The sequence below is a fragment of the Pseudomonas sp. Tn43 genome, assembly GCF_014192635.1.
GTDB lineage: Bacteria > Pseudomonadota > Gammaproteobacteria > Pseudomonadales > Pseudomonadaceae > Aquipseudomonas.
In genome coordinates this window covers 1-56,962 of the sequence record NZ_JACHYG010000001.1, presented here as the reverse complement: position 1 = coordinate 56,962, position 56,962 = coordinate 1, and the positions used below count along the sequence as shown (strand labels likewise).

Below are 56,962 nucleotides of genomic sequence, written 5' to 3'. Positions count from 1 at the left end.
TGACTACGATGTGGTCGGGCACTACGCGCGCCCGGACGTCTTTGAATTGACGGTGGATGAGCGGGCCAAACCGGGCGTGCGGTTCAATACGTAAACCTGAGGGGGCGTGATTGTCGTCTAGTCTCTAGGCATTCACACACCTGTCAACGGATGGACTGTCCATGAGTTTGTTACTCGGCCCGATTCTGCAATTTCGTGGCGTCAACAGTAATGTCTATAACGTGTCGGCGTTAGTGGTTTTGCCCTTGGGCGCGTCATCACCCAGCGTAAAAGTACCCGGCGGTGTCACTGGCGGCAAACCGTTGGCCATCGCCGATATCCCGTTGCTCAGTCCTCAGTTCCGTGTCTGGCGCATCGATTTCAAAGCGCTGCAAGACCAGGCGGTTGCCAGCACTTACACGATCAGGATAGAGGACGCGCAGGCCAATTTCGTCGTTCCGGCCGAGGGCCAGTCACCGCGCCTGGCCTATGTGTCGTGCAACGGCTTTTCGAACCCCAGGGACATGGAGAAGGTAGACAGGAATCATGAGCGCTGGGAGCACATGTGGGGGGCTCATCAAAGCAAGCCCTATCACCTGTTGTTGATGGGGGGCGATCAGGTTTACAGCGACGATATGCGCAGCAATATATCGTCGATGAAAACATGGTTTGCCAAACCCTTCGCCGAACGGCAAAAGGCGGTCTACAGCAAAGTGATCGAAGCCGATCTGGACAAGTTCTTCGCCAGACTTTACCTGGAGCGCTGGAAGCAGCCTGAGGTCGCGAAATTGCTCAGCGCCGTGCCGACGGTGATGATGTGGGATGACCATGACATCATCGATGGCTGGGGTTCCTACGATGAGATACTGCATTCAAGCCCGGTGTTCCAGGGGCTGTTTGCCACGGCCAAACGCTATTTCAGGATTTTCCAGCAGCAACTGATCCAGACTCATCCTCACCTCAAACCATCGGCCGATACCCATCCCTGTGCAATACCCGACACCGCTGACGGCTTTCACTTGGGGTTCACCGGCCTGGGTGAGTTGGCATTGCTGGTTCCCGACTTGCGCAGCGAGCGTGCGCCGGATCTGACCACTGCGCCGGCCGGGCGAACCCGGATCATTTCACCCGCCAGTTGGGATGCAATTTATGCCTGGCTGGGCAAGGTCAAGGCGCACAAGCACTTGCTGCTGATGTCGAGTATTCCCGTGGGTTACCTCGATTTGCAGGCGGCCGAAAAGGCGCTGGACCTGATTTCGGGGCAGCAGGAGCTCGAGGACGATTTGCGCGACCATTGGCGAAGCCCGCCCCACCGGGACGAACGCAAGCGGTTGATCATGCGACTGCTGGATTTCGCCCATGCCGAGTCATGCAAGGTCACGCTGGTGTCCGGTGATGTACATGTGGCGGGGGCCTGCGTGATCGAATCGACGTTATCCCGTCATCGCTACGATGGTTCGGGATTGATCTACCAATTGATTTCGACCGGGGTCGTGCATCCTGCGCCACCGGTGTTGGCGGTGCAATTTCTGGAGTCCATTGGCAAGCACCAGGAACAGATCGACTACGGCATCACCGGAACCATGTTGCCCATCGGTTCACGGGGACGTTACCTGATCGCCGCTCGAAACTGGCTGGCGATAGAGCCGGATGATGACAGCACCGGGCAAGGTCGGCTGTGGGCCAACTGGCATGTAGAAGGCCTCAAACATTGTGTGACCCAGGTGATCGATCCGGTCAAGCCGCGAGCTGAGCCGTGAACATTACCAGGTGTCGGTAGTCGGCCCCGGCAGGCGGAGTTTGCCGCGATCAACGAAACGCATCGTGCCGAACACGCCGCCAGCCAGTTTGCCCCGAAGCACGTAAGGCAGATTGTTCAGTGTCTGTGTCTGACCCAGGCCGAGGGTCTGACGCAGCACCGAGAAAGCCGAAACGCTCACCGGCACCACCATCACCGCTTCGGAAAAACGTGGGATCGAGCCTGACTGGTCGCTGACACCGGAGGCGAGGGATTGACCGTTCACCTCCAGATTCAGGGCCACGCCGTTGTAGTCGATCGCCGTTTCATTGGGGTTCTGCACGCGCAGTTTTACCGCGAAACGCACTTCCAGTTCCTGACTTGGCAGCGGCTCGATACCAACCACGTTGATGTTCAGCGGGTCGTGTTGGGGGAACAGGGCGCAGGCGCTCAGGGAGAGCAACAGGAGGGACAGAGACAGGGCGAACAATCTGCGCATGGACAGGTTCTCGTAAAGAAAAAGGGCCGAACAAGTTCAAAAGATCGCAGCCTTCGGCAGGTTCCTGCATAGGTTTACTCTGTAAAAGCTGTCGAGTGCAATGAGGCTGCGTTCTTTTGATCGTCAAGCAAACGCCGCAAGCAGATCCTCCTCAAAAGCTTTTTGCGCATCCCCCGGCACCTGCGCGCGATGGCGGGCCAGACGGAACGCCACCTCGAAACTCATATCGCCTTGGCGTATAGCGCGCAGCAACCCTTTGCTTTCCCAGCTACGGGCGAAGTGATCAGGCAAGTAACCAACGTGCTTGCCGGAAAGAATAAAGGCGAGGGTGCCTTCGACCTGCTCGGAACGGGCCGAACACATCTTCCCCTGAAATGGCTCGTCGCTGCGCAGGAAGCGGTAAGGGTGATCGACCCGGTCGCAGGCCTGAAGCGCTTGATCGTCAGGTGCCTGATCGGTGAACAGTGGATGCCCCGGGGCGCAGTACAAGTGCTGGGTTTCAGTGAACAGTTCGCGGTAGTCAAAAGCGCTCTGGGCCTGTGAGAAATAGCCGATCGCCAGGTCCAGCCGTTGTTGCAGCAACAGCCGTTCCATTTCACCGGGCATGGCGCTGATCAACTCGATACGCACCGATTCATCGCGTTCGCGAAAGCGCCGGATCGCCTCGGCAACCCGTTGCAACACTGACTGATCGAGCGCTTCGGACAAGCCCAGGCGCACTTCGCCGATCAAGCGTCCGGCCACACCGTTGGATTGATGACGGAACGCTTCAATCGACTCGAACAGGGCGCGAATGGCAAGGAGCAGTTGTTCGCCCTTGGGAGTGATTTTGAATCCGCCCTTGCCGCGACTGCACAGCCGATAACCGAGCCGGGTTTCGAGCCTCGCCATCTGCTGACTGATGCTCGATTGACTCAGCCCCAACTCCCCTTGAGCCGCGCTGAAACCACCGCATTCCACCACGCTGACAAACAGGCGCAACAGGTGCAGGTCGAGGTCATGAACTTGACCGAGCATCAAACATTACTCCGCAATAAAGTCAGGATAACTAACTTGGTATTTTTCCAATGTAACTGAGGACGCATCCTGCAACCACTTCCTCCGGTCAGGTGTTTGTCATGGCTGCGCTCATCAAGCTGTGTTTACCCGCACTGTTCCTCGCCATGGCCGTGCCGGCCCAGGCAGAGGAAAAAGTCCTCAATCTCTACAGTTGGGCCGATTACGTCGCCCCTGAGACCTTGCAACGGTTCGAAAAGGAAACCGGTATCCACGTGCGCTACGACACGTTCGATGCGCCGCAAGTGCTGGAAACCAAACTGCTCACCGGCGGCAGCGGTTACGACGTGGTGGTGCCGTCGTCCAGCGTTCTGGCCCGTGGGCTGGCGGCGGGCGCGTTGCAGGAAATTGCTCACGATGGCCTCAAGGGTTACGCCAACCTAGACCCGGACATGCTGGAAAAACTGGCGGCGGTCGACCCCGGCAATCGTTATGGCGTGCCTTATACCTGGGGCACCCTTGGGCTGGGGATGAATGTCGAAGCTGTGCAGCAGCGCTTGCCCAACGTGTCCCTCAACAGCCTGGACTTGCTGTTCAAACCTGAATACGCCAGCAAGCTGAAAGACTGCGGCATTGCGATTCTCGATTCGCCGCAAGAGGTGATCGGCCTGGCGTTGCACTATCTGGGTAAAGATCCCTACAGCACCGACAAGGCTGATCTGACAGCCGCCGACACGCTGTTGCGTCAGTTACAGCCGTCGGTGCTGTACGTCGCCACTGGCCGGCAGATCAACGATCTGGCCAATGGTAGCGTCTGCCTGGCATTGACCTACAACGGCGACGCGAGCATGGCCGCCGATCAGGCGCGCAAGGCCGACAAACCGTTCGAGGTGGCCTACCGCATTCCGCGGGAGGGCACGCTGGTGTGGCAAGACAACCTGGCGATTCCCAAGGATGCGCCGCACCCCGAAGCCGCCCAGGCCTTCATCGAATTCATGTTGCGCCCCGAATCCGTTGCCGCACTGACCAATACGCTGTTCTTCGCCACGGCCAATCGGGCGGCGACGCCGTTGGTGGATGAGGCCGTGCGCAGCGATCCCGACATCTATCCACCGAGCGAGGTGCGGGACCGGTTGTACGCCGACCGCAGCATGAGCCTCAAGGACATGCGTCAGCGCACCCGCCTGTGGACCACTTTCCGTAGCCGCCAATAAGACAACAATAAGGAACACACCATGGACGTCCCTGCACAGAACGATCAGGCCATGACCCGCGACAGTCTTTACGGGACTGCCGCCGAGAGCACCTACGCCGGTATCACCAGTTTCATGCGCCGTCGCTACAGTCGCGACTTGCGCGGCGTCGATGTGGTGGTCAGCGGTGTGCCGTTCGACACTGCCACCAGCCACCGCCCCGGCGCGCGTTTCGGACCGCGCGGCATTCGGACGGCTTCCACCGGGATCGCCTGGGAGCGCCATTGGCCGTGGACGTTCGACCCGTTCGATCACCTGGCGGTGATTGATTACGGCGATTGCGCCTTCGATTACGGCACGCCGCAGTCGGTGCCGGACAGCATCGAAGCCCATGCCGAGCACATCCTGAGCGGTGGTTGCGCGATGCTGACGTTTGGTGGCGATCACTTCATCAGTTATCCGCTGCTCAAGGCTCATGCCCGTCAGCATGGCCCGTTGTCATTGATTCACTTCGACGCCCATAGCGACACCTGGCCGGATGAGGAGGGCAAGCGTGTCGATCACGGCACGATGTTCTGGCATGCGGCCAAAGAAGGCTGGGTGGATCCGTCGCGCTCGGTGCAGATCGGGTTGCGCACCACCAATGACGATCATCAAGGCTTTCAAGTACTGGATGCGCGGCAGGTGCATCGGCAAGGGTGCGAAGCGATCGTCGAGGCAATTCGTGCGCGGGTCGGTGATCATCCGGTGTATCTGACCTTCGACATCGACTGCCTCGACCCGGCCTTCGCGCCGGGCACCGGAACGCCAGTGTGCGGCGGTTTGAGCACACTCCAGGCGCTGGAGATTCTCGGCGGGTTGCGCGGGATCAACCTGGTGGGCATGGACGTGGTGGAAGTGGCACCAGCCTACGACAGCGCGGACATTACCTCACTGGCAGCGGCGACATTGGCGATGGAGATGCTGTGTTTGTATGCGGCCAGGCACAAGGTCGATCGGTAGTTTTGATTCAGCGATTGCCGTGTGAGTTGGGCTCGACACAAACCCTGTAGGAGCGAGGCTTGCCCGCGAAGCTTTTCAGGCCGACCAATCGCTCCTGCCAGTTTCTGACAACAGCCTCTGCTAATCTGCGACGACTTATCAGGAATAGAGCCTGCCGACCGTGTCGCGAACCAGTCGTTTACTGACCTTGTTACAAGTACTGCGGGGCAAGAGTCGTCCGGTGACGGCGGCGACATTGGCCAGCGAACTGGAGATTTCCGAACGCACGCTGTACCGCGACATCGCGGAACTCACTGCGCTCGGCGCGCCGATCTTTGGCGGGGCGGGGATCGGCTATGTATTGCGCAGCGGTCTGTTCCTGCCGCCCTTGATGCTCAATGCCGATGAGACCGAAGCCATCGTGCTCGGGTTGCGCTACGTGGATCAGCGTGGCGATGAGGTATTGGGCAAAGCCGCTGCCGATGCCCTGGCCAAAATCGCCGCGGTACTCGACCCCACCGCCCAGGAGGCTTTGCGCAACCCGACGGTGCTGCCGGGGCCGCCGGGTTATGGCTATCCGCAAAATGCCGTGCCTTTGAATGTGTTTCGCCAAGCCATCCGCGATCAGGCCAAGCTGCACATCGACTACGCGGACGCCAATCAAGTGCCGAGTCAGCGGCTGATCTGGCCACTGGCCCTGGGCTTTCTCAACGAAGTGCGGATCATCGTCGCCTGGTGTGAATTGCGCAGTGCCTACCGCACGTTTCGCACCGACCGGATTTCCTCCGCCAACGAGCAGGGCCAACGCTATCCGGGGCGGCGTAGCGACCTGCTGCGCACCTGGCGCAAGCAGATGCAACTCGACGAAACAGGGCGCTTCACTCCTGACAAGAATTGACAGAGGCTTGTTTTAGCATGGCTCCAGAATCAACTCACAAGGAGCCGTAAACATGTCCAATCCAGCCTCTTCACTGGCCCCCGCCATCGCCGCTTACATTGCCGCTGCCAATGCTCGCGACACGTCGAGGGTTGCCAGTTTCTTCGCTGAGGATGCCAATGTGTTCGATGAGGGGCAGCATCAAGTCGGCACGCAAGCCATCGCCCAATGGATGCAAGACACCGCACAACGCTATCAGCCCCGGGTCGAGGTGCTGGACGTTCAGCTGCGCACCGGCAAAGTGCTGGTGCACAACCTGATCTCCGGTACCTTTCCCGGCAGCCCGCTGGAACTGCGCTACATGTTCCGCCTCAATGAACAGGGCAAGATTGCCCGGCTGGACATCTCGCTGTAACCGCAGGCCTGCCGAAGCGGGCTCTACGGCCCAGGCTTCACCAGCAGCCGAAGAAACGTATACTGCCGCGCATGAATGTCGACTCTCCCTTAAGCGCCTGGCAACACGCCATCGAACAGAAGGGCTTCGTCCAGGACGAAGCTCAGGAACATGCTGTGTGGGCGCTGCAAAAATGCCATGAAGCCTTGCACGAAAACCGCGCGCCCGTCACCGGCGTGTACCTTTGGGGCCCCGTTGGGCGGGGCAAGACCTGGTTGATGGATCAGTTCTATCAAAACCTGCGCGTCCCGGCCCGACGTCAGCACTTTCATCATTTCATGGGCTGGGTGCATCAGCGCTCCTTTCAATTGACCGGCACCGCCGACCCATTGAAAGCGCTGGCCCGGGAGCTGAGCCAGGAAGTGCGCGTGCTGTGTTTCGATGAACTGTTCGTCAACGACATCGGTGACGCGATCATCCTCGGGCGTTTGTTTCAGGTGATGTTCGAGCAAGGCGTGGTGGTGGTCTGCACCTCCAATCAACCGCCGGATCAGCTGTACGCAGATGGCTTCAATCGCGAGCGGCTCCTGCCAGCTATTGCTGCAATCAAGCAGCATATGCAGGTGATAGCGGTGGATGGCGGGGCAGATCATCGCTTGCACCCTGGCCCCGGCCTGCAGCGTTACTGGGTGAACGTAGCGGGGCAGCCCGGCGCGCTGAGCGAGGTGTTCAAAGCCTTGACCGCTGGCCAGTCGCTGTCCGGTGAGGCGGTCAATGTCGGTTTCCGTTCGGTCAGCGTCATGCAGGCCAGTCAAACGGTGCTCTGGTGCCGTTATTCCGAACTCTGCGAGCAGCCATTTGCCGCGATGGACTTCATGGCCCTGTGCGACACCTTCAGCGCTATTCTGCTGAGCGACGTGCCCAACCTCAGCGCGCAAAAACGCGAAGGGCGCATCGCTCGCGGCACTGAAGACGGGGTCGAACGGGTGGCGGCGGGTGATCGCGAGTTGCCGCAGTTGTCGGTGCATGACGACGGCGTGCGCCGGTTCATCGCCCTGGTGGACGAATGCTACGACCGCAAGGTACCGCTGTACCTCGAGGCGCAGGTGCCGATGGAGGCGCTGTACACCGAGGGCTATCTGGCGTTTCCGTTTCGCCGCACCCTTAGTCGTCTTCAGGAAATGCAGCTACAACGTTACGCTGAGGCTTGATATCCGTGAGGAGCGAACATGAATCAGCCCTTGTCCCACCATTTGCTGACCATGGCCTATCAGAACGCCTGGGCCAATCATCGACTGGCCAAGGCCTGGCTTCAGCTAAGCCCGGCCGAACTGGCGGCGCCGCGAGTCAGTTTCTTTCCCAGCCTCAGCGCGACCCTCAATCACATCCTGACCTGTGACTGGTTTTATGTGGACGCACTGGAGCGGGAGTTGCGCGGTGACGAACCGCACCCCGATTGCTACGTCTTTTTCAACGAAGATGAACCGTTCACCCACGGTACCGATCTCAAGCGCGAACAAGCGCTTGTGGACCGTCGACTGATCGCCTACTGCGAGCAATTGCGCGACGCAGACCTCGGACGGCTCGTGACCATCGCGCGCGACACCCCGCAACATGACAGCCGTTTGCGCATGCTGTCCCATTTGTTCGAGCATCAGATTCATCATCGCGGGCAGGTTCACGCGATGCTCAGTGGCACCCGGGTCAAGCCGCCGCAACTGGACGAGTTTTTCTGTGCCGGTGAGGCAAAACTGAGGGCTGAGGATTTTGCCGAGTTGGGATGGACCGAGGCATTGATCTGGGGCGTTTGACAGAGAACAGGATCCGGTTGTCGGCGCCCCGGCTCTCAGGATAAGGTCGACAGACCTTTCAGTGCGCAAGAAGCGAGCTGGGGTAACTTGGTGATTGAGGTGGAAATGGAATCCGCAGAAATTCTTGTGCTTCAAGCCAGCTATACCAACCCGGTGCATGCCGAGGCGATTTGCCTGGTATTGAATCACTACGCCGAAGATCCGATGGGCGGCGGTCATCCGCTACCCGCCGATAGATTGCAACAATTGCCGGGGGAGCTGGCCAAACGTCCTCATGCTTTCAGCGTACTGGCGTTTGTCGGCGGCGAGCCCGCAGGGTTGGTCAACTGTTTTGAAGGTTTTTCGACCTTCGCCTGCAGACCGTTGGTGAATGTGCACGATGTGGCGGTTGTATCGAAGTTTCGCGGGTTGGGGCTGAGCCAGAAGATGTTGCACAAAGTCGAAGACATCGCGCGCCAGCGCGGTTGCTGCAAAATTACCCTGGAGGTTCTGGAAGGTAACGCGGTGGCTCAAGCCGCTTACGGCAAATTCGGTTTCTCGCCCGGCATGTTCGACCCGGCGCACGGGCGGATGCTGTTCTGGATCAAAGCGCTTTAATTCGCAGTCCTGATGAACCGCTTTTTGTAGGAGCCAGGCTTGCCGGCGAAGGCGTCTTTAAGTGCGCCTTCGTCGGCAAGCCTGGTTCCTACAAAAGAATTACTGCTGAACGACTGTCGGCGAGACAGCCGCGCCCTTGGGCTTCATCAGGCTGAAGTCGATCAGTGGCCGCTGCTTGCGAGCATAAGGGTCGCCGATCATCAATGGCCGAGGCTTGAAGCTGTCGCTGACCAGGCTTTTGCTGCGGTCCAGTTCATCGAAGCTCAGGCCTGCCAGATCTGCCCAGGTGTGAATCAATTGAGAACTGCTGTATGGCCGGCTCAGGTCACCGGCGAAACTCCAGTCATGGGTTTCGCGCCATTTCGGCGAAGCCCAGGCCATGAACGGAATGGTGTACATCGGTGCCGTTGGTTTGCTCTCGTTGCGGCCCAGGGTTTTGTGACCGACCGAATCGAAGACGTCTTCGCCATGGTCGGAAAGGTACAGCAGGAAGCCGTTCGGATCAGACTTGGCGAAATCCTTGATCAGGCTCGACACCACGAAGTCGTTGTACAGCACTGCGTTGTCATAGCTGTTGTAGGTCGGCACCTGATCGTCACGCACACCGTCCGGAACGCCTTGGCGGTCAGTGAACTTGTTGAATGTCGGCGGGTAACGGTACTGGTAGCTCATGTGCGTGCCGAGCAAATGCACAACGATCAGCTTGCGTGGCGCCGCATCAGCCAAAGCCTTGTTGAACGGCTCGATCACGTCGCCGTCGTACTGGGCGGCGTTCTGGTTGCGGTTGTTGTTCAGGTACACCTGCTCGTCCGCCTGCTCGGAGAAGGTCGTGAGCATGGTGTTGCGCTTGGTCATGGTCTGCTGGTTGGTTATCCAGAAGGTCTTGTAACCCGCCTGCTTCATCATGCTCACCACCGACGGTGTGGACAGATAAAGGTCGGGGTTTTCCTCGTCGGCAAACGTCAGTACCTGCTGCAACGCTTCGATGGTGTAGGGGCGCGGGGTAATGACGTTATCGAAAACCGCCAGTTGATCCTTCAGCTTGTCCAGTTCGGGGGTAGTTTGCCGAGGGTAGCCGTACAGGCTCATGCGCTGACGGTTGGTGGATTCACCGAGCACCAGCACCAAGGTCGCCGGCTGATTGGTCATCGAATCGGTGAGGTTCTTGAGCGGTGGAATTTTGCTGGTGCTGTCGAGCATGGCTTGCATGCCGGCCAACGTGTCGAGGTAACGGTGATAGGCCACGGCCATTTGCCACGGCACCGCGGGCTCGATACGGGTTTCGAACTTCTCGAAGCCGCCCGCCAGGCTACCGGCGCGCAACGTATGCTTGATCATCGGGTAACCGACCACCGCCAGCAGAATCGCTGTCGCCGCGACCAGGGCCTGGCCACGTGGCAGGTAGACCGGACGCAAGCGGGTCCAGAGGAAATAGGCGAACGCGGTGTGGGCGAGGAATGCGGCCACCATCCACCAGGCAAAATACTGGGTCATGTACTCGCCGGCTTCAGACACGTTCGATTCGAACATGATGAAGATGACGCTCTGGGAAAATTCTTGCTGATAGATGAAGAAATAACCGAGGCTGGCCATCGAACAGGCCCACAGCACCACGCCGATCAGCGCAGCCATCACGCGTGTTTGCCTAGGGAATAGCAGCATCGGCGCGAGCCAGATGGCGCTCATCACAAAGGCCTGGCGGAAACCGGCAAAACCGGAGGTGCCCGTCAGTTGGATCAGTAGTTGGGTGATACCTGAAAAATACCAGAAGAACAGAAATAACCACAGAAATCCTGTCCAATCAAAACCTTTCGCAGACGTTTCGCTGCGTTTAAACAAAGCCATTCAGCACTCCAGCCTGATAGTTACTTCAGTCGTCGGCACTCTCTTTGTTGCAGACGAACGGACGCCGCGCGGATACCGCGCGGCCACAATGGGCCGGAGTATCGACAAGAAGGTGTGAAAACTTTGTGAGTTGGCCGGTAGCTGGCAGGTTTGCAGCGAGTCGGAAACAGCAGCGGCTGCTTCCGATTCAAACGAGGGGGTCAGGCGTGGGGCGCGCGTTGGGTGACAGGCAAAGGTTGAGCCTGGTTACCCTGGGTCAGCAGACGCAATTGCGCGACTTCCCGTTTCAATTGGTCGCGTTCGTCTTTCAATTGGCGCAGTTCATCGCGACGGATCGTGACGTAAAGGGTTTGTGCTGGCAGTGCTGTGTGTACGGTGCCCATTGCTCACCTCGCAAATGGCTGTCTCAACTGTAAGGTCGCTCCCGAAATCGGGGGCGACCTTACTATCGGCGCCAATTTTGATTTCTTTTGCCCCTGAAGGGAACTTTTTTATTTTTCATGGTCGTTGTGTCTTCGGTACGATTCCCGACGTTATCAGTCTGGATCGGGCACAATGCCCGGAAACTTCATTCCCCATACGCCGGACTAACTCGAATGAGTCGCGTTGGGCTATAACCTTTGACACACTTTATTTGTAGTAGGGAGCATCAGTACATGCAACTCGGGATTATTGGACTGGGCCGCATGGGCGGTAATATTGCGCGGCGCCTGATGCTCAACGGACATACCACCGTTGTTTACGACCGCAATAGCGCCTTTGTCGCTACCCTGGCTGAAGAAGGCGCCACCGGTGTGGCCGACTTGCCAGCCCTGGTCGCTGGCCTGGCCAAACCGCGCGCGGTGTGGGTGATGCTGCCCGCCGGCGCACCGACCGAAGACACCATCGACACCTTGAGCACCTTGCTTGAAGCGGGCGATACCATCATCGACGGCGGCAACACCTTCTATAAGGATGACATCCGCCGGGCCAAAACCCTGTCGGAAAAAGGCCTGCACTATATCGACGTCGGCACCTCCGGCGGCGTCTGGGGCCTGGAGCGTGGTTACTGCATGATGATCGGTGGCGATGCCGACACCGTTAGGCGTCTGGACCCGCTGTTCGAAACGCTGGCTCCGGGCATGGGCGATATCCCGCGCACCAAGGATCGCCAGTCCGATGACGATCGCGCCGAGCGCGGTTACATCCATGCAGGCCCGGCCGGTGCTGGCCATTTCGTGAAAATGATTCATAACGGCATCGAATACGGAATGATGCAGGCCTTCGCCGAAGGCTTTGACATCCTCAAGACCAAAGCCAGCACCCACCTGCCGGAAGATCAACGTTTCGACCTGAACGTCGCCGACATCGCCGAGGTCTGGCGTCGTGGCAGCGTGGTGTCGTCCTGGCTGCTCGACCTGACCGCCGACGCACTGGCCAGCGACCCGAAACTCGACGGCTATTCCGGCTCGGTGGCTGATAGCGGTGAAGGTCGCTGGACCATCGAAGCCGCAATGGAACAATCGGTGCCGGTACCGGTGCTGTCGAACTCGCTGTTCTCGCGCTACCGTTCGCGCGGGCAGGGCACCTTTGGTGACAAGATTCTCTCGGCCCAGCGCTTCGGCTTCGGCGGCCATGTGGAGACCCCGAAAAAATGACCCATGTGATCCGCAGGAAATCCAAGGCAGAACCCGCACCGCCTACCACGCTGTTTCTGTTCGGTGCCCATGGTGATCTGGTCAAGCGCTTGCTGATGCCGGCGCTGTACAACCTGAGTCGCGACGGTTTGCTGGGAAATGGACTGCGGATCATCGGCGTTGATCACAACGCTATCAGTGACGAAGCCTTCGCCAAAAAACTCGAAGATTTCATTCGGGCGGAAGTGGCGGCCAAGGTCGGCGAGGGCGATCAAGCCCTTGATCCGGCGTTGTGGGCCAAACTGGCCAAGCACATCAGCTACGTCCAGGGCGACTTCCTTGACGAACGTACCTACGAAGCGCTGGCGGCGAGAATCGCCGCCAGCGGCACGGGCAATGCGATTTTCTACCTGGCCACCGCGCCACGTTTTTTCAGCGAAGTGGTGCGGCGTCTGGGGGCTGCCGGATTGCTGCAAGAAACACCCGACGCTTTCAGAAGGGTGGTAATCGAAAAGCCATTCGGCTCCGATCTGCATACCGCAGAAGCCTTGAACGCGTGCCTGCTCAAAGTGATGACGGAAAAGCAGATCTACCGGATCGATCACTATCTGGGCAAGGAAACCGTGCAGAACATTCTGGTCAGCCGGTTCTCCAACAGCCTGTTCGAAGCCTTCTGGAACAACCATTACATCGACCACGTGCAAATCACCGCCGCCGAAACCGTCGGCGTGGAAACCCGTGGCAGTTTTTATGAGGTCACTGGCGCCCTGCGCGACATGGTGCCCAATCACCTGTTCCAATTGTTGGCGATGGTGGCCATGGAGCCACCGGCCGCTTTTGGCGCCGATGCGGTACGCGGCGAGAAAGCCAAAGTCGTCGGCGCGATCCGCCCTTGGTCGATCGAGGAAGCGCGAGCCAACTCGGTGCGCGGCCAATACACCGCCGGCGAAATCAATGGCGAGCCACTGCCCGGTTATCGCCAGGAAACCAACGTGGCGCCCGACAGCACGACCGAAACCTATGTCGCGCTCAAAGTCATGATCGATAACTGGCGCTGGGTCGGCGTGCCGTTCTACCTGCGTACCGGCAAGCGCATGAGCGCGCGCGACACCGAGATTGTCATTTGCTTCAAGCCGGCGCCTTATGCGCAGTTCCGCGACACCGAAGTCGATGAGCTGCAGCCGACCTACCTGCGGATTCAGATTCAGCCCAACGAAGGCATGTGGTTCGACTTGCTGGCCAAGCGGCCGGGGCCGGCGTTGAACATGGCCAATATCGAATTGGGTTTTGCCTACAAGGATTTTTTCCAGATGCAGCCGTCGACCGGCTATGAAACCCTGATCTACGATTGCCTGACTGGCGATCAGACGCTGTTCCAGCGCGCCGACAACATCGAGAACGGCTGGCGCGCCGTGCAGCCATTCCTCGACGCCTGGCAGCAGGACGAGTCGGTGGAGAGCTACGCGGCCGGCGAAGACGGTCCCAAGATTGCTGATGAGTTGCTCACCCGCGATGGCCGCGTCTGGCACAGCGTCGGATGAGCGAGATAACGTGACAGCCCATCCGTTTCCTGTAGGAGCTGTTACAGCCAGTAGCTCACCGCATACCAGCCCAACACACCCATTACTACGGTGTAAGGCAGCGCCATCCATACCATCCGCCCGTACGACAGACGAACCAGCGGGGCAATCGCCGAGGTCAGCAGGAACAGGAAGGCCGCCTGACCATTGGGCGTTGCCACGCTCGGCAGGTTGGTGCCGGTATTGATTGCAATCGCCAGGATTTCAAACTGTTCGCGGCTCATTTGGCCGGCGAGGAAAGCCTGTTTCACTTCCGTAATGTAAATGGTCGCCACGAACACATTGTCGCTAATGGCCGACAGCAAGCCATTGGCAATAAACAACATGCCTGGCTGTTGATCGATCGGAAGGGCCAGCACCCAATGAAGCACCGGCGCGAATAATTTCTGATCCTGAATCACCGCCACCACCGCGAAAAACACCACCAGCAGCGCCGTGAACGGCATGGCATCCCTGAAGGCATTGCCGATGCGATGTTCATCGGTAATGCCCGTGAACGCAGTGATCAGCACGATCACCATCAAACCGATCAAGCCAACTTCGGCAACGTGAAACGCCAGCGCGACAATCAGAATCAGTGCCGCCATCCCTTGCACCAGCAACGCAGCGCGCTGACGTACAGTGCGTTCGGCGTTGTCTTCGGCGGCGTAATTGGCCAGTACCGCACGGACATTGTCTGGCAGCAGCGTGCCATAGCCGAACCAGCGCAGTTTCTCCAGCAGTACGCAAGTCACCAGACCGGCTGCCAATACCGGCAACGACACCGGTGCAACTTTCAAGAAGAATTCGGCGAAGTGCCAACCCATTTCATGGCCGATCAACAGGTTCTGCGGCTCGCCAACCAGGGTGCACACACCACCCAACGCGGTACCGACGGCGCCGTGCATCAGCAGGCTGCGCAGGAAAGCGCGGAACTGTTCGAGGTCGGCATGATGAAGGGCGGGTAAATGCCGGTCGTCGCTGAACTCGGCGTCCTGGCGCGGATCGTGGCCTGAGGCGACGCGGTGATACACCGAATAAAACCCTACGGCGGCACTGATGATTACGGCGGTCACGGTCAATGCATCGAGAAACGCCGACAGAAATGCAGACAGGAAACAGAACATCAACGCCAGCAGCGCCTTGGAGCGAACCTCCAATAACAAGCGCGAGAAGAGAAACAGCAGCAGGTCTTTCATGAAATAGATGCCTGCCACCATGAACATCAGCAGCAAGATCACCGGAAAGTTATGCACCAGCTCATTATAGAGCGCCTGGGGCGTGGTCATTTTGAGCAGCAATGCTTCGACCAGGAGCAACCCGCCGGGCATCAACGGGTAACACTTGAGCGCCATGGCCAGGGTGAAAATGAACTCCACCACCAATAACCAGCCGGCCGCCACCGGCCCGACCGTCCACAACACCAGAGCGTTGAGAATCAGGAAGCCGATAATGCTCGCCTTGTACCAACGAGGTGAGTGTCCGAGAAAGTTATGCGCGAAAGCCTGAGCCATTGAACCGGACATCGGCTACTCCTTGTATTAAGAAGCGCGCAAGTTGCCGTAAGAACAACAGAAGATCAAGTGCGCAAAACCCTGTAGACCTAACATTGATAACGCGCGACGACCGCGCGGCAGTTTGCGCCCAGGGAATAGCCGCCGATGACAAGGCGACCGTCGGCCTGAATGGCCAATGAATTGGCCGTATGCGGACCGTGACCCAGGCGTGTGCGAAACCAGCCAATGCCCTTGGCAAAACTGCGATCGGGTTGCCCGCTGGGTAAATACCGGGCAAAAACGAGGTCTGCTTCGGCCCGGCCGACCGTCGCTCCGACAGTCAGCACTCGCCCGTCCGGCTGAACCCCGGCGGCGGTCCAGTGGCAGTCGCTGCGGCCGACGCCCAATAGCTTTGGCTGGCCACCGTTGCAATGAGTATCCGGTCGACCATTGCTGTGAATTTTCAAAGACAGGCAGAGCATCGGGTCGCGACTGCTGCCAAAGCAATGCAAATCACCGTTTTCATGCTGGACGATCTGACAGACACGAGCGCTTTGTCCGCGCGCCTTGAAGGTCATGAAACCATCCACGGCAAAGCGGTCGTCCAGCCGGCCATCCGGGTGGTAACGCGCCAGCAGAGCTTCTTCGGGAACATTGATTGTTCCGCTCACCAGAATCCGGCCATCGCGCTGCACCATCAAGCTGCAGAGCCAGGTGTTCATTAACAGGTGCCGGACCATGACGAAACCATGGCCGTTGAAACTCTCGTCCAGCGAACCGTCGGCGTTGAGTCGTATCAGCATGCCGGCGTGATCGGCCAGGTCGAAGTGATGATTGGCCAGCATCAGGATTCGACCGTCGTCCTGCACGCAGACATCACAGGCCTCAGCGCCCGGCACGCCGCGTGGTAACCAGCCATCGCGAACGCCTCGGGAAAGATCACCCGGCAGGCGCACCACACAGCATCCATTGACGCCAAAATCCTGGACCGGGCAACCTTGCTGATCGAACATCGCCAGGGCGGGCAGCGTACGGTGAGCATTTTCGTAATGCAGGCCGGCCACCAGAATGTGCCCGTCGGCCAATATCCGCACCTTGCCGGCCATGGCCTCGAAGCCGTGGACGAACTGCCCGCTGATGCTGCCTTGTTTGCTGAATGCCAGATCCGCCGAACCATCTGCCAGCAGCCGGGCCAGGCCGAAGCGATGGCCGCCCGGCGTACCGACTCTTGCCGCCACCAGCAATCGGCCGACAGGGTCAATCGCAATGTCATTGGCCATGCTGGAGAGGCTGCCGGAAAAATACACTTGAGTCTTGCCGGTGCCAGCGAAACTCGCATCGAGCCGTTCGGCGCCATTCACGGTTGCAGGTAAGGCAAAAGCAGTCTGGGGTGACATGCATGCATCTCCTTGCCAGTCGTCCTTATCCGGGAGCCCGGAGGGGGACTGCATGAGCAAAACATTCAATCCCTGAATGACCCGGCGCACAACTGTTTTCATGAGCCGAAGAGAGGACGTTTTGTGCCAGAACAGTGTCTTTTCGAACCACTGAAGAGCCTGCCAAGTAATCCGGCGGTGAGAAGTTGAAAACAGGGGAGGGTGTTGCGCAGTTGACGATAGAAAATCGTCAACTAAAAAGAAGGGGCGCGGATTGCCGGACGGCAATCCGCGAAAACACTTAGTGCGGCATGGACCATGATTGCAGCGTGTAACCTTCCTGGCTCAACTCGGCACGGGCTTCTTCCAGCACGTGTTCGAATTGCTCTGGATCGGAATAAGCGCTGCTTGGAATTTGTTTGCAGCTGATGCGTGTGTTGGTGCGATCAATGATGGCCAGGCTTAGTTCGCTACCGTCTTGTAGAGCCCAGGCCACGCAATGAAAGGGTTGGAATGCGCGGTCAGCAATCAAAAGTGCTTCGTTGATACGGAGCGGGGCGTTCATGGGATCTTCTCTCTCTATGCCCAAACAAGTGATGTGCCGTCGGTTGGGCTTACCGTTCGGCTGGTTACTTGTACTGATGTCCGCAACCGGGGTTTAGGTCACACACAAGCAAAAGAAATTTCAACTTTCCTTGATTGATTCACTGTTCAGGCTGTTTCTGAAAGCTGAATGAAAGGTTCAATCCGTTAGGCAACTAACCAACCGATTTCTTATAACTAATAAGCAAACCACCCTATAAGCAATTGATACAAGCTCGCGTCAAATTCTTGCTAGTGTTACATCGAAGCCCGCCAAATGACTGTTTTTACTAATATTTCCTAAATTTGGCGTCAAGGAACAGTCATGATTGAAGCGCCTGCCTTACGACGTCTTTTAGTAGTGGATCCTTGCGACGACTGCCACCGCTTGTTGCCGGGTTTACGCGCCGTTGGATGGGATGTTGACAGCTGTACGCTGGAAAACGCCACTGAACGAACCTGCGATGTCGGCCTGTTGCGGTTGCAGCCGTTTCATCTGGAGCGCCCGGAAGCCGTCAAGGAATTGATCACCCGAAGCGGTACCGAGTGGATTGCGGTGCTGAATCAGGAAGTCCTGCGATTGCAAAATGTCGGGGACTTCGTCTGTGAATGGTTTTTTGACTTCCATACCCTGCCGTTCGATGTCTCACGGGTTCAGGTCACCCTGGGCCGAGCGTTCGGCATGGCACGCTTGCGTGGCCAGGGTACGGTTCATATCGATCAGCCTGAACATGAACTGCTTGGCGACAGTAAACCGATTCGCGAGTTGCGCAAATTGCTCAGCAAACTGGCTCCCACCGAATCCCCGGTGCTGATTCGCGGCGAAAGCGGGACTGGCAAGGAATTGGTTGCTCGCACCCTGCATCGACAATCCCAGCGTCACAGCAAACCGTTCGTGGCGATCAACTGCGGCGCGATTCCCGAACACTTGATCCAGTCCGAACTGTTTGGTCACGAAAAGGGCGCCTTTACCGGTGCGCATCAGCGCAAGGTCGGGCGGATCGAGGCGGCTAACGGCGGAACGTTGTTTCTGGATGAAATCGGTGATTTGCCCTTGGAACTGCAAGCCAATCTGCTGCGCTTCCTGCAGGAAAAACACATTGAGCGTGTGGGAGGACATCACCCCATTCCAGTGGATGTGCGGGTATTGGCGGCGACCCATGTCGACCTTGAAGCGGCCATCGAGAAGAAACGCTTTCGCGAAGACCTTTACTACCGCTTGAACGTCTTGCAGGTCCTCACCGTGCCATTACGCGAACGCCACGGTGATCTCTCGATGTTGGCCAATCACTTTTCCCATTTCTACAGTCATGAAACCGGTCGTCGGCCGCGAAGCTTCAGTGAAGACGCGCTGATTGCCATGGGAAAGCATGACTGGCCGGGCAATGTCCGCGAGTTAGCCAACCGGGTACGGCGCGGATTGGTGCTGGCCGAAGGGCGGCAGATCGAAGCCCGGGACCTGGGATTGATCAGTCAACAGGCCATTGCCACGCCGATGGGCACGCTGGAAGACTACAAGTGCCGGGCAGAGCGCCAGGCCCTGTGCGATGTGCTGAATCGACACAGCGATAATTTGAGCAACGCCGCCAAGGTGCTGGGGATATCCAGGCCTACCTTCTACCGGTTGTTGCACAAGCATCAGATACGTTGATCGATTTCAGACCTCGGGGCGAGGCTTGCCCGCGAAGAACGCCAGGCGGTGTTACTGAATCACCGCGCTATCGTTCTTCGCGGGCAAGCCTCGCTCCTACAGGATCAATAAAAAAACCGCCGAAGTTGTGTGTGCCGGATCAGAAGTAGTACGGAAATTTCAGGCTGAAGGAAAAGTCTGGCGAATCCTCAGTCAGGCCGATGGCCAGGTTGGGAACGATCGTCAGGTTGTCAGTTGCGGCCAGGGTCATGCCGATGTTGAAGTTGGCCGAGTTGTAATCGCTGTTGGAAATCGATTGCCAGTCGCCATCGTCCGGCTTGATTTTGCTCTTGCTGGCGAACTGATCCGTGAACGAGAACGACATACTCATCTTCTCGTTCAAGGCGAAGGCAATACCGGCGCCGATCTGCCAGGAGTTGCCCAGTTTCACATCCCCTGGCACCTTGGAGTTGACCTGAGGGCTGATGTCGCTGAAAGAATCTTCCATGTTGTAGGTGTAGGCCAAACTGCCGAACAGTACGGCCGGGTCGAAGCTCTTGACCAGCGAGAGCCCCGGGGTGATCGACCAGACACCATTGCCGGTAGGCAATTCCTCGGGTACCGAGAGGTTATCGTTGTTCGGGTCGTTGACCAGCTTGATGCCGTAAGGGTCTTCACCGGTCGGCGCCTTGACGCGCAGTGTAAAGACCGCGTCGGGCAGATTGGCCGACTCATCCAGAAACTTGTAGGCAACGCCAACGTTGACATCGCCAATGGTCGGGTCGCGGGTCACGGTGGCGTCCGACGTCACCGGGCTTGCGCCACCGGCGCCACCGGAGGAATACGTCGATTGGCGATACACCACGGGGACGTTGATGTCGAACTGCCAACGTTGTGCCACGTTGTAGCGGGCGGTCAGGTCTAGGGTCCAGTTATCCGCCTTGATGCGGTCGAGGTTGATGTTACCCAGGAAAATGGAGTCCAGTGCCAGAAAGCCGTTGAGCACCAACGCACGGGTATCGTAGTGCGTGTACGTCAGGCCGGTTTCGATGCTGAACTTGCCGCCGCCGAAAAAGCCGCTGGCTTCGTCATACAAGTTGGAAACGCTTTGCGCAGGTTCTGAATCATCCTTGAGCGATTGGCCGTATGAACTTCCCGTGGTTCCAGGCGCACCGGCGGCCACTGTCTGACCACTCCCGGGCGTTTCTGCGGGGGATTTGGTCAGGCGTTTGGGGGCAGGCGTCGCAGGTGTTTCTTCGACTTGGCGAATGCGCTGTTCAAGAACCATCAGCGCATTCTGTTGTGCTTCGTAACGCTGTTTCAGCTCCATGAGTTCTTTTTTTAGTGCTTCGACCTGGGGGTCCGGTGCTGCATACAGCAGGGGGACCGGGGCCAGGCTACTCAAACAAACGATAGCTCTGAACGTCAACGATCGGTGCATGGGTTAACCGTCCCTTTACTGACTACGTCTGGATGACACTGAGCGTAGATCAGAATCCTTGAGTGCGAAGACCTTTGAGCTGGTCCAGGTTGCCGTTCAGCGACCCGGTTGTCACGTTGTCACGCAGCACGACATTGAAGGATGTGAGGTTGTTGACCTGGTTGCCACCGCCGAGCAACGTCGTGTTCTGCATCAGCCCGCCTTCGGCCAGGCGTTGTTCGGTGCTGCCCTGATTGTTGTTGGCCACGATGTTGAGTTGCACACCCATCGCGGTCGAGGAAACGCTTAATGCGCCCGCGCCATTGGCACCGACCATCGTCGAGCCTGCGGCCAATGCCTGACCCTGTTGTTCCGTTGCTGGCGCTTGGCTAGCCTTTGTGACGTTGATCTGAACGTTGTTGTAGGCACTGTTATGGTCGCCGGCAGCACGCACGACTTGAGTGACGCCTTCGGTGCTGTTGAGGCCATTGCCACCCGTGACGATGCCGGTGCCTTGTGAACTCGTTGAGCCATTTCCCTTTTCATTGATCATCGACACATAGAACTGTGGCTTGATGGTCGATTGTTGAATGTGCATCGAGGACGTTGCCCCGATCACTTCACCGTTGGCATTTTGCCAAGTGCTGGTCATGACAATGCCGAAACTGATAATCCGCCCTGGCATGACATAGCGGCCGCGCAGGGTCGCCAATTCCTGATCTTTCAGCTCAATGGGGTTGAACGTCTGTGCCTGGGTCGGGAGGCTGGCGGCCAGGCAAGCCACGACCAGCCAGAGTGGAGTCTTCATGGGATGCTCCCGGAGCGTCGTGCCCCTTGTTATCAGAAGAAATCGCTTTGGATGAATCCGAAATCCATCAATTCTGCGTCTCGCACCGGGGTGAAGGTATTGATGCGGTTCTTGGCGGTCAGTGGCATCGGTGGGTCGAGCAGCGCATTGGCCTTGTCGTAGCCCTGACCGATGACGGCAAAGATGATGCCGTTCCAGCCTTTTACAAAGTCGTCGACTTTGTAGCGTTTATGACCGAGTACCGGATCTCCGATATAGACCCAGCCCCTGTGAACTCTTTGCATGACCACGAAGTGTTTGTAGCCACGGATATCCAGAAGCACGACAACCGGAATTCTGATGTCGCTCAACGTTTGCGGCGCTACCCGGTAGCCACGGGCCCGCATGCCGATACTTTCCACGTAACGCTTCATGTCGAGCATAGAGAAGCCCTGGACACGGACAAGATCCTGATCGGAATGTGCCAGCATGCCTTCGATGATCTGTTCTTCATCGACGTCCAGCCAATAGGCTTGGCGCAATATGGTTGCCAGCGCAGCTGCGCCGCAACTGAAGTCGGTTTTCTGTTGCACCAGGTCGGCAAACTTACGCTCGCGTATGCTCTGGATCGGCTTGTACACCACCGCGCCACCCGGCAGGACGGACAGCGGCATTTGTGCAGCCTCGCTCACACTGGCCACGCACAGCAAAAATGCCAAGGCAATAATGCGCATGGAAGGACGCCTTCTGGTTGTGTTTGAAACAGGCCCCCGTGAGGGGGCCTCCAGAGACAGCAATTAGAACGAGTTGTTGGAAATGGCCAACGAGTTGCTTTGTTGGTTGCCCACACCCGCAGCCACGTTGACGCCCAGGTTGCCGCTGCCACCATTCACCGAACCGTTCAGGCTTGCGGTGTTGGTCACAGGGTTTGCCCAGCCAGTTGGAGTCAGCACTTGATAGGAATAGGTGTTGCTCAAATCAAACGAACTGCTCTCGCTGTAGCTTTTCGATTTGTCGTACGAGGATTCGGACTCTCTACTGCCCGATTTCTCAAACGAGGAGGCGGACGATCTTTCCCACGATTTATCGAACGACCTTTCGAACGAGGAATCGCTCGACCTTTCACGCGACGCGTCGAAATTTGCATCGATCGATGCGTCAACCGATGCGTCGACAGTCCTGGTGCGGGTGCGATCGCCATTACCATTGTTCCAGGTAACAGTTCTGGTGGCATTCGCAGAGGCCTCCAAAGCAGCGCTCAGAGAAGCACTGGTGTTGGAGCTGCTGTCCGAGCTTCTGTAGCCGTTCACATCAACGCTTCTGGAACCACTCGCCTCGGAACTCCTGGAACCACTCACATCGAAGCTCGAAGAAGCGCTTTGGTTAACGCTCAAATCGGAAGACTTGTCGCGAGAGGCACTGCCGCTGGCCGTTGTGGTAAGGGTTATCGTATCCAGGCGGGTGGTCCGATCGGCGTAGTTATTCACTACCAGGCCAGGACCTTGTTGATCGGCAGAGGCGGTGGCGGTGGCATTACCGAGCGGAGCATTGGTGTTGGCAATGGCCATGGTGTTTTTCTGTTGGTTGAGATCGCCGCCAGCAATGTTGATCCCCATATTGCCGCTGCCGCCATTCCCCGATCCGTTCATCACGGCAGAGGCTGTACTACCGAAGTTGTTGACCCTGTTGTTGTTGCTGTATTGCGTGACGTCGGCGGTGGCTGTCGCCGTGCCGAACACGAAGCTGTTGTCCTGACTGGAGTTTGAGGCAGCATTGGCGATGGCGGACGCGTTGTCTTGCTGGTTGCCACTACCTGCCGCCACGTTGACGCCGACGTTGCCGCTGGCGCCTGTGGCAGAGCTGTTCATTTCAGCTTCGTTGACCGTCCCCTCATTACGGATGCGGTTGCCGGTACTGCTCTGGTTATCCCACGCTTCGGCCGTCGCATAGACAGGGATCTTTGTTGGAGGAGGGGGTTTATGACCATGGTGGTGATGGTCGTCGTTGTCACGCTGCCCAGCTTGTACAGCAACAGCCATGACCGCAGCAATTGCGAAAACCAGAGGCTTGAGTGCCATCGAAGGTTTCATGGTGATTCTCCGTACTTATTTTAGGTTAAGTGTTGTATCTACCTGTTTGGATCAATCCATGACCCGTACGCTCAGGGTGTTGGCCATTCGGTTTCCCACCCCGGAGCTCTGATTCAACTGGATCACCCCACGGCTACCGGTGAAGGCCTGGTCGCTGGTAGCGACCTGGCGATTGCCTGGTGCAGAGTCAGTTGGATCGGAGTCGTTGATCAGCGTCACGTTCTGCTGCATGAGGACGCTGTCGTCGATACTTTGCGGCTGTGAACTGATACTTATCCGCAGGGCATTGGCTTGCTGGTTGCTGGCGCCTGCGCTCTGGTTGACGCCCAGTACACCGTTGCCGTGGCTGAAGGAGTCGCCTTGAATGCTGGATCTTGCATCCATCCTGGGGTCGACCTGCGAACGCAACCGTTGGCGAATCTGGGTGGTGGCGCTGGCGTTGTTGCCAATGGCGATGGCCCGGGCGTTGGCCTGTTGCTGCTGATCGCCTGCAGCCTGGTTGACCGAGAGGTTGCCCTGGTGCCGTATGCCCGAACCGTCGATTTCGGCGTTATTGATGACCGGAGACTGGGCAAAGGTCGATGCACTGCAAAACAGGACCAACAGCAGCAGCGTACGGTTCATCTCAACGGTCTCCCGTGATGACTTTCAGGGCACCCAGGCCTTGCTGGACATTTGAATTGACCATGTTGGCAATACCGTTGCCCGAGTTTCCCGAACGTCCGGCTGGGAGGTTGGAAAGCTGGGCCTGGTTGGTGATATTGCCACCCAGGTTGTTGTGGGGGCCTTGAGTGACCAGACGGGAAATACCGGCACCACTGGCGACATTGGCAAAGTCGCCGTCGCTCAACTCGTTCGTTTGTCTGAGGACTTGTCTGGATGGGTTGGCATTGGCGGTCGTGGGATCAGGGTCGGGCATCACCGGTGCACGGGTTGCCATGCGCGGCTGGACATCACGCTTGATGATAATGATGCCGTTGTCAGCCTGAACGGGCAGGCTGACACTTGAACCCAGCGCACATCCGATCAATAGCAGGCTGAAAATGCGGTTTTCCAATGTCCCCACGGCGGCAATTCCTTCTTTTGATGGGGCTGTTCCAATCAACGTTGCGAAGGAGTGAGCGAAAGCTGTGCCGGTTTTTGATTGTTGTTTTGATTCAAAGGGTTATCGATCAACGCTAGCGAATCGATGAAATGATGTTTCAGGTCTGAGACAACCGTTGGGAGGCAATAGTGATAAGAGATTGCAATAGCACTGGATCCAAGCTTTGTGCCAGATGTATCAACGCTCTAACACTTCGCATGACAAGACGGTGACTGGCGTTGAAACGGGTTGTTGGGGAGGGGGCGGTGTTTCAGAAACGGACGTATTTGAAAAATTACTGCAACAAATGCTTGAGGCGTGTGCCAGCCAGTCAAGTCAAGCGCAATCCCTGTGGGAGCGCCGAAATAGAGAGGTCAGCGCCCGAGCAGCAGCGTGACGGCTTGCAGTGCCTGTAACCGGCGTTCGGCCCAATCGCCGTGAAGCACTTGAACAGGTTGTCGATGCTGTTCCAGCCATGCTTGAGTCGCATTGAAAAAAGCCCGACGTTCCTCCAGCTCAGGCTGACACCGCTGACCGTCATCGCTCCAGCCGACCAGTTCGGGCGATAGCAGCAAGTGCAAGTCATAGTGCCGAGCCAGCAGCGCTTGTTCGAGCCAGGCCGGGCAATCGCCAAACAAGGTTTCGCTCCAGAGCATATTGCTCAACAAATGAGTATCGAGGATCAGCAACGACGGCCTCATGGCGCGAGCGTCGTCTTCCCATTGCAGCTGACCGCGGGCGATTTCGGGGATATCGGCCGGGCAGGTGTCTCGCGCTTGCTGCTCAATGAACCAGCGCACGTATTCACCCACCAGAACACCACCGAATTGCTGTTGCAGTTCGGCGGCCAGCCAGCTCTTGCCGCTGGATTCAGGTCCCGTCAGTACCAGAACTTTCATGTGCGCAACGCCGGGTCGGTGCGCCATGTCCGCCAGCCATGCACCGCCAGCAGTGCGAACGCCCCATAAAGACCCGCCGTCAGGTACAGCGCTTTATAGATGAACAGGCCAACAAAAATGATGTCCAGTGCGATCCACAGCGGCCAGCATTGCAGACGTTTTTGCGCCATCCATAACTGCGCCACCAGGCTGAAACCGGTCAGTGCCGCATCGAGCCAGGGTTGCGCGGCATCGGTCCAGTGGGCCATCGCGGCGCCCAGCAGCAAACTGCCGACTGCGCCGACGGCCAGTCCGAGCGCAACGGATTTGCCATCGAGCAGGCTGACATGCCGCTTGCCATGAGTCGCGGTCCCCTGGGTCCACTGCCACCAGCCGTAGATCTGCAAACCGGCGTAGATCACTTGCAGCAGCATGTCCGAATACAGTTTCACTTCGAAAAAGATCCAGCTATACAGCAGCACCATGACCAGCCCGATCGGCCAGCACCAGGGATTCTGTTTGACCGTCAACCAGACGGCAATCACGCCGAGGGCGGCAGCAAACAGTTCAAGCCCGGACATGGAGGTTCCTTGGTGTCGTGAAAATGAGGGGGAGCGAATTGTACCCGGATTGTGGGGAATGGGGGACTTGCCCCCTGTAGGAGCGAGGCTTGCCCGCGAAGAACGATGACGCGAAGTATCAAAAAAACCGTGGTGCGTTGTTCGCGGGCAAGCCTCGCTCCTACAAGGGAGGCAATGCCGGGCGCACAGAAGAGTTACACCCGAAACTGCTTGAGCAACCCGTTCAACTGTTCGCTCAACTCCTTGAGATGAACGCTGGACACGCTCGACTGCTCAGCCGCCAGTGCCGTGCTGTGGGACAAGCCTGCGGCCTGGGTTACGTTCTGGTTGATGTCCTCCACCACGTGGGCCTGTTGCAATGTTGCGCTGGCAATCGACGCATTCAAGCCATTGAGATTGCGCAAGGCCTGGCCAATGGCATTCAGGCTGGCACCGGCCAGGCCGGCCTGTTCGATGGTCAGTTGCGAGGCACGGCTGCTGTCGCCAATCACCTTGACCGCCGCTTCGGAATGGCTTTGCAGGCGTTCGATCATCGACTGGATTTCCGCCGTCGATTTCTGAGTACGCTGGGCCAACAGGCGCACTTCATCGGCGACCACCGCAAACCCGCGTCCTTGCTCTCCGGCCCGGGCGGCTTCGATGGCGGCGTTGAGGGCCAGCAGGTTGGTTTGCTCGGCGATGGAGCGAATCACTTCCAGAACGCTGCCGATTTGCGTGCTTTCGGCGGCCAGCGTACGAATCACTTCGACGGCTTGATCGATGGTCGACGACAGCTGGTCGATCTGCTGCAAGCTGCCATCGATATTGACCTGGCCCTGTTGCGCCTGAGACTCGGCATTGCGCATTTCACTGGCTGCGTGTTCGGCGTTCTTGGCCACATCCTGCACGCCGTAGGTCACTTCGTTAATCGCGGTCGCCACCAGTTCCATCTGCTGCGACTGTTGCTGGCTGCGTTGCCGGGCTTGCGCGGCATCGTTGCCCAGTTCATTGGAAGACTGGCCCAGCGCACCGGCGGACACTTGCAGCTGACAGATCACCACACGCAGTTTGGCGGTAAAGGCGTTGAAATGCCGGGCCAATTGCGTGACTTCGTCCTGGCCGTGGGTATCGAGGCTGCGGGTCAGGTCGCTTTCACCGCTGGCGATATTGGCCATGGCGTTCACGGTTTCCTGGAGCGGACGCACGATGCTGCGGGCAATCATGATCACCAGCAGGGCCATGATCAGGGCAATCACCAGCCCCACGAAAGAGGCCTTCCAGACTTGGCCATGAAATTCGGCCTGCATGTCATCAATGTACACGCCGGACCCGATCACCCAACCCCAGGGCTCGAACAGTTTCACGTAGGAGGTTTTTTCCACCGGTGCGCTGGCGCCCGGTTTTGGCCAACGATAGTCGACCATGCCGGCACCCTTGGCCTTGGCGATGGCGACCATCTCGTTGAACAGTGCGAAACCGTCGGGGTCGCGGATCGTCGAGAGATTCTGGCCATCAAGTTTGGGATTGGTCGGGTGCATGATCATGACGGGCGTCAGATCGTTGATCCAGAAATAGTCATTCTGGTCGTAGCGCAAACCGCGCACGGTATTCAGTGCCTGCTTTTGCGCGGCATCGCGGGTGAGCGTGCCGGCAGTTTCCAGGCCGTGGTAATAGGTGAGGATGCCACTGGCGGTCTGCACCACATGTTGAGTCTTTTGGGCCTTGGCCTGATAGAGGTCGTCGTGAATCTGCTTGAGCATCAACACGCCCAACGTCAATAGCATCACCACGGCCACGATCAAGATGAGCCACAGGCGTCGGCTGATCGACACATTGCGCAAGCTGTTCATAACGCGGTTACTCCGGTTTCTTGTTCTTGTCATAAACGATCGCCAGCATCCAGCCACACTTTGCCGACCGGGCCCATGCGACTCAGGTCCTATTACGCGGCAGCGTAAATGAGGCGTGTCTGATAGGATTTCGGCCCCGCACTGAAAAACCTGAGCCCAAGTCTTTTTTTCACGCCATTTTTACCGATTTGCGTGGAGCTTGTGCGCGCGGGGATTCAGCTACGGTTGAGCGCAGTTAACGTTTATAAATTATTGACGGAGCATGCCTGGGGGCATTGTTTCTTGGGGGATTGATGGATCTTTGGACGGCCTTTCAGGCATTGATTTTAGGCGTGGTAGAAGGGCTGACGGAGTTCTTGCCCATTTCCAGTACCGGGCACCAGATCATTGTGGCGGATTTGCTCGGTTTCGGCGGCGAGCGCGCCATGGCCTTCAACATTATCATTCAGCTCGGCGCGATCCTGGCGGTGGTCTGGCAGTTTCGCCGCAAGATCTTCGACGTGGTCATTGGCTTGCCGACGCAGCCCGGCGCTCGGCGTTTTACCGCGAACCTGTTAATCGCTTTCCTGCCGGCGGTGGTGTTGGGGGTGATTTTCGCCGATCTGATCCACGAGTACCTGTTCAACCCGATTACCGTGGCCAGCGCATTGGTCGTGGGCGGGGTTGTGATGTTGTGGGCCGAACGTCGCCAGCATGAAGTGCATGCTGAAAGCGTCGATGACATAACCTGGAAAGACGCGCTCAAAGTCGGCTTCGCCCAGTGCCTGGCGATGATTCCCGGAACCTCGCGTTCCGGCTCGACGATCATCGGTGGTTTGCTGTTCGGGTTGTCGCGCAAAACGGCCACCGAGTTCTCGTTCTTCCTGGCCATGCCAACGATGGTCGGCGCGGCGGTGTACTCGGGTTACAAATACCGCGACCTGTTTGTGCCGGCTGATTTTCCGGTATTCGCCATCGGGTTCGTCACGGCCTTTATCTGCGCGATGATTGCTGTCCGGGGGCTGCTGATCTTCATTGCCAGCCACAGTTACGCGACATTCGCCTGGTATCGCATTGCGTTCGGCCTGCTGATCCTGGCCACCTGGCAATTCGGTTGGGTCGACTGGACCGCGGTCAAGCCATGAGCGATTCCAATGCGCGCAACAATAACCGCGGGCGCAAGCCCGCAGGCGCCGTTCAGCACCTGCGGCTGAAACTGCTGGTGTTCGTTGTGCTGTGTGCAGTGCCGTTGTTTGGTGCGGTGTCGATGTGGCTGCGCGGGGTGTCGGTGATTCCCCTGGTGGCCTACGGCATGGTCAGCGTGCTGGCGTTTTTCCTGTACTGGAGCGACAAGCGCAAGGCCCGCGTCGACCATTGGCGCACGCCGGAGAACGTCTTGCACGCGGTGGAGCTGGCGGGTGGTTGGCCGGGCGCTTTGCTGGCCCAGCAAGCGTTTCGGCACAAGACCCGCAAAATCTCGTTTCAGGTGGTGTTCTGGCTCATCGTGCTGATGCATCAAGTGTTCTGGATCGATCAGTTGTTTCTGGGCGCTAACCTGTTTGCGTTGCCTTAAAGCGCTTTAAAGCAGCAAGCCGACCTGCGTGCGCTTGGGCAACTTGCTCACCACCAATTGGTGGGAGCGTTGCAGCAAGCCTTGCAGTTCTTCGGTGCCCAGCGGGTAGGGCGTTTCCATGATGATCCACTGGGCCCGGGCCAGATACGGCGCCGGGTGAATGCCCGGCCGGTCGCAATGGCCAAGGAACAGGTCTTTGTCGACCTTGAAAGCCAGGGACTGCCCCCGCAGGTTCTGCAAGGCAAACATCTTGTTCCCGGCAATCGAAAACACCCGCACGCCACCCCACTTGTAATCTTCCCGCGCACCGGGCAACGCCAGGCAGTATTGCGCGACATCCTCTTCGCTCATTCGTCCCGCTTTCATAACAGTCTGTCCCCGCAAACATTGAATGATTCGATCAAATGGTCAATCCATGCACGCACCGCCGGCATCACCCCGCGTCGATGAGGGTAGACGGCTTGCAGCCAGCCGCCCGGCAATGACCAGTCGGGCAATAGTTGCACCAGCGAACCGTTTTCCAGCTCTTGCTCGCAATACATCATTGGCAGCAGAGTAAAGCCCTGGCCACTGAGGGTGCAGGCTTTGCGCACGATGAAATCTTCGCAGCCCAAACGTGCCTCGAGGTTCAGGTCGTAGCTTTTGCCCTGTTGATCAAGCATACGGATGTGCACCATGCGATCGGCCTCCAGAGCGCCGAGCACGGGCAGGTTTTTCAGGTCTTCGGGATGATTGATTTCATGGCCCCGCAAAAATGCCGGGCTGGCAACCATCAGCATCTGGGCCTGACGCAGGCGACGGGTCACCAGCAATGGATCTTCATCACCCAGATCCCGCACTCTCAAGGCAACGTCGACGCCCTCGTTGATCAGGTCAACCCGACGGTTGAGCAGCATGACTTCCAGTTGAACCTGGGGAAATTTCTCCAGGAAGTGACTGATGACTTCAGGCAGCATTTCGTGGGCCAACCCTACGGGGCAGGACACTCGCAAGCGCCCCCGGGGTTCGCTGGACATGCTGGCCACCGCTTCGTCGGCCATTTCGGCTTCCAGCAGCATCGCCTGACAATGGCGCAAGTAACGCTCGCCCACGGCGGTGAGGTTGAGTTGGCGGGTGGTGCGTTGCAGCAGGCGTGCGCCCAGGCGCTCTTCCAGCTCAGCGATGCGCCGCGACAATCGCGACTTGGGAATCCCCAGCAAACGCCCCGCTGCAGCAAAGCCACCGGCTTCGACCACCTTGGCGAAATAGTAGAGGTCGTTGAGATCTTGCATCGAATGAATACTCGACTGTTCTATCAATGGGACGAACTATCGCATTAATACCGACTAATCAGCCATTGGTTTCGTCGATAGGATTGTCTCCATCAGATCGCCCGGTGGCGATCCTTACTTTGGAGATCCCACATGAAATTACTGCATATCGATTCGAGCATTCTGGGTGACAACTCGGCTTCCCGTCAGTTGAGCGGCGAAGTCGTCAAAACCTGGCAAGCTGCCGAGCCTGGCGTTGTGGTGACTTACCGCGACCTGGCCGCTGATGCCATCAGCCATTTCTCCGCCAGTACCCTGGTCGCCGCCGGCACTGCCGCAGAGCTGCGCAACGCCGCGCAACAACACGAAGCCGATCTGAGCGCGCAGGCCCTGGCCGAATTCATCGCCGCCGATGCCGTGGTGATTGCCGCGCCGATGTACAACTTCACCATCCCGACCCAACTCAAGGCCTGGATCGACCGCATCGCCGTGGCCGGTCAGACTTTCCGCTACACCGAAGCCGGCCCTGAAGGTTTGTGCGGCGGCAAGAAAGTCGTGATCGTTTCCACCTCTGGTGGTCTGCATGTCGGTCAGGCTACCGGTGTTGCGCACGAAGATTATCTGAAAGTGCTGTTCGGCTTCCTGGGCATCACCGACATCGAGTTCGTACGCGCCCATGGCCTGGCCTACGGTGATGAAGTGCGCACCAAAGCCATGAGCGACGCTCAGGCACACATCAGCGAGCAACTGTTCGCTGCTGCGTAAGGTTTGCGCAAAGTCGTAAACAGCCTCGGGCAATACCGCTGAAACTCTGTATTCTGGTCATCGTGATGGCCAGGTACGGAGTTTTTTGTTTCTGGCGTTATCGTGGGAGCGAGCTTGCTCGCGATGGTCTCAGCACCAAGATCCTTTGGACCTGAAATGCAAAAGCCCCGTCACCAGGACAGGGCTTTTCCATTGAAGCTTGCAGGCGTCTTACATCAAAACACCCTGACTACGCAGGTAGTCATCATAGGTGCCGCTGAAGTCGGTCACGCCATCGGCGCTCAACTCGATGATGCGGGTGGCCAGGGACGATACGAACTCACGGTCGTGGCTGACGAAGATCAACGTGCCCGGGTAGTTCTCCAGCGCCAGGTTCAGCGCCTCGATGGATTCCATGTCCAAGTGGTTGGTCGGTTCGTCCATCACCAGCACGTTCGGCTTTTGCAGGATCAGCTTGCCGAACAGCATGCGACCTTGCTCCCCGCCGGAGATGACCTTGACCGACTTGAGGATCTCGTCGTTGGAGAACAGCATCCGGCCAAGGGTGCCGCGAACCAGTTGCTCACCGCCCTGGGTCCACTGGCCCATCCAGTCGAACAGGTTGCAGTCGTCTTCGAAGTCATGGGCGTGGTCCTGGGCGTAGTAGCCCAGTTCCGCGGCGTCGGTCCACTTCACGGTACCGGCATCCGGAGTCAATTCGTTGACCAGGGTGCGCAGCAGGGTGGTTTTGCCGATACCGTTCGGGCCGATGATCGCCACGCGCTCGCCGGCTTCAACCTGGAAGCTGAAGTCCTTGAACAGCGGCTTGCCGTCAAAGCCTTTGGCCATACCCTCGACGATGACCGCCTGACGGTGCAGCTTCTTGGTTTGTTCGAAACGGATGAACGGGCTCACACGGCTCGAAGGCTTGACTTCGGCCAGCTGGATCTTGTCGATCGCCTTGGCGCGAGAGGTCGCTTGCTTGGCTTTCGAGGCGTTGGCCGAGAAGCGGCTGACGAACGATTGCAGCTCGGAAATCTGCGCCTTCTTCTTGGCGTTGTCCGACAGCAGTTGCTCGCGGGACTGGGTCGCCACCGTCATGTATTCGTCGTAGTTGCCCGGGAACAGGCGCAGTTCGCCGTAGTCCAGGTCAGCCATGTGGGTGCACACACTGTTCAGGAAGTGACGGTCGTGGGAGATGATGATCATCAGGCTGGAGCGCTGGGTCAGGATGTTTTCCAGCCAGCGGATGGTATTGATGTCCAGGTGGTTGGTCGGTTCGTCGAGCAACAGCACTTCAGGATCGGAGAACAGCGCCTGCGCCAGCAATACGCGCAGTTTCCAGCCCGGCGACACTTCGCTCATCGGGCCGAAATGCTGCTCGATGCCGATACCCAGACCCAGCAGCAATTCACCGGCGCGGGATTCGGCGGTGTAGCCGTCCATTTCGGCGAATTCGGTTTCCAGCTCGGCCACGGCCATGCCGTCTTCTTCGGTCATTTCCGGCAGCGAGTAGATGCGGTCGCGTTCGGCCTTGACCTTCCACAGCTCTTCGTGGCCCATGATCACCGTATCGATCACGGTAAATTCTTCGTAGGCGAATTGATCCTGGCGCAGTTTACCCAGACGCACGTTCGGCTCGAGCATGACCTGGCCGCCGGACGGCTCGAGGTCGCCACCGAGGATTTTCATGAAGGTCGACTTGCCGCAACCGTTGGCGCCGATCAGGCCGTAGCGGTTGCCAGCGCCGAATTTGACCGAAACGTTTTCGAATAGCGGCTTGGCGCCGAACTGCATCGTGATGTTAGCTGTGGAGATCAATTACCTTACCTATCAATGGGTTAGAGCTGGTCGTTTTTGCTTGATACCGATTTTGATACCAATCTGGAGCTTTTCCAGCTCCCCCAGTCTGAGCTTGAGTTGAGCCAACGCGCATACGTCGTCAGCAACCTTTGGACGCTGTGGCCAAGTTGCTGAGCGATGAATGCGGGTTCATGTTGGACATTAAGCACATTGTCGCATAAGTATGACGGCAGTTGTACGGCAGCCGATAAGGGCTCCCTTAATGTCGCCTGATACCTTGAAGGCTCAAAGCGATCCCGGCTTGAGTGGGTACTCGATAACCACATAAACCCGATCGATGTCATCGCCGGCCTGAGCGCTGTTTGCTCGATGCGTCACATGGGACAGTTGCACGGACAAGTCCTTGACCGGGCCTGACGGTACGATGTAGCGCAGGTCTATATCGCGTTCCCAATGCCGGCCGCCATCTCCTTGTTGGGGCTGGTAATCGCCAGTGGACGAGTCGAACGGGTGATAGGCACCGCCCTTGGGGGCGCGGGTGCCGTCGATACCACGCCCGGTCACGTAGCGGGTCATGAACTTCAAGCCGGGCAGGCCGAAAGTGCCGAGGTCGAAGTCGTAGCGCACCTGCCAGGAATGTTCATGGGGGCCGTTGAAATCAGCGTACTTGATCGAGTTGGCCAGGTAGATGGAATCACCGCCGACGAAGTCGAAGGGGGTGTCGCCGTTGATTTTCTGATAGGCGAGGGTGAAGGCTTGGCCTGCGGTGGTGTATTTGCCCGACAGGCTGTAGGCCGTGTTATCGATTGCCCCTGCCACAGCCTCGCCATCGTCCTGAGTGCGGTAAAGATTGCCGTCGAGGAAAAAACCGGACTGTTTCAGGTGCAGGTTGGCGTAGTACTGACGCCAGGTGTCGCTCAGTGCCGAGGCATAAAAGGCGCCGCCCACGGGGCGATCTTCGAACAGGTTGGCCCCGATAAAATCGATGCCTCCCGTAGCGGTGCTCACGCCGTAGCCGGAAAAGTCGCCCTTGCTGGTGGACGCATCCATATTCTTGAACGCAGTGAAGTGACCGGCCACCAGATGCACGTCATCGATTTCACGGCTGTCGATCAACAAGCCCGTGGCGTATTCAGGTTGCAGGCGTTTGTCCGCCGTATCGAACACCGGAGTTTCCACGGTCATTTCACCGAACGCCAGGAGGGTGCGAGAGGCTCGCAACTTCAAGGCTCCACCACCACTGGAGTAGTTGTGTTCACTGCGCCCGTCATGATCCAGAGGCAACAATCCCGTTCCGGAATGCCCCTTGCCGCCGTCCAGTTTCAAGCCGAGAAATCCATGGGCGTCGATACCCATCCCAATCATGCCGGGAGTGAACCCGGATTCAAACGATACGATGAAACCCTGAGCCCATTCCTGTTTGTAACTCTTGTCTGCCGGCGAGGGCGATCGGTAGTCATTGTTGAGGTAAAAGTTTCGGCTGAGCACCTCAAGCGTCGACCCTGCCAGCAAACCTTGTGCGGTGGGTACAGGCTCGGCGGCGATCGCGGTTGCGGCTGTGCCCGTGAGCAACATGACCCACCAGAAGGGCGCCCGGGGGCCGGTCGCGTTGAGGTCTTTGGATGCATACATCAGCACTGCACACGAACCTTTATAGGCAGGCGGGAGTGGGAACTCCCGCGGTGAAGTCGGATTATGTCCAGGGTGTGATCACTGGATCAGCGGAACATTTTTCGGTCGCTGGTAAGGGCCGTATTCGACGGGCACCCAGGCGAAGGCTTTTTCGCGACTGCTGATATGCCCGATACCAGGGAAGGGCAAATGAGCACCGGCAACCCAGGTACGGTCATGAGCGACCTGTTTGAACAGTTTTTCGCGCGTCACGATGGCCTGTTTACCCAGGACATCGAAGCCGATGCTCACTTCCGGATGCTGGAACTGCACGGCGAAGCTGTGCACCAGGTCACCCATGAACACAATGCTCTGACCGTTGGAGCTGAACGTGTAACCACTGCTGCCGGGTGTATGGCCGGGCAGGCTGACCGCGGTCACGCCGGGCACCAGCGACTGCTCGGGGGGGAAGGTTTTGAACCGTTGGACGGCGACATAGGGGGCCACCGATTTACGGGCGATCTCGAAGTAGCCACGGGCGTCTTTTGGGGCCTTGTCCAGGTTTTCCTGGCTGAGCCAGTAATCGGCCTCCAGTTTCGCTACGTAGACGGTGGCGTTGGCGAACACCGGCTCGCCCTTGGCATTGGTCAGGCCGCAGACATGATCGACATGCATGTGGGTGAGCAACACGGTATCCACCTGCTCAGGTTGGTAACCGGCCGCGCGGATGTTATCGGGCAGCCAGCCCGCGGTTTCGCCGAAACAGGCACCGGCACCGGCATCCACCAGCACCAGGTTTTTACCGGTGTTGATCAGGAATGCGTTGAACGCGGTCGGCATGCCTGGGGTAAAAATGAACTTGCGTTCGAGCATGGCGCGAATGTCTTTCTGCGAAAGGCCTTTGAGCAGCGTCGGCCCGAGGTCGCTGTAGCCATCGAACAATGCGGTGACTTCGTATTCACCCACCGCCAGGCGCTGATAACCAGGGGCCTGGGTTTGCACTGGCGGCGGTGGCGCCGCCTGGGCTTGATTGCCTGCAAGCGTAAGACTCAGGGCGATCAGTGAGCCCTTGAAGCAGGAGGGAAGGTGCTGGAGGAGACTCATGGCTTGCGTCCTGGTTGCAATAAGAAAGGCGTGAAAAGCGGCTACGCCTGTGCGCAGCCGCTGTCATTGCTTAATGGCCTTCAGAGGCCTGGAACATGGTTTTGGCGTAGATCAGCCCCAGGCCATAGGCGCCGCCATTGGCGATCGAGGTCTTGACGGTTTCCTCGTAGGTTTCGCTGCGAGCCCAGTCACGTTGCAACTCCAGCAGGTATTGCAGTGCTGTCATCGGGCGAGCGCCGAGCTGGATCATGCGTTGCACGGCCATTTCATGGGCTTCGATGGAGACATCGCCACAGGCATCGGCGATGAAGTACACCTCAAAGCCTTGATCGATAGCTGACAGCGCCGGGCCGACGATGCACACGGAGGTCCACAGACCGGCGAGGACGATTTTCTGTTTGCCGAAGGCGTTGACTTCAACGGCGATGCGTTCGTCTTCCCAGGTGTTCATGCTGGTGCGGTCGATCACCTTGTGGTCCGGAAATACGGACTTGATCTCGTCGAAGATCGGGCCAGAGAAGCTTTTTTCGGCGACGGTGGTGAGGATGGTCGATACCTCGAAGCCCCGGGCCGCCTTGGCTACCAGCGCGGCGTTGTTACGCAGGGTGACGGCATCGATCGACTTGGTCGCAAAGGACATCTGCGACTGATGATCGATCATGATCAACGTATGGTCAGTTGGGGTAAGAAGGGTTTTGCCTGGAGCTGCTTTTGCGAGGGCCATGATAGTTTTCCTTGGGTATTGAGTGAGGACTAGTCGGGTTGCTCGACGGCGAGTGCCGTTGGGCTGATAAAAAAGTCATCGGGTTGGAATCAGTAGTCGAGGGTATGGTCAGGCATTCCACTGGCCCGCGATTGAACAGGTGTGCTGTGGTTTGGGGTATGTGTGCGATAGCGTGCGGTTTTCGCGACAGGAATGCGGAACACGTATCGGATGACGGCCGTTATGGCGTCACTTGGCGACTGTATGTCGAACTGACCTGGCGGGTCCCGGTGCTTGCTGCACAGACGTGAAAACCCGGGCTCAGTGCCGGGGTTGGAGGGCGATCTCGACAGCGGTCAATAACGCATCGCCGGTAAAGGGTTTGCGCAGACATTCACTGGCGCCGTAGCGGCTGGATTCAATCAGGGTCGCTTCATCCCAGTAGGCCGACATGCATATCACCGGAAACTTTATGTCCAGGTGGGCAAGCGCTTGCATGACGTCTATTCCGCTAAGGCCCTTCATTTTCAGATCCAGCAGCAGACAGGCGACGTCATCGAAGTTTTCGAGAGCCAGGAATTCCTCACCCGAAGCGAATACCCGAGAGCGGTAGCCCGCTGACCGGAGCAGATTGGCCAGGCTTCTGCGCACAGACGTGTCATCGTCCACGATGCAGACGATGGTCATGGCATTGCCGGGCAGTGCGGGGGCGGCGCCGCCAGTGCCGATAGTCATGAAGAACCTTGCATGGCTGGCGCCGGCTCCGCGCTGATCAGGCCATACAGGCTGACCAGACTGACCAGAGAACGCGTTTGCATCTTCTCCATGATGTGTTTGCGGTGGACCTTGGCGGTGATTTCACTGGTGCCTAGCCGGTTGGCGATGTGCTTGTTGGACAGCCCGGCGACGATTAGCGGCAGCACTTCGCGCTCACGGGGTGTCAACAGGACCGCCCTTTGACGGGCGCTCTGAATGCGTTGCCACTGCACGAACGCCGTCGCTGCACGCTGACGGGTGGTGCGCAGGATGTCCAGCAACTGATCGTCATTAAAAGGTTTGGTCAGGAATTCCACCGCTCCCGCTTTCATGGCTTGCACCGACATTGGGATGGTGCCGAAACCGGTCATGAAAATGACCGGCCATGGATGCCCGCGTTGTCCGAGCGTCGATTGCAGTTCCAGCCCTGTCGCCTCGGGCAGGCTTATGTCCAGCAACAGGCAAGCGGGGCCGATGCCAAGATCAGCACCAAGCAACTCCTCCGCCGAGGCAAATATGCGGTGCGCGATGCCTTCTGCGCGCAGCAATCGACTGAGCGCTGTGCGCACGGAGGCTTCATCGTCCACGATGAACACCGGCACGCTGTCAGGATCGATCGCCTCCTGATCTTGAGGCGCCAAGGGGCCCGGAACCATCGGATGGAACGAGGGCAGGGGCGGTTCACGTTCTTTCAATAATCGGTAACCTCGGCGCGGGACCGTCTGGATGAGTTGTTTTTCTCCGAGCAATTTGCGCAGCGAAGAAATCTGCACCTGCAGATTATTTTCCTCAACGATGGTGTTGGGCCAGACTTGGGTGATCAATTCGTCTTTACTGACGATCCGGCCATCGGCCTGCATTAGCACGGAGAGAATTTCGAACGCCCGGCCCCCGACACGCAATGGCTGTCCATCACGAAAGGCTTCGCGCCGTTCCAGGGAAATAGTGGCTTGGCCGAGTCGGATCATGCGTTTCTCTGCGCTGCGTTGGGAAAGATGATAGGGACACTTCGGTTCATCAGGTTTACACGCTAGGGGACGGCCCGACATATTGCAATTATCCCGAGGGATAACACGCGTGATTTTCAGGTGCGAAAACCGCCGGCGCAGGGCCTCTCAACGGCCATCATGATGCCGGTTACGGACAAGATCGTACGCCCGCCCTTATCTGGCCAGGACGGTACCTATACTCTCGAAGCTCGCCTGAAACGAATTTTGAGCGGTGATTTTTCATGCCCGGCAGTGCTCCCTCAGCATCCACATCCCACAACCTTGAATTCGTCCACGATGAAGCCTGGCTGGAACGTTGTGTCTTCGCAATGCTGCGTCGGGAAAACGATCTGACCTGGTTCACGCTTCAGGATCCGCAATCGGGCACAGGCTGGATCGCCGCCCGGGCATCGATTCAGCGGCCTGCCACATGCCAGCGGCTGGAGCGTGATTTTCACCTGCGCCTGGATCCGGCCTGGGCGATTGCCCCTGTCGCATTCATCCGCTCGGCCGAAGGTCCCTTGTTGCTTTATCCCTCGTTGCAGACGCCGCTGATGGAGCTGTTCAATGATACCGGGCTGCCACTGGGGCGCTTTCTGGCCATCGCCGTCTCGGCGGCCAATGCGCTTTCCTGTGCGCAAAAAGTGGGGGTGCGACATGCCAGTCTGCAACCTCACCACCTGATGGTGGATGCGGCCAATTCGGTCAAGCTCCTGGGTTTTCACAGCCATTGTGGAGAAGCTCCCGTCGCTGAATTGCCTGGCTTGGAACAATGGCCGTATCTGGCCCCCGAGCAGCTACGGCGCGATGCCAGCTTTGACGCGCGCAGTGATGTCTATGCCCTGTCGACGATTCTTTATCAAGCGCTGACTGGCAAGCTGCCGCTCACGGCCCGAGACCCATCCCAATGGCTGCACGTGCAAGCTGCCGTCCAGCCACAATCACCAGTGATACATGTTGCCGATCTGCCGGAAGGTATTTGTCGAGTGCTGCTCAAAGGCTTGGCTAAAGAGCCGGGTGCCCGCTATCAGAGCGCCGCGTCAATGGCGGCGGATCTGGCCTGGTGCCAACAGCAATGGCGGGAGCATGAGCGCATTGACGCGTTTCGGCTGGGGGCTTTCGATGCGTTGCCTTCCGTGACCCGCGACGGCGCTTTATTCGGTAGAGAGACCGAGCGCGCGCAACTGATTGAACTGATGCATCAGGTAGGCAACGATGGCGTCGCCCGGATCTTGCTGATCGGCGGTGCGCCGGGCGCCGGCAAATCGACGCTGATCCATCAGGGGATTCGCCCCCTGGCGCCCGGCTATTGGGCCAGCGGCAAGAGCAATCTGCTGCAGCAGGAAATTCCTTACGCACCTTTGTCGGAAATTATCAGATCGCTAATGACCCAGTTACTGGGCAAGCCCGCTTTGGAGCTGGAGACGCTTGGCGATCAACTGGTCGAACGGCTAAAAGGGCGGGGCAGGGTTCTGGTGGAACTGGCGCCCGAGGCTGAACTGGTCATCGGTGTCACGCCTGAGCTGCCGAACATGCCGGCCCGGCACGCGCTCGATCGTGCCAACCGAACCCTGCTCGATGTACTGGAAGTCTTCGCTCAGCCAGGAAGACCCTTGGTGCTGTTTGTGGATGATGTGCAGTGGGCGGACGATTCGACGCTCTCGTTCCTTCAGGCTTTCATCGATCGGCAGCCCCGGCATCTCGTCCTCGTCCTGGCATACCGCGAGGCCGAGTCGCACGCGCTCGAGGGTGAGGGTGGATTGCTCGAGGTACTCGGAGGTGAGCAATCGGTGCCCTGCACACGCGTCATGCTGGGGCCATTGCCAGTGTCCGCGGTCGCAGAACTGATCGCCGCTGAACTGGAGACTGACACCGCGCGTATTGAAGCGCTCGCACACGTCGTGCATTACAAGACGGCCGGCAACCCACTGTTTGTGAGTCAAGTATTACGGGCGTTGATCGATGAGCGTCTGGTGCGCTTTGACGTGCAATGTCGCCGCTGGGTCTGGAACCAGGAGGAGGTGGACGGTTATCGCTATGCGGACAATGTCGCCGACTTGATGGTGCAGCGACTCGAACGGCTGTCTTCGGTCGAGCGCGACGTGATACGCACGGCCGGCTATGTCGGCGGGCGCTGTGATGAATCGCTGCTGCATCAGCTGGTGCCACATGATCCTGAACAGATCAAACGTGATGTGCAAAGCCTGGTCGATGCTGGGTTTCTGCTGCGCGAGCGCGAGCAACTGGTGTTCCCCCACGACCGTGTACTCGAGGCTGCCTGCCAGCTTCCCGCGCAGTCGGGACGGGCTGCCGAGCATGCCCGCATCGCCGGCGCCATGCTGGATCAGTGGGGCGAGCAGACACATGAGCGGGTTTTCGAAGTCGCCAGCCAGATCCAGCGTATTGACGTCGATGCACTGCAGGCCCATCGCCGTGCGGCGTTCGTTGAACTGTTGGTCGAAGCCGCCGAACGCGCCAGGGACACTGCCGCCGTCGAGCAGGCCGCGGGTTTTCTGCGCACTGCCGAGAATTTGCTCGGCCAGACGGGTTGGTCAAGTTTCTATGCCCAAGCCTTCGCCACCCAATGGCTGGCTGCCGAGTGCGACATGCTCCTGGCCGATCTGTCCGGCGCCCAACGACGCCTCGACGATTGCCTGTCCCACGCCACCACCGTGCTCGATCGGGCGAAGACCTATCGGTTACGGGCCACCTTGCGCACGCTGCGCTCCGATTACGAGGGCGCGATAACCGAGGCTCTGAGCGGTCTGACCCTGTTGGACATTACCCTGCAGCGCAACCCCTCGCAGGAACAGCTGGCCTTGGCGTTTTTCCAGGTACGTGCACTCCTTGGCACACGTCAGATCGCTGATCTGGTGCATTTGCCCAAAGCGAATGACCTGCCTATCGAAGCCGCCATGGAGTTGCTCAGCACGCTGATTTCCTCGTTCTTCGTCAATGACGATATTCGTTTGCTGCATCTGGCGAAAATGGTCGAACTCACGCTGATGCATGGCACCACGCCGAGCTGCGGTTATGGGTTTGCCTGGTTTGGCGTGATGATTGCCGAGCGCTATGGGGAATATGTGGACGGCCTGGCCTATGCCGAAGTGGCCCTTGAACTCACCAACAAGCACGGCTATGAAGCAGGGCGCACAGGTACGCTGGTAGCGCTCGATCAGGTCTGCCCGTGGACCCGGCCGATGGCCTACGCCCGACAGACAGCTTTCGCTGCATTCGAATGTGGCCAGGCTGGTGGCGACCTCGGCATGTCCTGCTATGCCTGCAACCACATCGGCTCCGACCTGCTGTTCATGGGCGAACCCTTGCAAGAGGTGTTGAACCAACTGGATCAGGGCCTGGCCTGGGTAAGTCAATTCCATTACATCGACATCGAGCGCATCCTGCTGGCGCAACAGGCCTTCGCTACCGATCTGCGAGAAGGGCGTACGCACCGGCCGTTGGCCGAACTGGACGGCACGGAATATGACAGGTTCGGCCCCATCGATCGCCGTAGCGTGTCACAAACGACCCTGTTCTGTTCGTGGCTGTATTCCGGCATGTCGGCGTTTCACTTCGGTGATATCCCTTACGCATTGCGACGTTTTGAAGAAGCCGCGGTGCTGGCTTGGTCCATTCCGGCGCATATCAATCTCGCGGATTACTACCTGTTCTACAGTCTGGCGCTGGGCAGTGCGCAGGCGCCCGGCGAGGTGGTCGAAAAGCTGCAAAAGCTCGAGCGGCAACGTCAGCGTTTTCTGTCATGGGTTGAGCTCAACCCGACGACCTTTCGCAGCAAGCTGCTGATGATCGAAGGGGTAATCGCCCGTTTGCGCGGTCAGGAACTGGTGGCCATCCGCTGCTTCGATCAGTCACAGATCGCCGCGGCGGCGGCCGGTTTCATCCATGATCAGGCGTTGGCCCACGAACAACTGGCCGACATCTGCTTACCTAACGGACTGGTATCCGGCGCCAACCACCATCTGCGCGTCGCGCGCGACTGTTATAACCAGTGGGGCGCCTGCGGCAAGGCACGTCAGATGGAAACCTTGCACCCGTTTCTGCGGGCTGAGCCATCGTTCGAGCCGGCCCGGCCCGTGACTCAGGTACGGCTCGATCTTGAAGTAGGGATCGAGGCGGCGCGTGCGCTTTCGCAAGAAGTGCTGCTCGACCGTCTGGTCGAAACCTTGATGAATCACCTTATGATTCAGGCCGGTGCCGACAATGGCGTTCTGATGATCGCCAGCGGTGCCGAACTGCAACTGGCGGCGACGGCCTGTGTCGAGGCCTGTAACGTGCGAGTCGCACTGGACACTCGGCAACCACTCGAGCAGTTGGCGCCGGCCTCGGTACTCAACGCGACCATGCGTACCTGCATACCTCTGGTGATTGATGATGCCCGAGCCGATTGTCCTGAGGCTCACATTGCCGATCTGCAACAGCGCCAGACGCGTTCCATGTTATGCCTGCCGTTGCTCAAACAAGGTGCGTTGATCGGTCTGGTCTATCTGGAGAACAGCCTGGTCCCCAATCTGTTCGGCGCCGAGCGCCTGACCATGCTGGAAATTCTCGCCTCCCAGGCCGCCGTGTCATTGCAGACCGCCCGGCTGTATGCGCAGTTGGTCGAGGACAACCAGCTGCGCGCGCAGATGGAAGCGGATTTGCGCAGCTCCCGGGCTGAGCTGGCCCGTAGCTCGCACCTAAAGGTCATGGGGGAGCTTTCGGCTTCGATTGCCCATGAGATCAGCCAGCCGCTGCTGGGCATCTTGTCCAACGCCTCGGCCAGCCTTCGCTGGCTCAAGCGTGATCAGCCCGATCTGGAAGAAGCCATTCAGGGGCTGGAAGACATTCGATCTGACAGCGCCCGCGCCGCCGACATTGTCCAGGCGTTGCGCGCGCTCGCCAAGCAAGCGCCGTTGCAACGGTTGCCCGTGCAAATCGACGAGTTGATCGGTGAGGTCGTGCGCCTGATCGCCATCGACTTGGCAAACCGCGACGTACGATTGCAAACCCGACTCAAGGCGCAATGCCTTGTGTGGATCGATGCGGTGCAGATCCAACAGGTGGTGTTCAACCTCATCACCAATGCGCTGGAGGCCATCGCCGGAGCCGGGTTGGCGCAAGGGCGCATTATCATCAGTTCAACGGTCAAGGATAATCACGCCCAGATCTGCTTCCAGGACAACGGTCCCGGCATTGACGCGCAGCAGCGTGAGCAGATTTTCGATGCGTTCTACACCACCAAAACCAGCGGCATGGGAATGGGGCTGGCCATTTGCAGGTCGGTGATTGGCGCGCACGGCGGGACGCTGAACGTTCAGGACAGCGAGAAGGGCGCCCGGATTTGCTTCAACCTGCCACTGGCGCCGGCCAGCGCCGGATAAAAAAGGCCGCGCAAGCGGCCAAAGGGAGGAGTTCATTTGTCGACCTCGATCAGTTCCACGCGTGCAGTTCCTGCACGCGCGACTGTCCCGCGCCGTCGACCAGGCTGTCGCTGATTCTCCAGTCAGGTATGTCCCGATCGATCACTGGCGGCTGAAAATGGCTCGTTGCATGTTCAAAGGCCCGGCGCCATGCCTTGGGTGTCATCCCTTCCAGGCGGGTGAAGGTGCGGGTGAAATGCGAGTGGTCCGCAAAACCGCATTCATAAACCACCTCGGTGATCGGTATTGAGCGGCTTAGCAGGATTTTGGCTTTTTTGATTTTCATCCTCAAAATCCAGCCTTGAGGCGAGTAGCCAGTAACCTTCTTGAAGGCCCGGGAAAAATGGCTACGTGACAGGTTGCAGTGTTCGGCAATATCGCCGATGCGCACGCAGCTGCTTATGTCACGCAACATCAGTTCCTTGGCGCGGCGCTCCTGCCAGCTGGACAGGGCACCCAGAGGTCGCGCAAGGGTACTTGGGATGTCTGAATCTACCGATTGCGGGTTCATGGCAGCTCTCCTGATCGTTCAGGAAAGTTTCTCTGCCGGGGACATTTAAAGTCCTTAAGCAAACCTTAAGAGTTATGAAACACCGGGTTCCGGCCTTCGCTGTCGCCCGTTTCTCGCCATCTTTTCCCTAGCGCGTTTAAGTCGAGAGCAATAACAGCTGGGCCTCGGGGAGCACAGGGCTGACCCGATGTTATTTTTGTTCAGCGTTGTGTTCGGGACACGTGGCGTGGCTGTGGGTAAAGTCAGCACCGCTTGCCCGGCCTCGTGTGTATTCAGATGGATTACTGAATGGCCAGCACTTGGTCAGGGTGGGCACCAAATTACATTCCAGCGTACGACCGACCCGATGGATATTCAGAGCAAATAACCAGCGGCGTGTCCGGGATGGTTGTCTTGCCCTGCGGTAATGAGGTGCAACGGAATATGTTGTTGTTCATCGATAGAGGGGATTTCGAAACTTCCCACTATTTGAGGGTGTCGCTCACTCAACCCGGTCGACTCTGCTTCTTTTGCCTTAGCCATTCTCGCGTGGTTCGCTGCGATTTCATTGAGAGTTGACACGTTACATCTCCAGAGGACTGACCAAGCGTATCGCTGGCATCCCAAGCATTGATTTAATTGCCGCCGCGTCAGAATTGCGTCGTTTCGAGGCTGCTACGTCCCGCCTTTGCAATGCCTGAGCCAGACAGGGCGCGTATGGCGTGCCGCGTTTTTATAGGCGACGAATGGTTGTGAGACCGCAAGGCTTCCCTCGAAAAAGCCGTTTGTGTTAGCGACAACGTGCACACACTTTCACAGTTGAAGGTTAACTATTAGTTACAAAGTGCGGCTAATATGCCATTTTCTCGACCTCGTGCCGTCCATCGGCATGGCTCAAGAATGCGCCATCGGGATGCAGTCTGTTCACTTCTGACGTGTGACGATTTTCGTGAAACTTATCATTGCCGCTATTTATGTCCTCTCCATCGCGTATGTTCACTTGCGCGGAAAGGTGCGCCACAAATTAGGCCGTCAACTAAGCGACCACTCTACGTTTCTGGCACCGGTCAATTGCTTCCTTTATCTGTTCTCCAAAACGCCCAACCAGCCTTATATAAATCCGGCCGACTTTCCCGATTTGAGCCCTTTGCAGGCTCATTGGGAGGAGATTCGCGCCGAAGGCCGGAATTTGCTCAGGGCCGGTGAGATCAAACGGTCCAATCAGTACGATGACGTTGGTTTCAACTCGTTTTTCAAAAGTGGCTGGAAGCGTTTTTACCTCAAATGGTACGGCGACAGTCACCCGTCCGCCGCAAAGCTCTGCCCGCGTACGACTGAACTGGTGCAAAACATCGGCTCGATCAAGGCCGCGATGTTCGCCGAACTGCCGCCGGGTTCGAAACTGGTCCGCCACCGCGATCCGTATGCCGGTTCTTACCGTTATCACTTGGGGCTGGATACTCCGAACGATGCCGGTTGCTACATCAACGTCGACGGTGAGAACTACCATTGGCGCGATGGTGAAGCGGTGATGTTCGATGAGACCTTCATTCATTACGCCGAAAACACCACTGCGCAGAATCGCATCATTCTGTTCTGTGACATCGAGCGGCCGATGAAGTATCGCTGGGCGGCGGCGTTCAACCGTTGGTTCAGCCGCACGGTGATGGCGGCGGCGGGCGCGCCGAACGACGCCGGCGACAAGGTCGGTGGTATCAACCGCTTGTTCGCCAGGATCTACACGATTCGCCTGCGCGGCAAAGCGCTGAAGAAGCGTAACCGTACTCGCTACTACCTGGAGAAATGGGCGGTTTTTGGTGGGTTGCTGGCGATTTTTATTTTGATCTGAGTTGAGGTGTGGCGCATGACGCCATCGCGGGCAAGCCCGCTCCCACAAGATCCGCGTCTAATACGAACGCCGCCGGACCTGTGGGAGCGGGCTTGCCCGCGAAGAGGCCGGTATTTTCCCTGCAAAACTTATGGATGTTCCGGGAGGTCAGCCGCTCGACCGCTTCGTGGTTTTTTTCTGCGCAGTAGGTTTGGCTTTAGTAGCCGCTTTACCACCGCCCTTGCCACCCAGGCTGCGCTTGAGCAGTTCAGTCAGATCGATAACATCGGCCGTCTTGCGCTCCTCTTCACCCGAAACGGTTTCAACGGTTTCGATCTTGCCTTCATGAGCCTTCGTCTCGACCAGCGCCATGATCTTGTCTTCGAAGCTGTCGCGGTACTCCTCAGGCGTCCAGTCAGCGCTCATGTCCTCCACCAGCCGTTTGGCCATGTCGAGCTCACCTTTGGCCAGATCCGGCTTGGTCACTTCACTGCCCAGTTCCAGCTGAGCAAGGCTGCGCACTTCGGCGGGCCAGCGCAGCTTCACCAGCACCATGGCTGATTCCAGCGGCATGAGGGCCGCCAGGTACTGGCGGGTATGCAGAACAACGCGGGCCAGGGCGACCTTGTTGGTTTGGCTGAGGGTTTCGCGTAACAGCGCATAGACCTTGCCGCCGCGTCTGTCCGGGGCCAGGTAATAAGGCGTATCGATGTTTTGCAAAGGGATTTGCTCGCTGTCGACAAAGGCGAAGATGTCGATGGTTTGGGTCGACACCGGATGGGCCGAGCGAATCTCTTCTTCGCTAAGCACCACGTAACGCCCTTTTTCGTACTGAACGCCTTTGACGATGTGCTCCTTGGTGACTTCCTTGCCAGTGACTTTGTTGACGCGCTTATAGCCCACCGGTTCCATGCTGCGGCTGTCGAGCCAGTCAAAGTCCACCCCGTGGGAAGACGTCGCCGAGACCAGCGACACGGGGATGTGCACCAGACCAAAACTGATTGCGCCTTTCCAGATTGCCCGTGCCATCGTCGTGCTCTCGTCAGTCGATTGATGTTCAGGTGACCTGTGGCCAAGGGCAAAAGTTTCAGTCGGCGGCGGCCCGGTCCTGCGGGCGGATCGGCGGTGCCGTTAACTCGTGTTACATGTTGTGGGGGAGGTTTTAGTTAACAAATCCGAACCCTGGGCGTAGCGTGGCTCTATTCATCCATGAAGCGTGGCACGCTCAATGAGAGGTCCCCCATGAACCGATGTGTGCTCGGTGTCATCGCGCTGGCATTAAGTGGCATGCTAAGCCCTTTGGCGCTGGCAGACGCCCGATCATTGTCTTCGCCCTGGCTGCTGGCGCAGAACCTGCCGGGAAGCAACAACAATCCCTACAACAGCCCGATTCGCCGGGCCAATCCCAACAGCATGCAAGGCACGCAACCCAATATCCCGGTAATCCGCGGGCCAAATACGGTGCCTGTGCCACGACCGCCAACGCTTGATAATGGCGGTATCGGCAATCGCTATCCGCAAGATCGCCAGGCTCCCACCGGCCAACCGAAATTCATTCCCAATCCACCCCCTCGGGACTCGAACCGCAACTACCGTTGAACCAGCCCTATTGACGACAAAAGGAATCGTGCATGTTGCGTAAAGCCCTCTTGGCCTCTTTCTGTGCCAGCGCCTTGTTAACAGTGACGGCGCTCGTCTTTGCAGCACCAACACAGGATTTTAAAAGCGAGCAGGGCACCCTTGAGCTCACGCCGATCGTTAAAGGCCTGGACCACCCCTGGGCGCTGGCGTTTTTGCCTGACCGCCAAGGGATGCTGGTGACCGAACGGCCCGGCAACCTGCGACTGATCAGCGCCGACGGCAAACTTTCGGGGCCGCTCAATGGCGTGCCTCAGGTCTGGGCCAAGGGCCAAGGCGGATTGCTCGATGTGGCGTTGTCGCCCGATTTCAAACAAGACCGCATGGTCTATCTGTCTTACGCCGAAGGGGGGGGTGAGGGCGGTAAAGCCGGCACAGCGGTCGGTCGTGCAAGGTTGTCGGATGACCTGACGGCGCTCAAGGATTTCAGGGTGATCTTCCGTCAAGAGCCCAAGCTCTCCCTTGGTAATCATTTCGGCTCACGACTGGTGTTCGACCGCGACGGCTATCTGTTCATCACCCTGGGCGAAAATAATGACCGGCCCACAGCGCAAGATCTCGACAAACTGCAAGGCAAGATCGTGCGGCTCTATCCCGATGGCAAGGTGCCCAAAGACAATCCCTTTGTCGGGCAAAAAGGCGTTCGCCCGGAAATCTGGTCTTACGGCCAACGCAACCCGCAAGGCGCGGCGCTCAACCCCTGGAGCGGCACGCTGTGGGAAAACGAGCACGGTCCGCGGGGCGGTGACGAGATCAACATCATCGAGCGTGGCAAAAATTACGGCTGGCCAATGGCAACCCACGGCATCAACTATTCCGGCCTGCCGGTCCCGGAAGCCAAGGGCGAAACCGCCGAAGGTACCGTCGGTCCGCACCATGTCTGGGAAAAATCCCCCGGCCTCAGCGGCATGGCCTTCTATGACGGCGATCGCTTCAAGGCCTGGCAGCACAACGTGTTTATCGGCGCGCTGGTGAGTCAGGAACTGATTCGCCTGCAATTGAAGGATGACAAGGTTGTTCATGAAGAGCGGTTGCTGGGTGAACTCAACAAACGGATTCGTGACGTACGGCAGGGGCCGGATGGTTATTTGTATTTACTGACCGATGAGGATGACGGGGTGCTGTACAAGTTGGGGGTGAAGTAAACGGGCTTGCCTAAAGCTTTAATCAACTGTCGGTTCAGACCGAGTCGCGCTCACGGAGTTTTTCCGCTCTTGAAGCCCCCGCACCACGAGATACAGTAACGGCCCGATAGACACAAAAACCGCCGTCACCACCAGATAGGGAACCACCGACAACCCTGACTGCCCACGCTGGCGCGCATCCTTGTACATCCAGATACCGGCAAGCGTCGCCAACAGGTATAAATCGATCACCACCTGCGCGGTATCGGGCCGCGACATCAGGCTGATGCCGAAGTCGAGCAGCGACTGCTCCGCCTGCAGCATCACCGAAACGGTGTAGCCGGCGAAGGCGATCAGGGCGATGAGGGGCAGGGCGACAGACTTCATGGTTTCCTTCCTTGGGGCAATGAGCGGAATCGCCAGCCTACAGCGACCTTTGAAAATTGGCCATTGACTTGCCATTAGCGTCCGGCTAATTTCCAGCCATGACTTCCACCGTATTGCGCTGCCAGCCAAGCATTATTACCGCCATTCCTTATTTGGCGGGCTAGCTCACGACTGCAGCACCCAACCCGCCCTAGAGGCGGGTTTTTACTTTCTGTCTCTTGGGTTTTGAGCTTACCGGGCGCACGCAACCGGCGTAGAAGCTGCCGAAGGTTGCGATCTTTTGATCTTGAAAAGCAAAGATCGCAGCCTTCGGCAGCTCCTACACCGACCGTGTAAACCCGGATACCAAGGAGACGACCATGAGCAGCACCCCCGCCCAGCAGCGCTTGCTTGAGCACTACGTGAAAAAGATCCTCGCCGCGCCGGTTTACGAACTTGCCGTGCGCACGCCGTTGCAAGCGGCGCCGGCCTTGTCCGAGGCGTTGGGCAATCAGATCCTGCTAAAGCGCGAAGACTTGCAACCGACCTTTTCCTTCAAGATCCGTGGCGCCTACAACAAACTGGTCAATCTGAGCGATGAGCAGAAGGCTCGTGGCGTGATCACAGCCTCGGCGGGCAATCATGCCCAAGGCGTCGCGTTGGCGGCTCGCGAGCTGGGGATCGGCGCTACCATCGTCATGCCCTGTACGACCCCGGAATTGAAGGTGCTGGGTGTTCGCAGTCGAGGCGCCGAAGCGCTGCTGCACGGGGAAAGTTTTCCGTTTGCCCTGGAATACGCGCTGAGCCTGGCGCAGCAAACCGGTTGCACCTTTGTCTCGCCCTTCGACGACCTGGACGTGATTGCGGGGCAGGGCACCGTCGCCATGGAAATCCTGCGCCAGCACCAAGGGCCGCTGGACGCGATCTTCGTTCCTGTCGGCGGCGGTGGCTTGATCGCCGGTATCGCCGCATACGTTAAATACCTGCGCCCTGAAATCCGCATCATCGGCGTCGAGTCGGAACACTCCGCTTGCTTGCAGGCCGCATTACAGGCCGGCGAACGGGTTGTGCTGCCAACCGTTGGCACCTTCGCCGATGGCGTGGCGGTCGCTCAGATCGGCGCCCATGGATTCGAGGTCTGTCGGTTCTGCGTCGACGAAGTAATGACCGTCAGCAATGACGAACTTTGTGCCGCCATCAAGAACATCTACGACGATACCCGCTCGATCACCGAACCTTCCGGCGCCCTGGCCGTGGCCGGAATCAAACGGTACGTGGCACGAACCGGCGCCCGTGGTCAGACCCTGGTTGCCATTGATTCGGGGGCGAATATCAATTTTGACAGTTTGCGGCACGTAGCCGAACGCGCCGCGTTGAGCGGCGTGTCGGCGTGAGGGCTGTTCCGATTATTCCTGAACAGCGTTCTCGACATGGCTCGATGCCGACCAGAGCCGGTAGCGCACTTCAATATCCTTGGGCACGTAGAGAACGATCGGCAATTTGCTGTTGTATCGCAGTCTGAAACCGTCACCGACGACCGGCACGAATTCCTTTTTGCGCTTGCCATCCGGGCAGGCCATCAGCGTACTCATGGGGCCGGTGACTTTTTCCAGCCGATAAAACGGGTAGCCCCAGCCCTCAAGGTTCTTTTCCTCAAGCTTGCCGCCCAGGCGCTGACGGTTGCAGTCGACGGTCAGGGTCTTGCCGGCCAGGATCTCGACTTGATAACCGTCTTCCTGTTGTTGCGGGGCGAGGTGAATGACCTGGCGGGTAAAACCGCTCTCAGGCTTGGGATACGGCGCGACGTTTTCGAGGGTTGCGGCGTGGGCTACGGACGACAAAATGGCAACTATCAGCCCGACGGTCGTGTTAAGCGGCAAAGCACCCATGATGCCTCCTTGCGTGTGTGTGGGGTCAGCGGATACTGAATGGATGGGCCACATTCTCACTGCCGTCCTCAGCCAATGCAAACCCACCATCGGGGTGTTTGCAAAATGCAGGTCTTGAAGCAGACCTTTCTTGCATTTTGCATGACGCGATGTATTGCCATTTCTCCCAAACCCTTGATTTGCCGACGAGGCGCAGAGCGAAATCCGGGGCATGTTTTATGCTGAAGCTGTCTTGAGCTGGCCACGATTCTTACTGAGTCAGCGCTTAAAACAAGAAGACGGTTGGGACATTGGAACAATGAGGTTCCCCAAGGAAGAAAAACAACGAGCAATTTGAGCTCCGACCGACATTGATTTTTGATTGGCAATCTCACAAACCGAGAGGGTGGCCATGTTTCTTTCTGCCTTGGAACTCCGCAATATCGTTGAAAGCAGCTTTCTCCCGAAACGCTGCCAATGCACGCTGTCGCCGGACCTGTCGATGACCGTCAAGGTGTATTCGGACGTCGAGACTGACCATCTCGACCTGCTCGTCACCGGCATAGACGCCCATCGCCTCAACGGGTGCCGGGAAATCAACAATCTGATCGCCGAGTTACGCTCCGACCTTGCGCGCAATACACACAACCCGCTATTGCAGCCGACGTCAAAAGCTCATTAACCGGCGATTTCACCCAGTTCGATCGATACGCGCCGGGTCTGGATAAACCCCAGACCCAGCGCCAATTCCACCAGGATCGCCAGAACCCTGACAGGCCTACTGTCAGTTCTGATAGCTGCACGCGTCAGACAGTTTTTGGTACGTGATCTCCGCAGGCTTACCCGACTTGTCGATGTACTTCATGTTGGCCGTCACCACTTTGCATTCATGCGTTTGCGGTTCAGTCAGGGAAATGACCTTGGCCACCTGCAGCTGCATGCCGTAGTGATAAGGCACCGCCTGGGAAGATGATGTCTCGTCTGCCTGAACAAACCCGGTGAATGCGGTGCAGGCGAGGGCGGTGGTAATCAGCAGTGTTCGTGTGTTCATGGTGAGTCTCCAGCGCAGCGGGAAGTCAATTCGACAAAGAACGTCGAACCTGCCGCACTGGGCGTCAGAGGGAGCTGAGGGCGTGCGGTCCAGTAAAGCTTTGGACCGTGGGGTTAAGCGATGGTTAACCGACTTGCGTGCCGCCTGTCGTGAGGAGTTTCTGACAGAGGTTTCGTGTCGGTAAAAAAACTGCGGGAGCTTCGGCTCGTTCCTACAAGCTTGGACGCTTTGTCGTCTTTCGGCGCTTGGCCTATAGCGATTACTGTTTGGCATCGCTGCAAAATCAGCGAACAGGTTTGGTCACCTGATATCCCGCATACATATGTGCCATCATTCGCCCTACGGACATCTTTGTCTTCGTGGTGCGTTGTTATGGCGGCTGTGTGCTGGACGCCTTCGGGCGAGCCGATTTGCGGGTTATCGGTTGACCAAGCCTGTACACAGTCCGCCTCCATCGTTTGGTCACGGTGCTGGCGGTTACTTAACTAACGTTTGAGTAATTCTTATGCCAACGTTCAACCCGTTTCCTGTTCGTTATCGTTCAATCAAAAGCAGCATTACCGACTCAAATCCCTTGGTCATCGATACAGAAGCCAATCCGCAAGACATTCTCGAAGCCGCGTTACAGCGTATCCGAGCCTCCAGCCAGTTACTTGAAACACTCCACTCGATGACGGGGCCGTACCCATTGACAATAATTGGGCCGAGAACCAGATTCGGCCGTGGGCCTTGGGTCGCAAAAACTGGCTCTTCGCAGGGTCACTACGCAGCGGCAAACGGGCGGCGGTGATCATGAGCCTGATCCAGTCGGCGCGACTCAACGGGCATGATCCGTATGCTTATTTGAAGGACGTCCTCACTCGCCTGCCTACGCAGCGGGCCAGTGAGATTATGGAGCTGCTACCTCATCGATGGGTGCTTGCTCAATGAGTCCGTTTTTTAACGGACTTTTCGAAAACTTTCCCAGGAGGGATCAATGGTAGATAAAGCGCACGAGTACGAAGTCCAGGTAACTTGGGCCGGCAACAACGGGACAGGAACGTCATCTTATCGGGGTTACAGCCGGGCGCACGTAATCGCAGCTAACGGCAAAATACCAATTGAGGGGTCGTCCGATCCCAGTTTTCGAGGAGACCCCACGCGCTGGAATCCCGAGGAATTGCTCTTGGCATCCTTATCTGCGTGCCACAAGCTTTGGTACCTTGGCCTTTGCGCTGAAGCCGGGATCGTTGTGGTGGCCTACGAGGACAACGCTCAAGGAACAATGGTCGAGGAGAGCAACGGCGCTGGTCAGTTCACCTCAGTTATTTTGAGGCCGAAAGTGATCCTGGCATCGGGGTCTGAGATCGCAAAAGCTCAGACGCTGCACAAAATAGCTCATGAAAAATGCTTCATTGCTCGTTCGGTAAACTTTCCAGTCAGCCACGCACCCGAAATATCGATAAGCCCAGGCGCCTAGTTAGCCAGAGAAGGTGTCCGCATAGTCGGGCACCCTCTCAAAGTCTACATAACTGCCTAGATAACATTGCCGGACGCTTACTTTGGGTTTCGGGTGTTCCAGGGCGGGGCGGCAATGCGCGTCCCACGGCGTGGCGAGGAAGCGGTTGCGGTAGCCCTGGTGGAAGTCGTCCTTGTTATCGGTGACGTCGCTGGTGATGTTCTCGCCGAGCACTTGCGGCTGCTTGCCTTCGTGGACGATTTCCAGCAGCAGACAGAGGTCGTTCCACTCGTCGCGCGGGTGATCGCTCAGGGCCATGAAGTGGCCGCTGAGCGTAATTTATAGATAAGGTCACACTTCACCGGACCAATACCAAAGCGTGTCGCCCCAGTTGGAACCACTGAAACTCGGCATGATTTCACCCTGATTGAAATAGCGCCGGGAGTTCGCTTGAGCGGGGCTGAACCAATAACCCGCCACACTGCATGGCTGGCCTGCTTCGAGGCGTGCGGGAGTCTTTGACTGAGTATCTTCCTGGTCGAACCGCGCATACCAACGAGCGGTACTGTCCTCTTCGAAGCAATCTCCATAAGGAGAATAGGTATGCAGTTGATCGGGGTTGGGAATTCGTAGCGTTTTTACGATCCTATTGACCGCTACATAGGCTGCGGGAGGCTGGTCGCTTTCGGCGCCCAACTCGGGGACTTCGCCCGCTCGAATGATCAATCCGCTGTCGTAATTCAATACCTCGACATCACCACGGCCGCTAAAGGCGTGACGCAGCGAGGCCTCACCTCCCAACCGCTCAACAAACTGCCTCCCAACGACTGTGTACCAGTTCACACCCTTAATGTGATGGAGCAGCTCTCGTTTGAAGTTATGCACCATGGAGTCCACTTCGAGCCCGGGAAACTGTTGTGCCAGTTGAAACTCCATTGGCATGTAGCTATCGAAGTCGTAAGGCAAGATGCTGGATAAACCACCGTAACCATGTTCGGCCTTGACCTGATTGCAGAGATAAGCCAACCAGCTCTGATAGCGAGCTGCACCGTCAGCTTCTTTCAACAGCGTCCAAGGCAAGGTCATCTTCAGGTATGAACGCTTCTGATCACCATGGACCTCAAAAGAGTTAAGCGCTGAAAGACTGTATTCACCAGCCTCATCGGCTGTCGCGGCGCTACTGATATGCCACTCGTATTGTTCGTTCGAATCTGTTCCGAGAATTTCTTCTGTCGTTTTTTTGAAGCTGTCGTTTGTCAGCTTTTTATAGCGACCATCAAATTGCCCATTGAGGTATTGGCCGAAATCCTCCTTGAAGCGGGCGAAACACTCCATGACCTTTTGCTTGCTTTCAAGCAAATAGCCCTCTTTGAAGTACACCGTAGCGATCAATCCCAGCCTGATGACTGGGGTGTTATCCGGCAAATCAAAGGCTAGGTCAGGAGCCTTCTCGTTTAATCTTTCCAATCCATTCATAGTGTTTTCTTTTACCCGGCAGTTACTGCTGTAGTGATGGCGGCACCGCCCAAAATGCTAGCTAATAAGGCCCACGAAAGCTGAGCCAGTCGCACAATCACCAACAAACCCGCGACAATCGCCGCTGGAATACCCGCTGATACAACGGCTGCTCCAATTGCGAAGGCTATGACCACTGTGGCTACTGCAATCCCTAAGTCGATTAACACCTGCACCCAGTCGATTTGCCGGAGCATGTCTAACGTTATGTCAGTGTAGCGTTGGACTTCCTTCCAAACGGCTCTTAATTGCTCGTCCGTCCAGCGAATGACTTGAGCCCCTGTTTCACTGACCCACTCCCAAGCTTTTTGTGATTCGCGTCTAATCCATTCACCTTTGACGCCGAGCCAAGTCGCAGCATCTTCCAGATGTTTCTGTACTTCCTGAGAAAGTTTTCGGATGCCATTAGCTCCCTGTTCCAGAAGGCTATCCACTGCTGCCTGAACCTGTTGGGTCCAGCTTTCCACATGGGCGGGTCTTGGCGTCGCTGACGGACCGTACGCGGGGACCGGAACTGGCGCAGGCCTTGGCGGCTCATCAGGATTCCTAGGAGGCAGTAGCACCGGCCATTTTAAAGGATCGAACTCTCCGGTTGGCTTGTGCTCTCTGTTGTATTCGCGATCCCGTTCCCGATCACCATCGTCGCGACAATCGTTGATCTCCAAGACGGAAAAACGTCTGGGGCCTCCTGCGATATCCAGATAAGCCTCCCTTTGCGCCATTCCAAGCACGTCCCCCGGAAACTTCACCTCCACCAACCGTTCCAGATTATCGGGATGAACAACGCCCTGATGATCCGCACATGCCTGTCCCGGCCAACGGATACTGCGGCTCTTTACAATGATGACATCCGGGCGCCGCAGCAATCCTTTGACCGAGCCTTTAGGAAACGGAAATAAGGTATGGCGTCGCTCGGGGTCCGGCTTCTCGTCGTCGCCCAGCCATGAGGAGCTGAGAAATGGCTTGGGTGGAAGAAAGGCCATGTCAAAACAGACTTCGGCTTTGTAGTCCCAGCGGAAATCCCAGCGGTACTCGTCCGCTCGAATCAAGCCACTCATGACAAGTTGCTTGAGTTCCAGCCCAGTAGAGCCGCCATCCTTGGATTTCTTTAACGACAACTTTGGAAAACGTGCAGCGTAATTAGCCTTTTCCATCAAATAAGGTTTGTTGTCCGGATTGGGCAATGGCGCCTGTTTGACTGTGCCTTCAATGCTGGTGTTGGTACAGCCCTGCGGCGTTTGAGGTGGTTTCATGACCGCCATGTATCAGCCCTCCGAGTTGGCGTTTTTGAAGTCCAGGGTCATTTCCTTCGGTGCACTTTCACCCGCCCTGATCAATGGCTCCTCAGGCTCCGGTTTACGGATGGGCGTCAGCAGCTCCACTTCGATTGGGTTTGTGCTATGGGCCTGAAAGGTTTTACCTTCTTCATTGGTGTAACCGGCAATACGTGTGCCGTCTGCCAGCTTTAATGTGTAAGGAGTTCCTGCTAATGACTCTCCTGTTTTTTCGTCTTGGAGCAGATAGTGAGCCTTATGACTTCGTGGGGCATTTTCAAGCAACTTGCCGAATTTATCCTTGGCCGCCAGACCAGGCAAAAGAGGCCCCAAGATCTGAATGCCAGTCCCAGTTCCCGGCCCACCCCCGGAATTCACCTTCACCTCCGCCCCGCTAATCGTCACCCCACCCGCATCAATCTTCACAAAACTCCCGCCCGCCTTGGCCGTCAGCTCCATGCCATCCTCAACCACCACATTCTCCCCGGCGTGGTAATGAATCTCCGTCCCGGCCTCGACAAACTGCGCCGTGCCCACCTTCACATGCCGGGTCACGCCGACGGTGAGGTGATCATCGGCCCGCGCTTCGGTCTTGCGGTC

The 56,962-nt window shown here is 57.9% G+C and carries 53 protein-coding genes and 5 pseudogenes (1 of these 58 cut by a window edge); 23 read left to right on the top strand and 35 right to left on the bottom strand.

Features of this window, described 5'->3' with window-relative positions; genetic code table 11:
* Positions 1–94, top strand: partial view of a carbon-nitrogen hydrolase family protein gene (locus FHW68_RS00285; protein ID WP_183678038.1) — the end only. 830 nt of this gene lie to the left of the window's left edge; 94 of the gene's 924 nt are visible here — the last part of the coding sequence; its start codon lies off the left edge, out of view; the stop codon is at positions 92–94.
* 67 nt (positions 95–161) lie between these two features.
* Positions 162–1,739 (top strand): alkaline phosphatase D family protein, encoded by a 1,578-nt coding sequence (locus FHW68_RS00280; protein ID WP_095631418.1) that lies wholly within the window; start codon positions 162–164, stop codon positions 1,737–1,739.
* A 3-nt stretch (positions 1,740–1,742) separates the two neighbouring features.
* Here FHW68_RS00280 and FHW68_RS00275 read toward each other — a convergent pair whose 3' ends face one another.
* Positions 1,743–2,216 (bottom strand): LEA type 2 family protein, encoded by a 474-nt coding sequence (locus FHW68_RS00275; RefSeq protein ID WP_095631417.1) that lies wholly within the window; start codon positions 2,214–2,216, stop codon positions 1,743–1,745.
* Positions 2,217–2,339: 123 nt separating this feature from the next.
* Positions 2,340–3,233: a LysR family transcriptional regulator gene (locus FHW68_RS00270; protein ID WP_095631416.1), complete on the bottom strand. Its 894-nt coding sequence runs from the start codon at positions 3,231–3,233 to the stop codon at positions 2,340–2,342.
* A gap of 101 nt (positions 3,234–3,334) precedes the next feature.
* Between FHW68_RS00270 and FHW68_RS00265 the strand changes: the two genes are divergently transcribed.
* From FHW68_RS00265 to FHW68_RS00235, 7 genes are all read left to right on the top strand, one after another.
* Positions 3,335–4,426, top strand: a complete 1,092-nt coding sequence (locus tag FHW68_RS00265; RefSeq protein ID WP_183678036.1) for a polyamine ABC transporter substrate-binding protein — start codon at positions 3,335–3,337, stop codon at positions 4,424–4,426.
* Positions 4,427–4,447: 21 nt separating this feature from the next.
* Entirely contained in the window at positions 4,448–5,407 is a 960-nt protein-coding gene (speB, locus tag FHW68_RS00260; RefSeq protein WP_095631414.1) for an agmatinase, read from the top strand.
* Positions 5,408–5,567: 160 nt separating this feature from the next.
* A complete protein-coding gene (locus FHW68_RS00255) occupies positions 5,568–6,284 on the top strand; it encodes a YafY family protein (protein WP_183678034.1) in 717 nt (238 codons plus the stop codon).
* A 52-nt stretch (positions 6,285–6,336) separates the two neighbouring features.
* Entirely contained in the window at positions 6,337–6,678 is a 342-nt protein-coding gene (locus tag FHW68_RS00250; protein WP_007897370.1) for a nuclear transport factor 2 family protein, read from the top strand.
* A gap of 71 nt (positions 6,679–6,749) precedes the next feature.
* Positions 6,750–7,868 carry a cell division protein ZapE gene (gene zapE / locus FHW68_RS00245; protein WP_183678032.1) on the top strand — a complete coding sequence of 373 codons (1,119 nt, stop codon included), beginning with the start codon at positions 6,750–6,752 and terminating at the stop codon, positions 7,866–7,868.
* Between the two features lie 18 nt (positions 7,869–7,886).
* Positions 7,887–8,468, top strand: coding sequence for a DinB family protein (locus tag FHW68_RS00240; RefSeq protein ID WP_183678030.1), 582 nt, complete (start codon positions 7,887–7,889; stop codon positions 8,466–8,468).
* Between the two features lie 105 nt (positions 8,469–8,573).
* Positions 8,574–9,065, top strand: coding sequence for a GNAT family N-acetyltransferase (locus tag FHW68_RS00235; RefSeq protein ID WP_095631752.1), 492 nt, complete (start codon positions 8,574–8,576; stop codon positions 9,063–9,065).
* 99 nt (positions 9,066–9,164) lie between these two features.
* Here the strand turns inward: FHW68_RS00235 and FHW68_RS00230 are convergent, their stop codons facing one another.
* Together FHW68_RS00230 and FHW68_RS00225 are read right to left on the bottom strand one after the other, a co-directional pair.
* On the bottom strand, positions 9,165–10,910 hold the full coding sequence (locus tag FHW68_RS00230) for a phosphoethanolamine transferase CptA (protein ID WP_183678028.1): 1,746 nt from the start codon (positions 10,908–10,910) through the stop codon (positions 9,165–9,167).
* A 200-nt stretch (positions 10,911–11,110) separates the two neighbouring features.
* Complete coding sequence (locus FHW68_RS00225) at positions 11,111–11,293, bottom strand: DUF6026 family protein (protein ID WP_008069248.1); 183 nt, start codon at positions 11,291–11,293, stop codon at positions 11,111–11,113.
* 273 nt (positions 11,294–11,566) lie between these two features.
* On the opposite strand from FHW68_RS00225, the gene gnd reads away from it, so the two are divergent.
* Together gnd and zwf are read left to right on the top strand one after the other, a co-directional pair.
* On the top strand, positions 11,567–12,547 hold the full coding sequence (gene gnd / locus FHW68_RS00220; protein WP_183678027.1) for a phosphogluconate dehydrogenase (NAD(+)-dependent, decarboxylating): 981 nt from the start codon (positions 11,567–11,569) through the stop codon (positions 12,545–12,547).
* Positions 12,544–14,067, top strand: a complete 1,524-nt coding sequence (gene zwf, locus FHW68_RS00215) for a glucose-6-phosphate dehydrogenase (RefSeq protein ID WP_095631749.1) — start codon at positions 12,544–12,546, stop codon at positions 14,065–14,067. Before gnd ends, zwf begins: the two co-directional genes overlap by 4 nt.
* Before the next feature lie 41 nt (positions 14,068–14,108).
* Here the strand turns inward: zwf and nhaB are convergent, their stop codons facing one another.
* The 3 genes from nhaB to FHW68_RS00200 form a co-directional block, all read right to left on the bottom strand.
* Positions 14,109–15,611, bottom strand: a complete 1,503-nt coding sequence (gene nhaB, locus FHW68_RS00210; protein WP_095631748.1) for a sodium/proton antiporter NhaB — start codon at positions 15,609–15,611, stop codon at positions 14,109–14,111.
* A gap of 77 nt (positions 15,612–15,688) precedes the next feature.
* Entirely contained in the window at positions 15,689–16,978 is a 1,290-nt protein-coding gene (locus FHW68_RS00205) for a hypothetical protein (RefSeq protein WP_183678025.1), read from the bottom strand.
* Positions 16,979–17,258: 280 nt separating this feature from the next.
* On the bottom strand, positions 17,259–17,522 hold the full coding sequence (locus FHW68_RS00200; protein ID WP_095631746.1) for a hypothetical protein: 264 nt from the start codon (positions 17,520–17,522) through the stop codon (positions 17,259–17,261).
* A 342-nt stretch (positions 17,523–17,864) separates the two neighbouring features.
* Here FHW68_RS00200 and FHW68_RS00195 point away from each other — a divergent pair, with 342 nt between their 5' ends.
* A complete protein-coding gene (locus FHW68_RS00195) occupies positions 17,865–19,190 on the top strand; it encodes a sigma-54 dependent transcriptional regulator (RefSeq protein WP_095631745.1) in 1,326 nt (441 codons plus the stop codon).
* A gap of 139 nt (positions 19,191–19,329) precedes the next feature.
* Here FHW68_RS00195 and FHW68_RS00190 read toward each other — a convergent pair whose 3' ends face one another.
* The 9 genes from FHW68_RS00190 to FHW68_RS00150 all read right to left on the bottom strand — a co-directional run bounded on the left by FHW68_RS00190 (position 19,330) and on the right by FHW68_RS00150 (position 27,838).
* Positions 19,330–20,610: a hypothetical protein gene (locus FHW68_RS00190; protein WP_095630525.1), complete on the bottom strand. Its 1,281-nt coding sequence runs from the start codon at positions 20,608–20,610 to the stop codon at positions 19,330–19,332.
* A gap of 49 nt (positions 20,611–20,659) precedes the next feature.
* Entirely contained in the window at positions 20,660–21,397 is a 738-nt protein-coding gene (locus FHW68_RS00185; protein ID WP_183678023.1) for a hypothetical protein, read from the bottom strand.
* Between the two features lie 32 nt (positions 21,398–21,429).
* Positions 21,430–22,110, bottom strand: a complete 681-nt coding sequence (locus FHW68_RS00180; protein WP_095630523.1) for a C39 family peptidase — start codon at positions 22,108–22,110, stop codon at positions 21,430–21,432.
* 63 nt (positions 22,111–22,173) lie between these two features.
* A complete protein-coding gene (locus tag FHW68_RS00175) occupies positions 22,174–23,466 on the bottom strand; it encodes a heme utilization protein (protein WP_095630522.1) in 1,293 nt (430 codons plus the stop codon).
* 51 nt (positions 23,467–23,517) lie between these two features.
* A complete protein-coding gene (locus FHW68_RS00170) occupies positions 23,518–24,090 on the bottom strand; it encodes an adhesin (protein WP_183678021.1) in 573 nt (190 codons plus the stop codon).
* 1 nt (position 24,091) lies between these two features.
* Entirely contained in the window at positions 24,092–24,532 is a 441-nt protein-coding gene (locus FHW68_RS00165) for a hypothetical protein (protein WP_183678019.1), read from the bottom strand.
* 392 nt (positions 24,533–24,924) lie between these two features.
* Positions 24,925–25,449 carry an AAA family ATPase gene (locus tag FHW68_RS00160; RefSeq protein ID WP_183678017.1) on the bottom strand — a complete coding sequence of 175 codons (525 nt, stop codon included), beginning with the start codon at positions 25,447–25,449 and terminating at the stop codon, positions 24,925–24,927.
* The gene (gene pnuC, locus FHW68_RS00155; protein ID WP_183678015.1) at positions 25,446–26,009 is read right to left on the bottom strand and encodes a nicotinamide riboside transporter PnuC; all 564 of its coding nucleotides are present in this window, start codon (positions 26,007–26,009) and stop codon (positions 25,446–25,448) included. The genes FHW68_RS00160 and pnuC overlap by 4 nt, the downstream gene beginning before the upstream one ends.
* Before the next feature lie 194 nt (positions 26,010–26,203).
* A complete protein-coding gene (locus tag FHW68_RS00150; protein ID WP_183678013.1) occupies positions 26,204–27,838 on the bottom strand; it encodes a methyl-accepting chemotaxis protein in 1,635 nt (544 codons plus the stop codon).
* Positions 27,839–28,131: 293 nt separating this feature from the next.
* Between FHW68_RS00150 and FHW68_RS00145 the strand changes: the two genes are divergently transcribed.
* Positions 28,132–28,962, top strand: coding sequence for an undecaprenyl-diphosphate phosphatase (locus tag FHW68_RS00145; RefSeq protein ID WP_095630516.1), 831 nt, complete (start codon positions 28,132–28,134; stop codon positions 28,960–28,962).
* Positions 28,959–29,390: a DUF1294 domain-containing protein gene (locus FHW68_RS00140; RefSeq protein WP_183678011.1), complete on the top strand. Its 432-nt coding sequence runs from the start codon at positions 28,959–28,961 to the stop codon at positions 29,388–29,390. Before FHW68_RS00145 ends, FHW68_RS00140 begins: the two co-directional genes overlap by 4 nt.
* Before the next feature lie 6 nt (positions 29,391–29,396).
* On the opposite strand, the gene FHW68_RS00135 is transcribed toward FHW68_RS00140, so the two are convergent.
* Both FHW68_RS00135 and FHW68_RS00130 read right to left on the bottom strand, forming a co-directional pair.
* Positions 29,397–29,756: an MmcQ/YjbR family DNA-binding protein gene (locus tag FHW68_RS00135; RefSeq protein ID WP_095630514.1), complete on the bottom strand. Its 360-nt coding sequence runs from the start codon at positions 29,754–29,756 to the stop codon at positions 29,397–29,399.
* A complete protein-coding gene (locus FHW68_RS00130; RefSeq protein WP_183678009.1) occupies positions 29,753–30,661 on the bottom strand; it encodes a LysR substrate-binding domain-containing protein in 909 nt (302 codons plus the stop codon). Before FHW68_RS00130 ends, FHW68_RS00135 begins: the two co-directional genes overlap by 4 nt.
* A 132-nt stretch (positions 30,662–30,793) precedes the next feature.
* Between FHW68_RS00130 and FHW68_RS00125 the strand changes: the two genes are divergently transcribed.
* A complete protein-coding gene (locus FHW68_RS00125; protein ID WP_095630512.1) occupies positions 30,794–31,405 on the top strand; it encodes an FMN-dependent NADH-azoreductase in 612 nt (203 codons plus the stop codon).
* A gap of 210 nt (positions 31,406–31,615) precedes the next feature.
* On the opposite strand, the gene FHW68_RS00120 is transcribed toward FHW68_RS00125, so the two are convergent.
* The 7 genes and pseudogenes from FHW68_RS00120 to FHW68_RS00095 form a co-directional block, all read right to left on the bottom strand.
* Complete coding sequence (locus FHW68_RS00120) at positions 31,616–33,205, bottom strand: ABC-F family ATPase (RefSeq protein WP_095630511.1); 1,590 nt, start codon at positions 33,203–33,205, stop codon at positions 31,616–31,618.
* Between the two features lie 12 nt (positions 33,206–33,217).
* Positions 33,218–33,434: pseudogene (locus FHW68_RS27100) on the bottom strand (site-specific integrase); the annotation flags it as partial.
* A 38-nt stretch (positions 33,435–33,472) separates the two neighbouring features.
* Positions 33,473–34,819 carry an OprD family porin gene (locus tag FHW68_RS00115; protein ID WP_183678007.1) on the bottom strand — a complete coding sequence of 449 codons (1,347 nt, stop codon included), beginning with the start codon at positions 34,817–34,819 and terminating at the stop codon, positions 33,473–33,475.
* 78 nt (positions 34,820–34,897) lie between these two features.
* Positions 34,898–35,902 (bottom strand): MBL fold metallo-hydrolase, encoded by a 1,005-nt coding sequence (locus tag FHW68_RS00110; protein WP_183678005.1) that lies wholly within the window; start codon positions 35,900–35,902, stop codon positions 34,898–34,900.
* 70 nt (positions 35,903–35,972) lie between these two features.
* Positions 35,973–36,626 (bottom strand): hydrolase, encoded by a 654-nt coding sequence (locus FHW68_RS00105; RefSeq protein WP_095630509.1) that lies wholly within the window; start codon positions 36,624–36,626, stop codon positions 35,973–35,975.
* A 300-nt stretch (positions 36,627–36,926) separates the two neighbouring features.
* On the bottom strand, positions 36,927–37,292 hold the full coding sequence (locus tag FHW68_RS00100) for a response regulator transcription factor (protein WP_095630527.1): 366 nt from the start codon (positions 37,290–37,292) through the stop codon (positions 36,927–36,929).
* A gap of 44 nt (positions 37,293–37,336) precedes the next feature.
* The gene (locus FHW68_RS00095) at positions 37,337–38,329 is read right to left on the bottom strand and encodes a response regulator (protein ID WP_095630508.1); all 993 of its coding nucleotides are present in this window, start codon (positions 38,327–38,329) and stop codon (positions 37,337–37,339) included.
* Between the two features lie 350 nt (positions 38,330–38,679).
* Between FHW68_RS00095 and FHW68_RS00090 the strand changes: the two genes are divergently transcribed.
* Entirely contained in the window at positions 38,680–43,731 is a 5,052-nt protein-coding gene (locus FHW68_RS00090; RefSeq protein ID WP_183678999.1) for an AAA family ATPase, read from the top strand.
* A 49-nt stretch (positions 43,732–43,780) separates the two neighbouring features.
* Here FHW68_RS00090 and FHW68_RS00085 read toward each other — a convergent pair whose 3' ends face one another.
* Together FHW68_RS00085 and FHW68_RS00080 are read right to left on the bottom strand one after the other, a co-directional pair.
* The gene (locus FHW68_RS00085) at positions 43,781–44,281 is read right to left on the bottom strand and encodes a helix-turn-helix transcriptional regulator (protein ID WP_095630506.1); all 501 of its coding nucleotides are present in this window, start codon (positions 44,279–44,281) and stop codon (positions 43,781–43,783) included.
* A gap of 354 nt (positions 44,282–44,635) precedes the next feature.
* On the bottom strand, positions 44,636–44,842 hold the full coding sequence (locus tag FHW68_RS00080) for a hypothetical protein (RefSeq protein WP_095630505.1): 207 nt from the start codon (positions 44,840–44,842) through the stop codon (positions 44,636–44,638).
* 367 nt (positions 44,843–45,209) lie between these two features.
* On the opposite strand from FHW68_RS00080, the gene lpxO reads away from it, so the two are divergent.
* Positions 45,210–46,109, top strand: a complete 900-nt coding sequence (lpxO, locus tag FHW68_RS00075) for a lipid A hydroxylase LpxO (RefSeq protein WP_095630526.1) — start codon at positions 45,210–45,212, stop codon at positions 46,107–46,109.
* Between the two features lie 147 nt (positions 46,110–46,256).
* Here lpxO and FHW68_RS00070 read toward each other — a convergent pair whose 3' ends face one another.
* Positions 46,257–47,117, bottom strand: a complete 861-nt coding sequence (locus FHW68_RS00070) for a Ku protein (protein WP_095630504.1) — start codon at positions 47,115–47,117, stop codon at positions 46,257–46,259.
* 213 nt (positions 47,118–47,330) lie between these two features.
* Between FHW68_RS00070 and FHW68_RS00065 the strand changes: the two genes are divergently transcribed.
* Together FHW68_RS00065 and FHW68_RS00060 are read left to right on the top strand one after the other, a co-directional pair.
* Complete coding sequence (locus FHW68_RS00065) at positions 47,331–47,687, top strand: hypothetical protein (protein ID WP_183678003.1); 357 nt, start codon at positions 47,331–47,333, stop codon at positions 47,685–47,687.
* Positions 47,688–47,719: 32 nt separating this feature from the next.
* Positions 47,720–48,871 carry a PQQ-dependent sugar dehydrogenase gene (locus FHW68_RS00060; protein ID WP_095630502.1) on the top strand — a complete coding sequence of 384 codons (1,152 nt, stop codon included), beginning with the start codon at positions 47,720–47,722 and terminating at the stop codon, positions 48,869–48,871.
* 18 nt (positions 48,872–48,889) lie between these two features.
* Here the strand turns inward: FHW68_RS00060 and FHW68_RS00055 are convergent, their stop codons facing one another.
* Entirely contained in the window at positions 48,890–49,237 is a 348-nt protein-coding gene (locus FHW68_RS00055; RefSeq protein WP_095630501.1) for a DUF2834 domain-containing protein, read from the bottom strand.
* A 359-nt stretch (positions 49,238–49,596) separates the two neighbouring features.
* Here FHW68_RS00055 and ilvA point away from each other — a divergent pair.
* Positions 49,597–50,592 (top strand): annotated as a pseudogene (gene ilvA / locus FHW68_RS00050) (threonine ammonia-lyase, biosynthetic); the annotation flags it as partial.
* Between the two features lie 30 nt (positions 50,593–50,622).
* Here the strand turns inward: ilvA and eco are convergent.
* Positions 50,623–51,105, bottom strand: coding sequence for a serine protease inhibitor ecotin (gene eco, locus FHW68_RS00045; protein WP_183677998.1), 483 nt, complete (start codon positions 51,103–51,105; stop codon positions 50,623–50,625).
* Positions 51,106–51,496: 391 nt separating this feature from the next.
* Between eco and FHW68_RS00040 the strand changes: the two genes are divergently transcribed.
* Positions 51,497–51,766, top strand: a complete 270-nt coding sequence (locus FHW68_RS00040) for a DUF1652 domain-containing protein (RefSeq protein WP_095630498.1) — start codon at positions 51,497–51,499, stop codon at positions 51,764–51,766.
* A 102-nt stretch (positions 51,767–51,868) separates the two neighbouring features.
* Here FHW68_RS00040 and FHW68_RS00035 read toward each other — a convergent pair whose 3' ends face one another.
* The gene (locus FHW68_RS00035; protein WP_183677996.1) at positions 51,869–52,135 is read right to left on the bottom strand and encodes a DUF2790 domain-containing protein; all 267 of its coding nucleotides are present in this window, start codon (positions 52,133–52,135) and stop codon (positions 51,869–51,871) included.
* A gap of 666 nt (positions 52,136–52,801) precedes the next feature.
* Here FHW68_RS00035 and FHW68_RS00030 point away from each other — a divergent pair.
* Positions 52,802–53,065 (top strand): annotated as a pseudogene (locus FHW68_RS00030) (transposase domain-containing protein); the annotation flags it as partial.
* A gap of 46 nt (positions 53,066–53,111) precedes the next feature.
* Positions 53,112–53,594, top strand: coding sequence for an OsmC family protein (locus FHW68_RS00025; protein WP_095630496.1), 483 nt, complete (start codon positions 53,112–53,114; stop codon positions 53,592–53,594).
* A 78-nt stretch (positions 53,595–53,672) separates the two neighbouring features.
* Here the strand turns inward: FHW68_RS00025 and FHW68_RS00020 are convergent.
* From FHW68_RS00020 to FHW68_RS27095, 4 genes and pseudogenes are all read right to left on the bottom strand, one after another.
* Positions 53,673–53,906: pseudogene (locus FHW68_RS00020) on the bottom strand (type VI secretion system tip protein VgrG); the annotation flags it as partial.
* An 18-nt stretch (positions 53,907–53,924) separates the two neighbouring features.
* Positions 53,925–55,049 carry a type VI immunity family protein gene (locus tag FHW68_RS00015; RefSeq protein ID WP_183677994.1) on the bottom strand — a complete coding sequence of 375 codons (1,125 nt, stop codon included), beginning with the start codon at positions 55,047–55,049 and terminating at the stop codon, positions 53,925–53,927.
* Positions 55,050–55,060: 11 nt separating this feature from the next.
* A complete protein-coding gene (locus FHW68_RS00010) occupies positions 55,061–56,350 on the bottom strand; it encodes a VRR-NUC domain-containing protein (protein ID WP_095632954.1) in 1,290 nt (429 codons plus the stop codon).
* A gap of 3 nt (positions 56,351–56,353) precedes the next feature.
* Positions 56,354–56,962: pseudogene (locus tag FHW68_RS27095) on the bottom strand (hypothetical protein); the annotation flags it as partial.

Coding starts and splice junctions, on each gene's coding strand:
- FHW68_RS00095 (WP_095630508.1), bottom strand. CDS start 38,329: ATGATCCGACTCGGCCAAGCCACTATTTCCCTGGAACGGCGCGAAGCC.
- FHW68_RS00060 (WP_095630502.1), top strand. CDS start 47,720: ATGTTGCGTAAAGCCCTCTTGGCCTCTTTCTGTGCCAGCGCCTTGTTA.
- FHW68_RS00115 (WP_183678007.1), bottom strand. CDS start 34,819: ATGTATGCATCCAAAGACCTCAACGCGACCGGCCCCCGGGCGCCCTTC.
- zwf (WP_095631749.1), top strand. CDS start 12,544: ATGACCCATGTGATCCGCAGGAAATCCAAGGCAGAACCCGCACCGCCT.
- FHW68_RS00185 (WP_183678023.1), bottom strand. CDS start 21,397: ATGAAGACTCCACTCTGGCTGGTCGTGGCTTGCCTGGCCGCCAGCCTC.
- speB (WP_095631414.1), top strand. CDS start 4,448: ATGGACGTCCCTGCACAGAACGATCAGGCCATGACCCGCGACAGTCTT.
- FHW68_RS00065 (WP_183678003.1), top strand. CDS start 47,331: ATGAACCGATGTGTGCTCGGTGTCATCGCGCTGGCATTAAGTGGCATG.
- FHW68_RS00195 (WP_095631745.1), top strand. CDS start 17,865: ATGATTGAAGCGCCTGCCTTACGACGTCTTTTAGTAGTGGATCCTTGC.
- FHW68_RS00225 (WP_008069248.1), bottom strand. CDS start 11,293: ATGGGCACCGTACACACAGCACTGCCAGCACAAACCCTTTACGTCACG.
- FHW68_RS00010 (WP_095632954.1), bottom strand. CDS start 56,350: ATGGCGGTCATGAAACCACCTCAAACGCCGCAGGGCTGTACCAACACC.
- FHW68_RS00035 (WP_183677996.1), bottom strand. CDS start 52,135: ATGAACACACGAACACTGCTGATTACCACCGCCCTCGCCTGCACCGCA.
- FHW68_RS00085 (WP_095630506.1), bottom strand. CDS start 44,281: ATGAACCCGCAATCGGTAGATTCAGACATCCCAAGTACCCTTGCGCGA.
- FHW68_RS00135 (WP_095630514.1), bottom strand. CDS start 29,756: ATGAAAGCGGGACGAATGAGCGAAGAGGATGTCGCGCAATACTGCCTG.
- FHW68_RS00235 (WP_095631752.1), top strand. CDS start 8,574: ATGGAATCCGCAGAAATTCTTGTGCTTCAAGCCAGCTATACCAACCCG.
- FHW68_RS00145 (WP_095630516.1), top strand. CDS start 28,132: ATGGATCTTTGGACGGCCTTTCAGGCATTGATTTTAGGCGTGGTAGAA.
- FHW68_RS00230 (WP_183678028.1), bottom strand. CDS start 10,910: ATGGCTTTGTTTAAACGCAGCGAAACGTCTGCGAAAGGTTTTGATTGG.
- FHW68_RS00140 (WP_183678011.1), top strand. CDS start 28,959: ATGAGCGATTCCAATGCGCGCAACAATAACCGCGGGCGCAAGCCCGCA.
- FHW68_RS00025 (WP_095630496.1), top strand. CDS start 53,112: ATGGTAGATAAAGCGCACGAGTACGAAGTCCAGGTAACTTGGGCCGGC.
- eco (WP_183677998.1), bottom strand. CDS start 51,105: ATGGGTGCTTTGCCGCTTAACACGACCGTCGGGCTGATAGTTGCCATT.
- FHW68_RS00205 (WP_183678025.1), bottom strand. CDS start 16,978: ATGTCACCCCAGACTGCTTTTGCCTTACCTGCAACCGTGAATGGCGCC.
- FHW68_RS00275 (WP_095631417.1), bottom strand. CDS start 2,216: ATGCGCAGATTGTTCGCCCTGTCTCTGTCCCTCCTGTTGCTCTCCCTG.
- FHW68_RS00100 (WP_095630527.1), bottom strand. CDS start 37,292: ATGACCATCGTCTGCATCGTGGACGATGACACGTCTGTGCGCAGAAGC.
- FHW68_RS00270 (WP_095631416.1), bottom strand. CDS start 3,233: ATGCTCGGTCAAGTTCATGACCTCGACCTGCACCTGTTGCGCCTGTTT.
- FHW68_RS00055 (WP_095630501.1), bottom strand. CDS start 49,237: ATGAAGTCTGTCGCCCTGCCCCTCATCGCCCTGATCGCCTTCGCCGGC.
- FHW68_RS00265 (WP_183678036.1), top strand. CDS start 3,335: ATGGCTGCGCTCATCAAGCTGTGTTTACCCGCACTGTTCCTCGCCATG.
- FHW68_RS00110 (WP_183678005.1), bottom strand. CDS start 35,902: ATGAGTCTCCTCCAGCACCTTCCCTCCTGCTTCAAGGGCTCACTGATC.
- FHW68_RS00070 (WP_095630504.1), bottom strand. CDS start 47,117: ATGGCACGGGCAATCTGGAAAGGCGCAATCAGTTTTGGTCTGGTGCAC.
- pnuC (WP_183678015.1), bottom strand. CDS start 26,009: ATGTCCGGGCTTGAACTGTTTGCTGCCGCCCTCGGCGTGATTGCCGTC.
- FHW68_RS00240 (WP_183678030.1), top strand. CDS start 7,887: ATGAATCAGCCCTTGTCCCACCATTTGCTGACCATGGCCTATCAGAAC.
- FHW68_RS00250 (WP_007897370.1), top strand. CDS start 6,337: ATGTCCAATCCAGCCTCTTCACTGGCCCCCGCCATCGCCGCTTACATT.
- FHW68_RS00040 (WP_095630498.1), top strand. CDS start 51,497: ATGTTTCTTTCTGCCTTGGAACTCCGCAATATCGTTGAAAGCAGCTTT.
- FHW68_RS00175 (WP_095630522.1), bottom strand. CDS start 23,466: ATGAAACCTTCGATGGCACTCAAGCCTCTGGTTTTCGCAATTGCTGCG.
- nhaB (WP_095631748.1), bottom strand. CDS start 15,611: ATGTCCGGTTCAATGGCTCAGGCTTTCGCGCATAACTTTCTCGGACAC.
- FHW68_RS00190 (WP_095630525.1), bottom strand. CDS start 20,610: ATGCACCGATCGTTGACGTTCAGAGCTATCGTTTGTTTGAGTAGCCTG.
- gnd (WP_183678027.1), top strand. CDS start 11,567: ATGCAACTCGGGATTATTGGACTGGGCCGCATGGGCGGTAATATTGCG.
- FHW68_RS00200 (WP_095631746.1), bottom strand. CDS start 17,522: ATGAACGCCCCGCTCCGTATCAACGAAGCACTTTTGATTGCTGACCGC.
- FHW68_RS00150 (WP_183678013.1), bottom strand. CDS start 27,838: ATGAACAGCTTGCGCAATGTGTCGATCAGCCGACGCCTGTGGCTCATC.
- FHW68_RS00280 (WP_095631418.1), top strand. CDS start 162: ATGAGTTTGTTACTCGGCCCGATTCTGCAATTTCGTGGCGTCAACAGT.
- FHW68_RS00105 (WP_095630509.1), bottom strand. CDS start 36,626: ATGGCCCTCGCAAAAGCAGCTCCAGGCAAAACCCTTCTTACCCCAACT.
- FHW68_RS00170 (WP_183678021.1), bottom strand. CDS start 24,090: ATGAACCGTACGCTGCTGCTGTTGGTCCTGTTTTGCAGTGCATCGACC.
- zapE (WP_183678032.1), top strand. CDS start 6,750: ATGAATGTCGACTCTCCCTTAAGCGCCTGGCAACACGCCATCGAACAG.
- FHW68_RS00125 (WP_095630512.1), top strand. CDS start 30,794: ATGAAATTACTGCATATCGATTCGAGCATTCTGGGTGACAACTCGGCT.
- FHW68_RS00015 (WP_183677994.1), bottom strand. CDS start 55,049: ATGAATGGATTGGAAAGATTAAACGAGAAGGCTCCTGACCTAGCCTTT.
- FHW68_RS00160 (WP_183678017.1), bottom strand. CDS start 25,449: ATGAAAGTTCTGGTACTGACGGGACCTGAATCCAGCGGCAAGAGCTGG.
- FHW68_RS00090 (WP_183678999.1), top strand. CDS start 38,680: ATGCTGCGTCGGGAAAACGATCTGACCTGGTTCACGCTTCAGGATCCG.
- FHW68_RS00130 (WP_183678009.1), bottom strand. CDS start 30,661: ATGCAAGATCTCAACGACCTCTACTATTTCGCCAAGGTGGTCGAAGCC.
- FHW68_RS00180 (WP_095630523.1), bottom strand. CDS start 22,110: ATGCGCATTATTGCCTTGGCATTTTTGCTGTGCGTGGCCAGTGTGAGC.